This is a genomic window from Lysinibacillus sp. NPDC094403 (assembly GCF_050278745.1).
Classification (GTDB): domain Bacteria; phylum Bacillota; class Bacilli; order Bacillales_A; family Planococcaceae; genus Lysinibacillus.
The window spans coordinates 1-57,671 of the sequence record NZ_JBNNTL010000005.1 but is presented as its reverse complement, the minus strand read 5'-3'; the positions used below and the strand labels follow the sequence as shown (position 1 = coordinate 57,671).

The 57,671-nt window shown below is 37.9% G+C and carries 52 protein-coding genes, 1 other RNA gene, 1 riboswitch and 2 other annotated features (1 of these 56 running past the window's edge); of the genes, 46 read left to right on the top strand and 7 right to left on the bottom strand.

The features are described 5' to 3' along the window. From ACQKMV_RS10190 to ACQKMV_RS10145, 10 genes are all read left to right on the top strand, one after another. On the top strand, positions 1–96 hold the final stretch of the coding sequence (locus tag ACQKMV_RS10190; RefSeq protein WP_427503757.1) for a chorismate-binding protein. The gene continues 1,278 nt to the left of window position 1, outside the view; only the last 96 of its 1,374 coding nucleotides appear in the window; its start codon lies beyond the left edge, outside the window; its stop codon occupies positions 94–96. Then, positions 96–1,127, top strand: a complete 1,032-nt coding sequence (gene trpD, locus ACQKMV_RS10185) for an anthranilate phosphoribosyltransferase (protein WP_427503755.1) — start codon at positions 96–98, stop codon at positions 1,125–1,127. Before ACQKMV_RS10190 ends, trpD begins: the two co-directional genes overlap by 1 nt. Then, the gene (gene trpC, locus ACQKMV_RS10180) at positions 1,124–1,915 is read left to right on the top strand and encodes an indole-3-glycerol phosphate synthase TrpC (protein ID WP_427503754.1); all 792 of its coding nucleotides are present in this window, start codon (positions 1,124–1,126) and stop codon (positions 1,913–1,915) included. The genes trpD and trpC overlap by 4 nt, the downstream gene beginning before the upstream one ends. Beyond that, positions 1,912–2,526 (top strand): phosphoribosylanthranilate isomerase, encoded by a 615-nt coding sequence (locus tag ACQKMV_RS10175; RefSeq protein WP_427503753.1) that lies wholly within the window; start codon positions 1,912–1,914, stop codon positions 2,524–2,526. Before trpC ends, ACQKMV_RS10175 begins: the two co-directional genes overlap by 4 nt. Beyond that, a complete protein-coding gene (trpB, locus tag ACQKMV_RS10170; protein WP_427503752.1) occupies positions 2,526–3,734 on the top strand; it encodes a tryptophan synthase subunit beta in 1,209 nt (402 codons plus the stop codon). The genes ACQKMV_RS10175 and trpB overlap by 1 nt, the downstream gene beginning before the upstream one ends. Beyond that, positions 3,734–4,528, top strand: coding sequence for a tryptophan synthase subunit alpha (gene trpA / locus ACQKMV_RS10165; protein WP_427503750.1), 795 nt, complete (start codon positions 3,734–3,736; stop codon positions 4,526–4,528). The genes trpB and trpA overlap by 1 nt, the downstream gene beginning before the upstream one ends. Before the next feature lie 483 nt (positions 4,529–5,011). Then, positions 5,012–7,330 carry a single-stranded-DNA-specific exonuclease RecJ gene (gene recJ / locus ACQKMV_RS10160; protein WP_427503749.1) on the top strand — a complete coding sequence of 773 codons (2,319 nt, stop codon included), beginning with the start codon at positions 5,012–5,014 and terminating at the stop codon, positions 7,328–7,330. Between the two features lie 33 nt (positions 7,331–7,363). Next, the gene (locus tag ACQKMV_RS10155; RefSeq protein WP_100546089.1) at positions 7,364–7,876 is read left to right on the top strand and encodes an adenine phosphoribosyltransferase; all 513 of its coding nucleotides are present in this window, start codon (positions 7,364–7,366) and stop codon (positions 7,874–7,876) included. Between the two features lie 269 nt (positions 7,877–8,145). Then, a complete protein-coding gene (locus ACQKMV_RS10150; protein WP_427503748.1) occupies positions 8,146–9,003 on the top strand; it encodes a PhzF family phenazine biosynthesis protein in 858 nt (285 codons plus the stop codon). Between the two features lie 126 nt (positions 9,004–9,129). After that, entirely contained in the window at positions 9,130–9,396 is a 267-nt protein-coding gene (locus ACQKMV_RS10145; protein ID WP_427503747.1) for a hypothetical protein, read from the top strand. A gap of 149 nt (positions 9,397–9,545) precedes the next feature. Here the strand turns inward: ACQKMV_RS10145 and ACQKMV_RS10140 are convergent, their stop codons facing one another. Further along, positions 9,546–9,992, bottom strand: a complete 447-nt coding sequence (locus ACQKMV_RS10140; protein ID WP_427503745.1) for a MarR family winged helix-turn-helix transcriptional regulator — start codon at positions 9,990–9,992, stop codon at positions 9,546–9,548. Between the two features lie 206 nt (positions 9,993–10,198). On the opposite strand from ACQKMV_RS10140, the gene ACQKMV_RS10135 reads away from it, so the two are divergent. The 6 genes from ACQKMV_RS10135 to ACQKMV_RS10110 all read left to right on the top strand — a co-directional run bounded on the left by ACQKMV_RS10135 (position 10,199) and on the right by ACQKMV_RS10110 (position 17,350). Further along, positions 10,199–11,455, top strand: a complete 1,257-nt coding sequence (locus ACQKMV_RS10135) for an MFS transporter (protein WP_427503744.1) — start codon at positions 10,199–10,201, stop codon at positions 11,453–11,455. A gap of 653 nt (positions 11,456–12,108) precedes the next feature. Next, positions 12,109–13,200, top strand: coding sequence for a carbohydrate kinase (locus tag ACQKMV_RS10130; protein ID WP_427503742.1), 1,092 nt, complete (start codon positions 12,109–12,111; stop codon positions 13,198–13,200). Positions 13,201–13,204: 4 nt separating this feature from the next. After that, positions 13,205–14,113, top strand: coding sequence for a pseudouridine-5'-phosphate glycosidase (locus ACQKMV_RS10125; protein WP_387082190.1), 909 nt, complete (start codon positions 13,205–13,207; stop codon positions 14,111–14,113). Between the two features lie 215 nt (positions 14,114–14,328). Further along, entirely contained in the window at positions 14,329–16,524 is a 2,196-nt protein-coding gene (locus ACQKMV_RS10120; RefSeq protein ID WP_427503741.1) for a RelA/SpoT family protein, read from the top strand. A 96-nt stretch (positions 16,525–16,620) separates the two neighbouring features. Further along, a complete protein-coding gene (gene dtd / locus ACQKMV_RS10115) occupies positions 16,621–17,061 on the top strand; it encodes a D-aminoacyl-tRNA deacylase (protein WP_427423336.1) in 441 nt (146 codons plus the stop codon). A 73-nt stretch (positions 17,062–17,134) separates the two neighbouring features. Continuing rightward, entirely contained in the window at positions 17,135–17,350 is a 216-nt protein-coding gene (locus ACQKMV_RS10110) for a DUF2642 domain-containing protein (protein ID WP_427503740.1), read from the top strand. Between the two features lie 321 nt (positions 17,351–17,671). On the opposite strand, the gene ACQKMV_RS10105 is transcribed toward ACQKMV_RS10110, so the two are convergent. Next, positions 17,672–19,258 (bottom strand): N-acetylmuramoyl-L-alanine amidase, encoded by a 1,587-nt coding sequence (locus ACQKMV_RS10105; RefSeq protein WP_427503739.1) that lies wholly within the window; start codon positions 19,256–19,258, stop codon positions 17,672–17,674. A 162-nt stretch (positions 19,259–19,420) separates the two neighbouring features. Continuing rightward, positions 19,421–19,663 (top strand) — a binding site (T-box leader). A 95-nt stretch (positions 19,664–19,758) separates the two neighbouring features. On the opposite strand from ACQKMV_RS10105, the gene hisS reads away from it, so the two are divergent. From hisS to ACQKMV_RS10020, 17 genes are all read left to right on the top strand, one after another. After that, positions 19,759–21,024 (top strand): histidine--tRNA ligase, encoded by a 1,266-nt coding sequence (hisS, locus tag ACQKMV_RS10100; protein WP_427503738.1) that lies wholly within the window; start codon positions 19,759–19,761, stop codon positions 21,022–21,024. 264 nt (positions 21,025–21,288) lie between these two features. After that, positions 21,289–23,058 (top strand): aspartate--tRNA ligase, encoded by a 1,770-nt coding sequence (gene aspS, locus ACQKMV_RS10095; protein ID WP_427503736.1) that lies wholly within the window; start codon positions 21,289–21,291, stop codon positions 23,056–23,058. A 139-nt stretch (positions 23,059–23,197) separates the two neighbouring features. Continuing rightward, a non-coding RNA gene (ssrS, locus tag ACQKMV_RS10090) (6S RNA) lies at positions 23,198–23,397 on the top strand. A 330-nt stretch (positions 23,398–23,727) separates the two neighbouring features. Continuing rightward, the gene (nagA, locus tag ACQKMV_RS10085) at positions 23,728–24,885 is read left to right on the top strand and encodes an N-acetylglucosamine-6-phosphate deacetylase (protein ID WP_427503735.1); all 1,158 of its coding nucleotides are present in this window, start codon (positions 23,728–23,730) and stop codon (positions 24,883–24,885) included. A gap of 31 nt (positions 24,886–24,916) precedes the next feature. Beyond that, positions 24,917–25,639 carry a GntR family transcriptional regulator gene (locus ACQKMV_RS10080; RefSeq protein WP_427503965.1) on the top strand — a complete coding sequence of 241 codons (723 nt, stop codon included), beginning with the start codon at positions 24,917–24,919 and terminating at the stop codon, positions 25,637–25,639. A 4-nt stretch (positions 25,640–25,643) separates the two neighbouring features. Next, a complete protein-coding gene (locus ACQKMV_RS10075) occupies positions 25,644–26,363 on the top strand; it encodes a sugar isomerase domain-containing protein (RefSeq protein ID WP_427503734.1) in 720 nt (239 codons plus the stop codon). A 14-nt stretch (positions 26,364–26,377) separates the two neighbouring features. Beyond that, complete coding sequence (locus tag ACQKMV_RS10070; protein ID WP_427503732.1) at positions 26,378–26,647, top strand: HPr family phosphocarrier protein; 270 nt, start codon at positions 26,378–26,380, stop codon at positions 26,645–26,647. 111 nt (positions 26,648–26,758) lie between these two features. Beyond that, positions 26,759–27,934, top strand: a complete 1,176-nt coding sequence (locus ACQKMV_RS10065) for a GNAT family N-acetyltransferase (RefSeq protein WP_427503731.1) — start codon at positions 26,759–26,761, stop codon at positions 27,932–27,934. Between the two features lie 282 nt (positions 27,935–28,216). Further along, positions 28,217–28,528 (top strand): PTS sugar transporter subunit IIB, encoded by a 312-nt coding sequence (locus ACQKMV_RS10060; RefSeq protein WP_427503729.1) that lies wholly within the window; start codon positions 28,217–28,219, stop codon positions 28,526–28,528. 13 nt (positions 28,529–28,541) lie between these two features. Next, positions 28,542–28,862 carry a PTS lactose/cellobiose transporter subunit IIA gene (locus ACQKMV_RS10055; RefSeq protein WP_049667708.1) on the top strand — a complete coding sequence of 107 codons (321 nt, stop codon included), beginning with the start codon at positions 28,542–28,544 and terminating at the stop codon, positions 28,860–28,862. Between the two features lie 45 nt (positions 28,863–28,907). Further along, entirely contained in the window at positions 28,908–30,236 is a 1,329-nt protein-coding gene (locus ACQKMV_RS10050; RefSeq protein WP_427503727.1) for a PTS sugar transporter subunit IIC, read from the top strand. A 25-nt stretch (positions 30,237–30,261) separates the two neighbouring features. Next, positions 30,262–31,344 carry a DUF871 domain-containing protein gene (locus ACQKMV_RS10045; protein ID WP_427503726.1) on the top strand — a complete coding sequence of 361 codons (1,083 nt, stop codon included), beginning with the start codon at positions 30,262–30,264 and terminating at the stop codon, positions 31,342–31,344. Between the two features lie 554 nt (positions 31,345–31,898). After that, positions 31,899–32,897: an N-acetylglucosamine kinase gene (locus ACQKMV_RS10040; RefSeq protein WP_427503725.1), complete on the top strand. Its 999-nt coding sequence runs from the start codon at positions 31,899–31,901 to the stop codon at positions 32,895–32,897. 392 nt (positions 32,898–33,289) lie between these two features. Next, on the top strand, positions 33,290–34,051 hold the full coding sequence (locus ACQKMV_RS10035; RefSeq protein ID WP_427423322.1) for a tRNA threonylcarbamoyladenosine dehydratase: 762 nt from the start codon (positions 33,290–33,292) through the stop codon (positions 34,049–34,051). 345 nt (positions 34,052–34,396) lie between these two features. Next, complete coding sequence (locus ACQKMV_RS10030; protein WP_427503724.1) at positions 34,397–34,786, top strand: hypothetical protein; 390 nt, start codon at positions 34,397–34,399, stop codon at positions 34,784–34,786. 213 nt (positions 34,787–34,999) lie between these two features. Then, a complete protein-coding gene (locus tag ACQKMV_RS10025; protein WP_427503723.1) occupies positions 35,000–35,518 on the top strand; it encodes a hypothetical protein in 519 nt (172 codons plus the stop codon). Positions 35,519–35,927: 409 nt separating this feature from the next. After that, positions 35,928–36,635 carry a hypothetical protein gene (locus tag ACQKMV_RS10020; RefSeq protein ID WP_427503722.1) on the top strand — a complete coding sequence of 236 codons (708 nt, stop codon included), beginning with the start codon at positions 35,928–35,930 and terminating at the stop codon, positions 36,633–36,635. 190 nt (positions 36,636–36,825) lie between these two features. Here the strand turns inward: ACQKMV_RS10020 and ACQKMV_RS10015 are convergent, their stop codons facing one another. Next, positions 36,826–38,115: a replication-associated recombination protein A gene (locus ACQKMV_RS10015; protein WP_427503720.1), complete on the bottom strand. Its 1,290-nt coding sequence runs from the start codon at positions 38,113–38,115 to the stop codon at positions 36,826–36,828. A gap of 212 nt (positions 38,116–38,327) precedes the next feature. On the opposite strand from ACQKMV_RS10015, the gene cymR reads away from it, so the two are divergent. The 4 genes from cymR (at position 38,328) to ACQKMV_RS09995 (ending at position 42,122) form a co-directional block, all read left to right on the top strand. After that, the gene (cymR, locus tag ACQKMV_RS10010; RefSeq protein WP_427423317.1) at positions 38,328–38,747 is read left to right on the top strand and encodes a cysteine metabolism transcriptional regulator CymR; all 420 of its coding nucleotides are present in this window, start codon (positions 38,328–38,330) and stop codon (positions 38,745–38,747) included. A gap of 95 nt (positions 38,748–38,842) precedes the next feature. After that, positions 38,843–39,991: a cysteine desulfurase family protein gene (locus ACQKMV_RS10005; protein ID WP_427503719.1), complete on the top strand. Its 1,149-nt coding sequence runs from the start codon at positions 38,843–38,845 to the stop codon at positions 39,989–39,991. A 263-nt stretch (positions 39,992–40,254) separates the two neighbouring features. After that, positions 40,255–41,379, top strand: coding sequence for a tRNA 2-thiouridine(34) synthase MnmA (mnmA, locus tag ACQKMV_RS10000; RefSeq protein ID WP_427423315.1), 1,125 nt, complete (start codon positions 40,255–40,257; stop codon positions 41,377–41,379). An 83-nt stretch (positions 41,380–41,462) separates the two neighbouring features. Continuing rightward, entirely contained in the window at positions 41,463–42,122 is a 660-nt protein-coding gene (locus ACQKMV_RS09995) for a tetratricopeptide repeat protein (RefSeq protein WP_427423314.1), read from the top strand. A gap of 44 nt (positions 42,123–42,166) precedes the next feature. Here ACQKMV_RS09995 and ACQKMV_RS09990 read toward each other — a convergent pair whose 3' ends face one another. The 3 genes from ACQKMV_RS09990 to ACQKMV_RS09980 form a co-directional block, all read right to left on the bottom strand. Further along, positions 42,167–42,907 carry a GTP pyrophosphokinase gene (locus ACQKMV_RS09990; protein ID WP_427503718.1) on the bottom strand — a complete coding sequence of 247 codons (741 nt, stop codon included), beginning with the start codon at positions 42,905–42,907 and terminating at the stop codon, positions 42,167–42,169. Between the two features lie 442 nt (positions 42,908–43,349). Continuing rightward, positions 43,350–44,117: a phosphoribosylformimino-5-aminoimidazole carboxamide ribotide isomerase gene (gene hisA, locus ACQKMV_RS09985; RefSeq protein ID WP_427503716.1), complete on the bottom strand. Its 768-nt coding sequence runs from the start codon at positions 44,115–44,117 to the stop codon at positions 43,350–43,352. A 191-nt stretch (positions 44,118–44,308) separates the two neighbouring features. Beyond that, positions 44,309–44,473 (bottom strand): hypothetical protein, encoded by a 165-nt coding sequence (locus tag ACQKMV_RS09980; RefSeq protein ID WP_427503715.1) that lies wholly within the window; start codon positions 44,471–44,473, stop codon positions 44,309–44,311. A gap of 253 nt (positions 44,474–44,726) precedes the next feature. On the opposite strand from ACQKMV_RS09980, the gene recD2 reads away from it, so the two are divergent. Both recD2 and ACQKMV_RS09970 read left to right on the top strand, forming a co-directional pair. Then, positions 44,727–47,162 (top strand): SF1B family DNA helicase RecD2, encoded by a 2,436-nt coding sequence (gene recD2, locus ACQKMV_RS09975; protein WP_427503714.1) that lies wholly within the window; start codon positions 44,727–44,729, stop codon positions 47,160–47,162. A gap of 169 nt (positions 47,163–47,331) precedes the next feature. Beyond that, complete coding sequence (locus ACQKMV_RS09970) at positions 47,332–49,041, top strand: polysaccharide deacetylase family protein (RefSeq protein ID WP_427503964.1); 1,710 nt, start codon at positions 47,332–47,334, stop codon at positions 49,039–49,041. A gap of 227 nt (positions 49,042–49,268) precedes the next feature. On the opposite strand, the gene ACQKMV_RS09965 is transcribed toward ACQKMV_RS09970, so the two are convergent. After that, entirely contained in the window at positions 49,269–49,457 is a 189-nt protein-coding gene (locus ACQKMV_RS09965; protein ID WP_427503713.1) for a hypothetical protein, read from the bottom strand. A 344-nt stretch (positions 49,458–49,801) separates the two neighbouring features. Here ACQKMV_RS09965 and hpaB point away from each other — a divergent pair, with 344 nt between their 5' ends. The 7 genes from hpaB (at position 49,802) to ACQKMV_RS09930 (ending at position 57,540) form a co-directional block, all read left to right on the top strand. Beyond that, complete coding sequence (gene hpaB, locus ACQKMV_RS09960; protein ID WP_427503712.1) at positions 49,802–51,238, top strand: 4-hydroxyphenylacetate 3-monooxygenase, oxygenase component; 1,437 nt, start codon at positions 49,802–49,804, stop codon at positions 51,236–51,238. Between the two features lie 100 nt (positions 51,239–51,338). Then, a riboswitch (M-box (ykoK) riboswitch) is annotated at positions 51,339–51,504 on the top strand. 285 nt (positions 51,505–51,789) lie between these two features. Next, positions 51,790–52,755 carry a magnesium transporter CorA family protein gene (locus ACQKMV_RS09955; RefSeq protein WP_427503711.1) on the top strand — a complete coding sequence of 322 codons (966 nt, stop codon included), beginning with the start codon at positions 51,790–51,792 and terminating at the stop codon, positions 52,753–52,755. A 70-nt stretch (positions 52,756–52,825) separates the two neighbouring features. After that, positions 52,826–53,042 (top strand) — a binding site (T-box leader). A 111-nt stretch (positions 53,043–53,153) separates the two neighbouring features. Continuing rightward, the gene (gene alaS / locus ACQKMV_RS09950; RefSeq protein ID WP_427503710.1) at positions 53,154–55,814 is read left to right on the top strand and encodes an alanine--tRNA ligase; all 2,661 of its coding nucleotides are present in this window, start codon (positions 53,154–53,156) and stop codon (positions 55,812–55,814) included. Between the two features lie 266 nt (positions 55,815–56,080). Beyond that, the gene (locus ACQKMV_RS09945) at positions 56,081–56,347 is read left to right on the top strand and encodes an IreB family regulatory phosphoprotein (protein ID WP_004226839.1); all 267 of its coding nucleotides are present in this window, start codon (positions 56,081–56,083) and stop codon (positions 56,345–56,347) included. 2 nt (positions 56,348–56,349) lie between these two features. Then, positions 56,350–56,766, top strand: a complete 417-nt coding sequence (gene ruvX / locus ACQKMV_RS09940; RefSeq protein ID WP_197145001.1) for a Holliday junction resolvase RuvX — start codon at positions 56,350–56,352, stop codon at positions 56,764–56,766. An 18-nt stretch (positions 56,767–56,784) separates the two neighbouring features. Continuing rightward, on the top strand, positions 56,785–57,093 hold the full coding sequence (locus ACQKMV_RS09935; protein ID WP_427503708.1) for a DUF1292 domain-containing protein: 309 nt from the start codon (positions 56,785–56,787) through the stop codon (positions 57,091–57,093). Between the two features lie 192 nt (positions 57,094–57,285). Then, the gene (locus tag ACQKMV_RS09930) at positions 57,286–57,540 is read left to right on the top strand and encodes a DUF1292 domain-containing protein (RefSeq protein WP_427503707.1); all 255 of its coding nucleotides are present in this window, start codon (positions 57,286–57,288) and stop codon (positions 57,538–57,540) included. The last annotated feature ends 131 nt before the right edge of the window (positions 57,541–57,671 follow it).

Sequence of the window (57,671 nt, the reverse complement as noted above, 5' to 3'; positions counted from 1 at the left end):
ACTAAATATACAAATGTTAAAGAAGTTTTAAAACAAGTAGAAGAGGACGAACAGGGATTTTTACAGTTACTCGAAAAAGAAGGAGGTCAACACTAGTGGAAGATATTCGTCAAAAAGTACAACAACGAGAGCATTTAATGTATGAGGAAATGCTACAGGCAGCAAAATGGATGTTCCAAGATGATACACCGAAGGAAGAAATCGCAAGCTTTTTAACGGCATTATCTATCAAAGGTGAAACAGCTCACGAAGTAGCTGCATTAGCCACAATTATGCGTTCGTTTGCATTAGACGTACCAGCAAAAGAAGGGGTCTATATGGATAATTGCGGTACTGGTGGCGATGGCCTTAATACATTTAATATAAGTACAGCTTGCGCCTTTGTATTAGCAGGAGCAGGCGTCAAAATGGCGAAGCACGGCAATCGCAAAATTTCTTCGGCATCAGGAAGCTCAGATGTTTTGGAAGCACTCGGTATTCATACGAATATTTCCATTGCGCAAACTGTTGAGCTGTTAGAGAAAGAAGGAATAGCCTTTTTATATGCTCCAAATGTCCATCCGAAATTAAAGCGAATTGGCGAAGTACGTCGTGCACTTGGCAAGCCTACTATTTTTAATCTTGTCGGTCCACTTACAAATCCAGTTCCATTATCGATGCAATTTACAGGCATTAATCGTCCTAATTTTGTCATGGAGTATGCTTCCGTATTACAAATGCTCGGGCGTGAACGTGCAATGGTCGTTTCTGGGCCACTAGGCTTTGATGAGGCGTCATTAGCTGGTCAAAATACTTTTGTCTTAGTAGATAAAGGAGATTTGATCCCTTTTTCTTTAACTCCAGAGGATGCAGGTCTTAGCTATGCACCAATAGAGGCTATTCGTGGAGGTAATGCAGATGAAAACGCCGCTATTATGCGTAAATTATTAGCTGGTAAACAAAGTGCTTACTTTGACACAGTTTTATTGAATGCTGGTATTGGATTGTTCAGTTATGGAATTGCTGAAACCGTTAAAGAAGGTGTAGAAATTGCGAAGGATAGTATTTTTAGCGGGCGTGCCCTTCAAAAATTAGAGGCAGTCGTTGCTTATAGTGAGCATATTAAAGGAGTGGAGGTCCGACAATGAATATCTTAAACAAAATTCTCGAACAAAAAAAGATAGAAGTTAGTGCTTTACTTGAACAGCCTGACCCATTAGCTAATTTTACAGAAAAAACGCGTCCATCATTATTTGAGCAATTGCGTAAAGCTGAAACATTACAGGTTATCTCAGAAATGAAACGTGCATCCCCTTCAAAGGGGTTAATCGCAGAAGGTGCAGATCCAGTGGCACAAGCAATAACTTACGCAGAAGCAGGAGCAGCAGCCATTTCAGTTTTAACAGATAAAAAGTTTTTTAAAGGCTCCTTTGATGACTTAGCAGCAGTTGCAAATGCTGTTCAGACGCCACTTCTTTGTAAGGATTTTATGATTGATCGCGTACAAATTCGATTTGCAAAGGCATCGGGTGCATCAATTATTTTACTAATTGTGGCCGCATTAACAGATGAGGCATTGCGTGATCTGTTTAGTTATGCAACTGGCTTAAATCTAGAGGTATTAGTTGAGGTACATGATCTTGAGGAGCTTGAACGTGCTATTGCAGTTGGTGCCAAATTGATTGGCGTCAATAACCGCGATTTACGCACCTTTGAGGTGAGCTTAGAACGTACACGTGAAATTGCTGAAGCTTTTCCGTTCGAAGAAGAGAAAGTGTTAATAAGTGAAAGTGGAATTTGGACACAAGAACACGCTCAAGCGGTGGCGGCCATGGGAGCTAGTGCCGTTCTTGTTGGTGAGTCATTAATGCGCAGTGGTGATGCAGGTTCTGCTCTAAAAAGTTTACAGGTCAATAAGGTGGAGGCATCTGTATGACGAAGGTAAAAATTTGTGGACTGAAGGAACAACAGCATGTGCAGGCAGCGGTAGAGGCAGGAGCGGATGCAATTGGTTTTGTCTTTGCACCAAGTAAACGACGGGTGACGGTTGAACAGGCACAGCAATTAGCAAAACATGTTCCAGAGGGCGTTTTAAAAATCGGTGTTTTTGTAAATCCAAGCGCAGAGGAATTACGCACAGCGGTAGAAAGAGTACCATTAGATTATGTGCAATACCACGGGGAAGAATCTCCGGAGTTTATTCGTCAGCAAGGTTATCCTGTCATTAAAGCTTTGTCAGTAAGAGGTGTTGAAGATGTTCAAGCTGCTGCTAACTATGATGTAGACTACTACTTATTTGATGCACCAGGAACAGATTTTAAAGGAGGCAGTGGTCACACGTTTGATTGGACCCTCCTAGAAATGGTAGGGATTCCTAGAGAAAAGTTAATTTTAGCAGGTGGTTTGCAAGCTGAAAATATTGAAGAAGCAGTATTACTTGTGTCGCCACTTATGGTAGATGTATCGAGTGGTGTGGAGACGGACGGTGTAAAAGATATAGCAAAAATAAATGCATTTATACAGGCAGTGAAGAAGGGGAGAGCATAATGGCGAATTCAATTGCAAATAGTGTACCAACAAATGAAGGGCGTTACGGAAAATTTGGTGGACAATTTGTTCCGGAAACATTAATGACAGCTTTGTTGGAATTAGAGACGGCCTATGATGAGGCAATGAATGATCAAACATTTACTGAGGAGCTGGAATATTATTTACAACAATATGTAGGTCGCGAGACGCCATTATATTTCGCAGAAAATTTAACAAAAGAGCTAGGCGGCGCGAAGGTTTATTTAAAGCGTGAAGATTTAAATCATACTGGAGCCCATAAGATTAATAATGCGATTGGTCAAGCGCTTCTTGCAAAACGAATGGGTAAAAAGAAAGTAGTGGCAGAAACAGGTGCAGGGCAGCATGGAGTCGCAACGGCAACTGCATGCGCATTATTGAATCTTGAGTGTGTAGTATTTATGGGGGCAGAGGATATAAAACGCCAACAGTTGAATGTGTTTCGCATGGAGTTACTCGGTACAAAAGTGGAGTCTGTAGAAACTGGTTCAAAAACTTTGAAGGATGCTGTCAATGCAGCACTGCGCTACTGGGTGACAAACGTTGAAGATACTCATTATATTTTAGGTTCAGCTTTAGGCCCACATCCATTCCCAAAAATCGTAAGGGATTTCCAGCGTGTAATTGGTGTTGAAACTAGAAAGCAGATTTTAGACAAGGAAGGATGTTTACCGGATGCAGTCGTTGCTTGTATAGGTGGTGGTAGTAATGCAATCGGTATGTTCCATCCTTTTGTCGATGATGAAACTGTAGCGCTATACGGAGTAGAGGCGGCAGGCAGTGGCATTGAGACAGGAAAGCATGCAGCCGCAATTGCCGGTGGACAGCTAGGAGTTTTACACGGTGCATACATGTATTTATTACAAGATGAAAATGGCTTTGTACAAGAGGCGCATTCTATTTCAGCAGGTCTAGATTATCCAGGGAAGGGTCCTGAGCATTGTTATTTACATGATATTGGGCGTGTTAAATTTGATTCGATTACTGATAGTGAAGCACTTGAGGGCTTGCAGTTACTGTGTAGAACAGAAGGTATACTACCTGCACTAGAAAGCTCTCATGCCATTGCCTATACAGCAAAACTTGCGAAAACAATGTCTACAGATGACATCATTGTTGTATGCTTATCCGGCCGAGGAGATAAGGATGTCCATACTGTTCGTAAAGCATTAGGAGGAGACGTGTAATGACAACACTACAGCAGGCAATTGAAGAAACGAAAATCGCGGGTAAAAAAGCATTTATACCATATATAATGGCGGGCGATGGTGGTCTGGAAACTATGAAGCCAACGATTTTGAAGCTACAGCAAATGGGCGTAACGGCCATTGAAGTTGGTATACCATTCACGGACCCTGTAGCGGATGGGCCGACGATAGAGCAAGCAGGTGAACGGGCTTTAGCAGAAGGTGTGACATTACGAAAAGTGCTAGAAGCATTAGCTTCATTTAAAGAAGAAATCAGAGTTCCAATAGTTGTCATGACTTATTTTAATCCTGTATTAGCATTTGGGTTAGAAGCTTTTGCGAAGGCTTGTGTGACAGGGGGCGTTAAAGGGTTAATCGTTCCTGATGTACCACTTGAGGAAAGTGAAATCTTACGTGACACATTAAATCCTCATGGTATCGACATCGTCCAGCTAGTATCGTTAACAAGTCCTCCAGCGCGCATTGCACGTATCGCGGCTGCTAGTCAAGGCTTTGTCTATGCTGTAACAGTCAATGGAATCACAGGGGCTCGCGCAAGCTTTGCTAATGATTTAAATGATCATTTTGCTCGCTTACGCGAAGTAAGCAATATACCAGTACTGGCTGGCTTTGGAATTTCAACACCCGAGCAGGTGGTAAGCATGGGGGCACTTAGTGATGGTGTAATCGTTGGCAGTGCGATCGTGACAGCATTGCATGAAGGTAATCTGGATAAGATTGAGGCATTAGTGTCTGCTTCAACTTCTTTCGGCGGGTGTCCAAACATCCGCTGAAAGAAATTTAAGCCTCCGGCGGATGTCACGGAATCGGAATGGAGTTCACATAGGATGTTAGCCTAAAATCATCGCATCCATGCGAAAACGGCTAACTGACCTGCATCGGTAAAAGCGCCACGTCCTGTGGCATTACCGAAATGACCGACATCGTGTCGGCCCTCACGCAGGCCTAAGCACAAAGCCGATTCCGGACGTAATTATGCCGAGGCATAATTGATAAGGTGTGTTTCAGAAGTCTACTCTTTAATGGAGTAGGCTTTTTTCTTTTGAGACTGATAGCTTTGACGGTTCTATCCACGACTTCGGCTCCTCAATCCACGACTTTGAAGGTTCTATCCACGACTTTGACGCTTCTATCCGTCGCTCTGACTTTTATCCTTCAGGTAGTTTAGCAAAACCGACGGATTGAATTGACAATCTGATGGATAGTGCGGATAGGCTAGATTTTCGGTATAATAGCTTTCGTGAGGAAGTGAAAAGATGATTCTATCGAAAAAGAGATGGCAGGTAGAGCGCCCAGACGCTAAGCTTGTCCAAACATTACAAAATGACCTACAACTTTCTGCGATTGCAGCGAAAATTTTAGCAGCGCGAGGCTGCGAAACAACTGCTGACGCAGAGAGCTTATTAAATATGACAGAAGCAAGTATTCATGACCCGTTTTTAATGCATGGTATGGCAGAAGCTGTAGCACGTATTGAGCAAGCGCTTGAAAACGGAGAGAAAATACTAGTATATGGCGATTATGACGCGGATGGTGTCACTAGCACGACAGTAATGCTCAATGTGTTACTTGATCTCGGTGCCGATGTATCGTTTAAAATACCGAATCGTTTTATTCACGGCTATGGACCGAATGAAGAGCTATTTCGTGAAGCACATGAAGAGGGTGTTCAGCTAATTATTACAGTTGATAATGGTATTTCAGGCGTGGAACCGATTCGTGTCGCGAAGGAACTAGGTATGGATGTTATCGTTACAGATCACCATGAACCAGGCGATGAATTACCACCTGCAGATATTATTTTACATCCTCGTATACCAGAAGGACATTATCCATTTGGCGAGCTTGCAGGTGTGGGTGTAGCCTTTAAGTTAGCACATGCTCTATATGGAGAACTACCAACGCATTTAATTGAATATGTCGCTGTTGGAACAGTAGCGGATTTAGTACCTTTAGTTGATGAAAACCGCTACCTAGTAAAACGAGGAATAGAAGAAATGCGCCGTTCACTCAGCCCTTGGGTACAAGCGATGTGTGAAATAGCAAGTGCAGAGCAAACCAAAATCAGTGAAGAAACAATCGGTTTTTACTTTGGGCCGCGCTTAAATGCAGTTGGTCGTCTAGGAGAAGCGGCGCCAGGTGTAGAGCTATTAATGGCTGAAGATAATGCTAAGGCGATAGCATTAGCGAAACAGCTTAATAAGTGTAATAGCGAACGCAAAGATATTGTAAAAAGTATTACAGATGAGGCGATTGCTCTTATTGAATCAGATAAAAAGGTCGGGGAGTCACTCGTTTTAGTTATTGCTGGAGAAGGCTGGAATGCTGGAGTAGTAGGAATTGTCGCATCTCGTCTTGTAGAGCTTTATTATCGTCCAACAATTGTACTTTCATTAGACTATGAAAAAGGAACAGCTAAAGGCTCGGCTCGTAGTATTGAAGGCTTCCATTTGTATAATGAATTAGCGAAGAATCGAGATATATTACCCCATTTTGGTGGGCATCCTATGGCAGCGGGGATGACATTACCTATTGAGCATGTGGATGAATTAAGATCACGCTTAGATGCTCAAGCAAAAGCATGTTTATCAGAAGAGCAATTAACACCTGTACTCAATATTGATATACCATTAAGAATGGATGAAATTTCAGCAGAGGCCATTGAAGAAATTTCAACACTTGGTCCATATGGTACGGATTTTCCAAAGCCTGTTTATGTGCTTGAAGATGTAGAGATATCCTCTATGCGGAAAATTGGAGCAGCAGAAAATCATATAAAAATGGAATTGACGGATGGCTATGAAAAATTGGATAGTGTCGGTTTCAATAAAGGACATTTACACGACGAGCTAACATATGGGATAAAAGTATCATTTACAGGGGATTTACAAATTAACGAGTGGCAAGGCCGTAAAAAAGCACAATTTATGATAGAGGATGTCCAAACGACTGAATGGCAACTATTTGATATTCGTGGTATTCGCCAAACATCCCGCTGGTTAAATACGGTTCCGAAAGAGGAAGCAACCTTTTTAGCCTTCCGTTCAGAGACGATTACCTATTACCAGTCACTAATTGGTGTACCAATCCTAGCAGTGGATCCTACACTTTCAAATGTTGAACAAAGCAATTATATCGTGCTACTGGATTTGCCACAAAATGTTCAAATGTTAGAAAATGTCTTACGGAAAACAGCGCCATCCCGTATTTATGCACATTTTTATATGCCTGATTCTCAGTATTTCAATGGATTGCCTACACGTGAGCAATTCTCCTGGTATTATAAGTTTTTAAAAAATCGCCCTGCTTTCCCATTAAATATGCATCTGGCTGAATTAGCTAAGCATACAGGTTGGCCATTAGATGCATTAAAATTTATGACACAGGTGTTTTTTGAACTTGATTTTGTTAAAATGGAGAGTGGACTGACGACTGTCAACGTGAATGCACCAAAACAGGGACTTACAGAGGCACCGTCTTACAAACAACGTTCAGAACAGATTGAAATGGAGCAAAAGCTTGTATATGCCCCTTATATAGAATTAAAACAATGGTTTGATGAACGATTAAATTAATATACGAAAAAGTTTCGTAGGAGGAACAATAACATGGATTTAAAGCAATACGTAACGACGGTTGAAAACTGGCCGAAAGAGGGCATTAGCTTCAAAGATATTACAACAATTATGGATAACGGTCCTGCATACAAATATGCAACAGATCAAATTGTAAGTTACGCAAAAGAATTAGGTGCAGAAATTGTGGTAGGTCCTGAGGCTCGTGGCTTCATTATCGGATGTCCAGTTGCTTATGCACTTGAAATTGGTTTTGCGCCTGTTCGTAAACCAGGAAAATTACCACGTGAAGTGATAAGTGCTGACTACGGTCTTGAGTACGGTAAAGATACGCTAACAATGCACAAAGATGCGATTAAACCAGGTCAAAAAGTATTGATCTGTGATGATTTACTAGCGACAGGTGGTACAGTTGAAGCGACTGTACGTTTAATTGAAGAATTAGGTGGTCAAGTTGTTGGCTGTGCATTCCTTATCGAGTTAACAGAGCTAAACGGACGTGCAAAACTTGGCGACATTAACATAAAAACACTTATTGAATATTAATAACTATTGGATACTTGCTAAACGAATTAGTTGATTGTTGTGGAGATTGAACACCTCTCAGGAAAGTGCTCAGATGGAACAGAAATCTACCCTTCGTTTTCAGGAGAGCTATAATTTATTTAATCTGGCACCTTAAAGTCATCGGCATAAAGTACTTCAATAATATGAAAGCGTCACATTTTTGTGGCGTTTTTTTATTTATATAGAGATTAATCGATATAGTAAGGTAGTAGTAACAATTTAAATTCTAAAGTAGGGGAGAGTTAGCTTTGTCATATTATGTAATTGATGCTTTTACAGAAACAAAATTTGGTGGTAATCCAGCAGGTGTAGTGATCCATGAAAATTTAGACGAAGAATTTATGCAGAAATTTGCTGCAGAAGTTCGTTTTTCAGAAACAGCATTTATTAAAAAAATAGACAATGAAAATTTTGACATAAAGTTTTTTACACCTACTGCACAGGTTGAACTTTGCGGACATGCTACTATTGCATCCTTCAAGGCATTATTAGACAGTTGTGCTATTGAAGATAATAATACATATTTTATGAAAACACTCGCCGGCACACTTGCTGTTGAAGTGAACCAATCATTTATAATAATGGAGCAAGCTGAACCTCAGTTAGGAAAAATATTCGATGATTATGATATTTTGTCTGACCTTTTCAAAATTGGTAAAAGTCAAATAGGAGATATAAATTTCAATTTAGTGCCCCAAGCTGCAAGTACTGGTCTTTGGGATATAATGCTTCCAATAAAAACAAAGGATGATTTATATGCCTTAAATCCTGATTTTAAAGCACTTGCTGAATATACAAAAATCAATAAAGTGGGGGGCGTTCATGCATTTACACTCGACACAAAAGCAGGGATAGCAGAGAGTAGAAACTTTTGCCCACTCTACGGTATTGATGAGGAAGCCGCAACAGGTACTTCAAATGGGGCGTTAACCTATTATCTTTTTCATAACCACATACTAAATGAATTTAATAAAGAGTTCTTATTTCTACAAGGGTATAGTATGGGGAGACCTTCTAACATCATGACAAAATTAATAAATAAAAATAATCCGAGAGTTATGGTAGGCGGGAAAGCAATTATCTTGTCAAAAGGGGAACTATGCTAGGGTGACTTCTCACCATATAACCAAACAGAATGGATTTATAACAGCAACGCGATTATATATTTGCACATGTTAACACTATGTTTTTACATTATAAATTAGAGAGACGTGCCAGAAGATGCACGCTATGTGAATGGGTTGATTGAAGCGGCTCATCGGACGCCCCCAGGAAGCTTTGCTCTGTGCGAAAGCGAAGCGACAGCAACAAAATGTTTTATCGGTGCGAAAGCGAAGCGACAGCAACAAATGTTTTATCTGTGCGAAAGCGAAGCGACAGCAACAAATGTTTTATCTGTGCGAAAGCGAAGCGACAGCAACAAAATGTTTTATCTGTGCGAAAGCGAAGCGACAGCAACAAAATGTTTTATCTGTGCGAAAGCGAAGCGGCAGCGATAAAAGCGCTCAGTCGGAACGGAAATCAACACTCGTTTTCCCGAAGAGCCATACTTACTTAATTTCATTGGCATATTAGTTCTACAACAACTTTAAGAATCCATTTTGATCAATTTTTTTCAAAATGGATTCTTTTGTTTAGGTTCGTTTATTTATTCTTCATCATAAGATTGAATTATTTTTTGAATAGTTTTCAATGTTTCATAAAAATCCTCGTATTTCTCTAAGCCTATATCATTAATAATTCTTTCTTGGATATCTTCCCAAATTGGAGCAGCCTCGGTTAATTTTTCGATCCCTTTATCAGTTAGTGTAATGACCTTTGTTCGAGCATCTTGCGGATTTTTTGTTAAATCTACATAGCCATTTTGCTTTAACACATTGATATTGCGTGTAATGGTTGTTTGATCAAGTAGCAAAATTTCACCTAGTCGACTTATAGAGACAGATTGTTGATGTGCAATATTTGCTAGCATTGAATATTGTGTAACTTTTAAGCCAGTGGGCTGAAGTAATTTATCGTACAATTGTGTCACGACTCTAGTTTTTTTTCGAAGGTTTGCACATACACATATTTGTGTGTAATCTATATTCTTCATTTCTCCGTACTCCTTTTCGATTTATTTTATTAAGCTGGAAAATGTTTCTTGACAGTGATAAAAGCGATTACTAATATTATATATGTATATACATATATTTTAAAAGGTATTTACTCTATTAATATATGCATATACATGTATATTGTTCTGTAATCTTTCTCATTAAAGAGTTCTTAAAAAATTTTCCGAGAAATGAAGGTGTTACGATGAAGCGTATTCATTACAGTTGGTTTATTTTAGTCATAACATTTTTTTCAATTATTGTTGCAGGTATTACAATGTCGTCATCAGGCGTTTTTATAGGTTCCTTTGAAAAAGAATTTAATTGGGATCGATCTTTAATTGCTTTAGCTTTTGCAGTTAGTCTATTTTTATATGGGTTTTCAGGTCCATTTATGGCGGCATTACTAGAAATAGCCGGTTTAAAGAAAATGATGCTAGGTGCGATGGCTACATTATTCATTGGCATGACGCTAACGCTTTTCATGACTCAAGCATGGCATTTAATCATTATATGGGGAGGCATTATTGGCTTAGGAGCGAGTCTCTTTTTAACTGTGTTAAGTCCTTATGTCGCTAATCATTGGTTTGTGAAAAGCAGAGGATTGGCCGTAGGGATTTTAACGGCGAGTACAGCAACAGGGCAGTTAATTCTCCTACCATTATTGGCCATTATTATTGAGCATTATTCTTGGAGATGGGCGATAGGGTTGATTCTCATCTTAAGTGTTATTATGTTCATCGCTATTTTTATGTTTATCAAAAATAAGCCACAGGATATTGGGTTGCTTCCTTATGGAATGGAAGAAAATCTGGAAATACATCAAGAGAAATATAAGAAAAATCCGATTAGTATTGCCTTTAACGGCTTATTTGAAGCTATAAAGGTGAAAGAGTTTTGGTTATTAGCGGGAAGTTTTTTTATTTGTGGACTTTCAACTAGTGGGTTAGTTGGTACTCATTTTGTTTCTTACTGTATTAGCTTTGGCGTTCCTTTAGTAACCGCTGCATCCTTCCTTTCATTTATGGGAGTATTTAATCTCCTTGGTACGACTTTGTCAGGATGGTTGTCTGATCGTTTTGATAATCGATGGTTATTGTTTTGGTATTATCTTTTAAGAGGTACGTCACTACTTATACTCCCATATGCATTAATGCAAGGCTCGCTCTCTCTACTGACAATCTTTACAATATTTTATGGATTAGATTGGATTGCAACGGTGCCTCCAACGATTAGTATTTCTAGACAAATTTTTGGTACAAATAAAAGTAGTATTATTTATGGGTGGATTTTCGCATCTCATCAGGCAGGAGCTGCAGTTGCTGCTTATGGTGGTGGCCTCATCTATCAGTTTTTCAATTCATATACTTGGGCTTTTTTCCTTGCAGGGATTTTTTGTGCGTTGGCAAGTTTATTTGTCATCATCGTGAAAAAACAAACTCCTCATTATGCCAATACTTGATAATAGGCTATTCGATTTTCCTTTGGGCGCAATTCTAGCTTTCGTCGGTTCTCGAAATTTTATAAGCGATCGGTATTTAGCAGCATCGAGCCGACGTTCCTCCGATTTGTTTCCGTTGTCGTTTCGCTTTCGACAAAAAACATTTGTTGCTGGCGTTTCATTTTATCAAGATAAATTAGAGTGACATGCCAGAAAATGCATACTAAGTGAAATGGTTGATTGGAGTGGAGGCTGGGCGACTCCTTGGGGATTAGTGAATAGAGGAACGAAGGCTAAAATCATCACGTCCTGTGATAACGCCTTCGTGACCAACATCGTGTTGGCCCGAGACCCTGCAGCGAAGCGAAGCGGCTCATCGGACGCCCAAAGGAAGCTTTGCTCTGTGCGAAAGCGAAGCGACAGCAACAAATGTTTTATCTGCTCGAAAGCGAAGCGTCAGAGACAAAGCGCCCAGCCGGAACGGAAATCAACCCCACGTTATGCTGAAAAGCCATACTTTATTTAGTAAAGCATCAAATTTCATTGAATCAATAGTTATAACAACATGTAGTTGAAGCCAATATTATATCGGCTTCAACTTTTTCTTTAAAAACTTTTTGACTTATTTCAAACAAAAGTTTATAATGTAAACAAATATAACAAAAGGTGATGCTATGAACGAAAGAGAACAGGCGGTCCTTGCATTAATTCGCCAGAATCCGTTTATGTCTCAGCAAGAGATGGCGGATAAGATGAATTTGTCTCGACCAGTCCTTGCTAATTTAGTGTCGAGCTTAACGAAGCAGGGGAAAATTGTCGGTCGTGCTTATATTTTGCCCGAGGAAAATGAAATCATTTGTATCGGTGGAGCAAATCTTGATCGAAAATTTCATGTAAAAGGGAATGTACAGTTTGGTACATCCAATCCTGCTAGCTCTTCATTTAGTGTAGGTGGTGTTGGCCGAAACATTGCTGAAAACTTAGGCAGATTAAATCATCAGGTTACATTACTGACTACTGCCGGTAAAGATGCTGATTGGCAAGTGATCCAAGAAGCTTCAGAGCCATTTATGAATTTACGTTATGTGGAGCAGCTACCTGACACTTCGACTGGTTCCTATACTGCAATTATGGATGAGCAGGGTGAGCTAGCACTAGCAGTAGCAAATATGGAAGTATATGATCTTTTATTGCCAAGTTTGCTAAAAAAACATGAGGCAATGCTGATGAATGCAGGATGCTTTATTATGGACTTAAACTGTCCAAAGGAAACTGTTGCTTACATACAGCAGGTTGCAATTGCCCGTGACATTCCATTTGTCATCGTACCGGTATCTTCGCCAAAAATGAATCGATTACCGGATACGTTACAAGGTGTAACATGGTTTATTTGTAACACAGATGAAGCTGAGACGATTGTAGGTCATAAAATAGAAAACTCAGCACACTACGAAAAGGCTTTACAGGAAATTCTTAAATTAGGTGCTGAACATGTAATTATTACAGCGGGTAGCAAGGGTGTGTATGCAGCTTCCACTACAACGAAGCCAAGTCATTTCGCAGCAAAAGCTATTGAAAAAATTGAAGATGTGACAGGTGCAGGAGACGCCTTTGTCAGTGCTGTAATTCATAGCTGGCTAACTGGGCAATCCTTTGCAACATGTATTGATGCAGGCTTAACGAATGCCAAAAATACGCTTGCATCCCCATATACAGTAAGACCTGAGCTATCAGTTGAATTGTTAAAAAGTGAAATGGAGGAATAACAACATGAAAGAATTCATCGTATTATCAGAAGAAGTAAAAGCAGGACAAGCAAAAGGTTTACCAATCGTAGCATTAGAATCAACAATCATTTCTCACGGAATGCCATATCCACAAAATGTACAAACAGCACGTGAAGTAGAACAAATTGTTCGTGATAATGGTGGAGTACCAGCGACAATTGCATTAATCGACGGTAAAATTAAAATTGGTTTATCAGATGAAGAACTTGAAATGTTCGGTAATGCACAAGGTGTAGCAAAAGCATCTCGTCGCGACTTAGGTTATCTTTTAGCATCAAAAAAATTAGGAGCTACAACTGTAGCTGCAACAATGATTTGTGCGGAGCTAGCTGGTATTGAAATTTTTGTAACTGGCGGTATCGGCGGGGTACACCGTGGTGCTGAAACAACAATGGATATTTCAGCAGATTTAGAAGAATTAGCACAAACAAATGTTGCCGTAATTTGTGCGGGTGCTAAGTCTATTTTAGATATTGGTTTAACTTTAGAATATCTTGAAACAAAAGGTGTACCAGTCGTTGGATATGGTACAGATGAGCTACCAGCATTCTATACACGTCAAAGTGGTTTTGATGTAAACTTCAAGATTGATACACCAGAGGAAGTGGCAGAAATGCTACGTGCAAAATGGCAATTAGGCTTAAAAGGCGGAGCTGTCATTGCTAACCCAATTCCAGAGTCTGACGCGCTTGAGCATTCATTCATTACGGGAATCATTGAAAAAGCTCTAGTAGAAGCAGAAGAAAACGGTATTCAAGGTAAAAACGTGACACCGTTCTTACTTGGAAAAGTTAAAGAATTAACAGAAGGTAAAAGCCTTGAAGCCAATATTGCATTAGTAAAAAATAATGCAGTAGTTGGTACAAAAATTGCTGTAGCATATAATAAATAAGCTAACAACTATGATACGAGAAGAGAGACCCTATGCCAATATTGCATCCGCATAGGGTCTTTTTGTTCATTTCTGAGAATATTTTTCCCTTTTTTCACATTGTTCACGAGAATAACTAAACAAAATGACACAGTTACTTTACAATAGCCCACAATATTTTATACAATTAAGTTTATATCTAATCTGAAAAATTTGACGAGCAAGGTGGACATGTTATGGCGAAAGAGCAAATTTTGACTCCCGAGGACGTTTTTGAGTTAGTCAAATCCTACATGAATGATGAAAATGTCGCATTCGTGAAAAAAGCATATGAATTAGCAAGGGATGCCCATATTGAGCAATTCCGAAGCTCAGGTGAACCGTATATTATTCACCCGGTACAAGTAGCTGGTATTTTAGCTGAATTACAAATGGATCCTGAAACAGTTGCGGCAGGTTTTTTACATGATGTTGTCGAGGATACGGATTTTACGCGCGACGATTTAGTTCGTGAGTTCGGCGAAGAGGTCGCAATGCTTGTAGACGGTGTAACAAAGCTTGGGAAAATTAAATATTTATCTAAAGAAGCGCAACAAGCAGAAAATCATCGAAAAATGTTTGTAGCCATGGCGCAGGATATACGTGTCATTTTGATTAAACTGGCAGACCGTCTACATAATATGCGCACGTTAAAGCATTTACCAGCAGAAAAACAACGCCGTATTTCTAAAGAAACGCTTGAAATTTTTGCACCGCTTGCGCATCGTCTAGGGATTTCGACTGTTAAATGGGAGCTTGAGGATACAGCACTTCGTTATTTAAATCCACAGCAATATTATCGCATTGTCAGTCTTATGAAGAAAAAACGTGATGAGCGTGAAGCATATTTAGACAATGTAATGGCTGAGATGAAGTCACAGCTTACAGAAGTTGAAATTGAAGCGGATGTTTATGGTCGCCCAAAACATATTTACAGTATTTATCGTAAGATGGTGTTACAAAAGAAACAATTCAACGAGATTTATGATTTATTAGCCATTCGTGTACTTGTCGATAGTATTAAAGATTGCTATGCCGTACTTGGGATTGTGCATACATTATGGAAGCCGATGCCTGGACGTTTTAAAGACTATATTGCGATGCCAAAACAAAACCTATATCAATCACTGCATACAACAGTAATAGGTCCTTATGGTGACCCATTAGAAGTACAAATTCGTACGAAGGAAATGCATAAAATTGCCGAGTACGGGATTGCAGCGCATTGGGCGTATAAGGAAGGTAAAAAAGTTGATAATGAAAAACAAAATGTCGACCAAAAATTAACGTGGTTCCGAGAAATTTTAGAATTCCAAAACGAATCTTCGAATGCTGAAGAATTTATGGAATCTTTAAAATTTGATTTATTCTCTGATATGGTCTATGTATTCACGCCAGAAGGAGATGTCATTGAATTACCAGCAGGCTCTGTACCTATCGACTTCGCATACCGTGTGCATTCAGAAGTTGGAAATCGTACAATTGGCGCGAAAATCAATGGTAAAATGGTACCCCTTGATACACCGTTAAAAACGGGAGATATTATTGAAATTTTAACTTCTAAGCAATCATTCGGTCCGAGCCGTGATTGGCTAAAAATAGCCCAATCCTCACAGGCGAAAAATAAAATAAAGCAGTTTTTCAAACGTCATCTTCGTGAGGAAAATATCATCAAAGGTAAAGAGATGATAGAAAAAGAAATCCGTGCACAAGATTTTGACGTAAAAGAAACAATGTCAGCGGAAAATTTGAAGCGTGTGTGCGAAAAATTTAACTATACAAATGAAGAAGATATATATGCTGCTGTTGGTGTGAATGGAATTACAGCTCAGCAAGTTGTTAATCGTCTAGCGGAAAAACGTCGCAAAGAGCGTGAACAGGAAGAAGCGCTTGAGAAAATTGAACAAAAAATGAAAAACCCTATTCCACAAAAACGTACGGAATCGGGTGTTATCGTAAAAGATATCGACAATATGCTTATTCGACTTTCGCGTTGCTGTACGCCAGTTCCTGGAGATGAAATTGTAGGCTTCATTACGAAAGGTAGAGGTGTTTCAGTGCACCGTGCAGACTGTCCAAATATTCAAATTGATGATGAGCAGGAGCGCTTAATAGAAGTTGAATGGGAACACGGACTTACTCCAGAGAAAAAAGAATACCCTGTCGATATTGAAGTTTCAGCCTTCGACAGACCTGGAATTTTAAATGAAATCATGCAAATTGTTAGCGAAACGAAAACGAATATTTTAGCAGTGAGTGGTCGTGCAGACCGCGATAAAATGGCAACGATTCATTTAACGATTTCGATTTCAAATATTTCGCATTTGCATAAAGTAGTGGAACGTATTAAGCAAACGCCTGATATATATTCAGTACAACGTGTTATTAACTAATTGTCTACTTTACTAAAAATGGTTGGACAATAGCAACTTTATTATGTACAGAGAAATCTTCTGGTGCATTCAACGAAAGAATTGAGGTTTTAAAGAATGAAAGTTGTTTTACAACGCAGTAAAGCAGCCTCTGTTACGGTTGACGGAAAAGTAACGGGAGCCATTGATAGCGGTTATGTTCTTCTAGTTGGCATTACACATGAGGACACGCAAGAGGATGTTGAATATTTAGCAAAAAAAGTAGCTAATCTCCGCCTTTGGGAAGATGCTGATGGAAAAATGAATCATTCCATTTTAGAGCATGGAGGGGCTATTCTATCCGTCTCACAATTTACTTTGTATGGAGATGCAAAAAAGGGAAATCGTCCAAGTTTTACAAGTGCAGCAAGACCAGAAGTTGCGGAACCGTTATGGGAGGCTTTCAATAATGCCTTACGAGCACATGGTTTACATGTGGAGACGGGGATATTTGGTGCAATGATGGATGTTGCACTTATAAATGATGGCCCGATTACAATACTTCTTGAGTCTAAATAAATGGTACATTTCCTTTAATTCCTTCATACATTAAATAGTATGGTTAGTTTTGTAGGAAGGAAGTGTCTCGCAGATGACGCAACTAGGAAGCATATCAAATCCATATTTATACGAAACTCTTAACATGATGATTGATCAGCCTATTGTAGTACAAACTGAGAAAATTATCCAGCAAGGGAAGTTGATCTCTGTATTACCTGAGGATATCGTAGTAGAAGTTAGCCGTAGCCCGTTCTTCATTCGTATGGAGGAAATTGTATGGGTTACATTGGCAACGAGAAAAAAATAAGTGTGCATAAGGACTTCTAAACTCATTTAATGTGAGTTGGGGGGTCTTTTTCTTTTGCGTGTGTAAAATATTTGATGGTGAGCACTGTAAATAAGAAATGCAACTAGGGGGCGGCCAGCCTCCACGAATCAACTTACATACATTTCTCAATCTCATAGTTGACTGATAATAATAAATAAGCTGCAAGGGAAGTACAATTCTACTTTCCTTCGCAGCTTATTTTAGTGAAAATTTACCTAGCATTAACCGTCCGTATTAGCCCGATTGGAGAAAACTAAGAATCCGTGGGGTGAAGAAAACCCCACGGATTCAAGTTTCACTTTATTGATTTTCGTTAAAGTAATTTAAGATGCCTTGATAGATGCCGAGAGTAGCTTGTTCTCGGAATTTAGCGGTTGTAATAACACGTTCCTCACTACCATTACTTAAGTAGCCTAGCTCAATGAGGACAGCTTTTTGACGATTTTCTCGTAGAACCAAATAATTTCCTTGTTGAGTACCACGATTCTTTAAATCTATTTTATTTGTGAGTCCCTGATTTATTGCCTCTGCAAGACCCTGTTGATTACTATTCATATAATATGAGGTAAAGCCATTTATGGAGCTATCGTCTGTTGCATCATAATGAATGCTGATAAAAGCGTCTGCCTCGTACTGGTGCGCAATTGATACGCGTTTACGGAGTGCAACATATTCATCTGATTCTCTTGTCATAACAACATTTGCTCCAGCTGCACTCAACTTTGAAGCAAGAAGAGATGCCGTTTTCAAGGTGATTTCCTTCTCATCTGTTCCACGTTGTCCTGTAGTGCCGTGATCATTTCCACCATGTCCAGCATCTACAACAATAGTTAACCCATTTAAAGTGCCTTTCTTGCGTGGTTCGGATTGTTCCTTTTTTATAGTAGTAGTAGCTTTACTCGATGAAGTAGTAGTAACGACCCAGTTCGCCACAAATGCAGTTTTGTCATCTACTTGTATTTCATAAAAATTATCTTTAGCGCCTACAATAGGGTATGTTTCACCAGCATCTACACGTTTGACAACATCAGCAGCTGTTGTTGCATCTGTCCGTAGGTTTGTCCCGTTATAAATGATTGTGACAGATTCAAGCTCTGAGGCAGAAGAAGAAGATTTTGATGTCGATTTTTCTATATTTGAAAAAGTACCATAAAAGCTATAAATCCAGCCTGCTTTTTTATCGTTATATTGAATTTGTACCCAGTTATGCTCTTGAGCCAGCACTTTAAAGGCTTGTCCTTTTGAAACAGTTCCTATTTTTTTAGCATTTAAGTCTGATTTTTGGCGAACATTAAGTCCATCCACTAAAACTGTAAACGTTGTATCTTTGTTGATTTGTTTGGTAGATACTTCTACTTTAGGTTCATCAGCCTCAGCCTTAACCTTTTTTTCAGGTAGGTCATTGATTGTAACATAGTCAGTAGATACCCAACCTACTAGTCCATTCCAATCTATTTTCGCCCATTCGCCATTTTTTTCAATAAGTTTTGCTTGGTTGCCTATTGATAATTGTCCAAGAACTGCTGAAGATACGTCAGGCTCAGTACGGATATTTAGACGATCGACTTGTGAAATCAACGTTTTATCAATCGTTTGTGTATCGTTTATTGAAGCTGTTAGCCAAGATGCTACCCAACCTTCGTAATCGCCTGCTTTTACTTGAATCCAATCGCCCTCACGACTAATAGAAGTTAGCTGATCACCCTCATCTAATATCGTAATGATTGGATAAGACAGTCCAGGTCCCTCACGTAAATGAAGAATCGTTCCAGTTACTTTTAAATCACTGGTGTCGGCTAGTGCTCTTTGAATATTATTCATATTTGGAATCGCAATCATTAGCACTAGTACTAAGATGATTATAATATTTAAAAGTTTTGTCCTCATCAGATTCCTCCTATCTTGTGCTATTTTACCATGCTTTTGTAATAAAATTCGTGGGAAAAAGGTAATGGAATTTGTTATTATAACGAATGTATTGTAAAAAAAACAAAAATAGTTGACATTGCCTTTTGTTGTGACTAACATAAAGGGTAATCAAAAAATGATTAATCGCTTATGACCAAGCAAGTAGCGTATACCTCTATTGGAGAAGAGAGGGAGAGACCTAGGCTGAAATCTTTCCTACAAAAATGTATTTCGTGAACAACACTTGAGAGGCTTTTTTCTGAAAAGTAATGCTTAGTAGGAAAAAACGGAATCGGCCGTTATCCGATCAGGAGGAGGACGCATGTACTTGATGCGTCAACTAGGGTGGAACCGCGGAAGCTTTGTATAGCTCTCGTCCCTTGCATTATGCAGGGGATGAGGGCTTTTTTTATGGACAAAAGAATGAGAGAAGTCCAGAAGAAGCTTGCTCATAAGCAATTTATAAAGGAGGTATTTATATGAGTTTTAAAGTGCCACGAGGGACACAAGATATTTTGCCGGGTCAATCAGAAAAATGGCAAAAGATAGAAGCGATTATCCGTGATATCTGTCGTGTCTATCGCTACAATGAAATTCGCACACCAATTTTTGAGCAAACAGATTTATTTGCACGTGGTGTCGGTGAGACAACAGATGTTGTTCAAAAGGAAATGTATACATTTGAAGATCGCGGTGGCCGTTCGTTAACATTACGTCCGGAGAATACAGCTGGAGTAGTTCGTGCTTATGTTGAGCATAAAATGTTTGGTGCACCTGATCAACCGGTAAAGCTTTCATATATAGGACCAATGTTCCGTTATGAACGTCAACAAGCAGGGCGCTACCGTCAATTTGTTCAATTTGGAGTAGAAGCAATTGGCTCAGCTGATCCAGCTATTGATGCGGAAGTTATTGCACTAGCAATGGATGTCTATGAATCAGCAGGTTTAAAGGATTTAAAATTAGTCATTAATTCACTTGGCGACAAAGAAACACGTGATACACACCGTACAGCATTGCTACAACACTTCGAACCACATATTCATGAGTTTTGTTCGGATTGCCAAAATCGTTTGCAAAAAAACCCGCTGCGCATTTTGGACTGTAAAGTAGATCGTGAGCACCCATTAATGGAATCTGCACCTGCATTAACTGATTTCCTAACAGAGGAGTCGGCAACATATTTCGCTCAAGTTAAAACGTATTTAGATACACTTGGAATTTCGTATGAGGTCGATCCAAATCTTGTAAGGGGTCTTGATTATTACAATCATACGACATTTGAAATTATGTCAACGGCTTCTGGCTTTGGAGCAATTACTACACTTTGTGGTGGGGGTCGCTATAATGGCCTTGTGCAAGAAATAGGTGGACCGGAAGTACCAGGTATCGGTTTCGCATTGAGTATTGAGCGTTTATTGCTTGCGCTTGAAGCTGAGGGTGTTGAATTGGACACAGCATCAGGACTTGATGTCTATATGATTGCTATGGGCGAAGAAGCGAAGCTAAAAACGGTTGAATTAACAAGTACCTTCCGTGCAAAGGGCATATCTACGGAGATGGATTATTTAGATCGCAAAATGAAAGCTCAAATGAAATCCGCAGACCGTTTAGGTGCAAAATATACGATTGTTTTAGGTGAAACAGAACTTGAAGAACAAGTAGCTACTGTTAAGCATATGGAATCAGGTGAACAACAAAAAGTAGCGTTCTCAGAATTAGTGAACTACCTATTAAAACAATAAACCCTTTATATTCATAAAGGATTATCTGTCCATATGATCAAATATCTACATCATTTTGGACAGATAATTATCTTAACATTGAACTAATATCTAATTTTCCTTGGCATCAATTCGCTACTTAGTAGGAACTGTATGCTACATAAGTAAAATAAACGGTTCATCACTGAAAGATGGAGATGACATTTTGTGAAAACATATGTCATGAGGATAAATCAATCTAAAGTTATGGTGATGAGCTAAATAAATTTTGGAGGAATAAAATATATGGCAACAAGAACACATGCTAGTAACGAGCTTTCAGAAGCATTACAAGGCGAAAAAGTCGTATTAAAAGGTTGGGTACAACGTCGTCGCGACCTAGGTGGTTTAATTTTCATTGATTTACGTGACCGCACTGGAATCACACAAGTAGTGTTTAGCCCTGATGTAGCAGAGGCACATGCTTTAGCCGATAAAGTGCGTAGTGAGTACGTAATTGAAGTGGAAGGGACAGTTATTCTTCGTGCAGAAGATCAAATCAACCCAAATGTTCCAAACGGCAAAATTGAGGTAGAAGCAACAAAATTAATCGTTATTAATACAGCTAAAACAACACCATTCCAAATCGAAGATCGCACGGACGTATCCGAAGATTTGCGTTTAAAATATCGTTATCTTGACCTGCGTCGTCCTGCTATGTTTGACACATTCAAAATGCGTTCAGATGTTACTCGTACAATTCGCAACTTCTTACAAAACGAAGGCTTTTTAGAAGTAGAGACGCCAATTTTAACAAAATCAACTCCAGAAGGTGCTCGTGATTATTTAGTACCATCACGTGTTCATGAAGGTGAATTTTATGCATTACCACAATCACCTCAGCTATTTAAACAATTATTAATGGTGGCTGGTTTCGAGAAGTACTTCCAAATCGCACGTTGTTTCCGTGATGAAGACTTACGAGCTGACCGTCAGCCAGAGTTTACACAAGTTGATATTGAAACAAGCTTCTTAACTCAAGAAGAAGTTTTAGAAATGAATGAACGCTTAATCCAGGCTGTTATGAAAGAAGTAAAAGGTATTGATATTCCTGCTCCATTCCAACGAATGAAATATCAAGAAGCTATGGATCGTTACGGTTCAGATAAACCAGACGTACGTTTCGGTTTAGAGCTAGTTGCATTAAACGATATTTTTGACGGCTGTGATTTCAAAGTATTTGCTGATACAGTAGCACAAGGTAAGCAAGTAAAGAGTATCAACATTAAAGGTGCAGCAGATAAATACTCTCGTAAAGACATGGATGAACTAACAAAATTTGTTGGTATTTATGGAGCAAAAGGTCTTGCTTGGTTAAAAGTTACTGAAGAAGGCTTGAACGGACCAATTGCAAAATTCTTTGACGACGCATTAGCTGCGGCATTAATCGAACGTATGAAAGCTGAAGTGGGCGATATTTTAGTATTCGTAGCTGATAAAGCGCCTGTTGTAGCTGCATCTCTAGGTGCACTTCGTACGAAATTAGGTCAAGATTTAGGCTTAATCGATGAATCACAATTTGCATTCTTATGGATTACGGATTGGCCATTATTTGAGTACTCTGAGGAAGATGGCCGTTACTATGCAGCGCATCACCCATTCACACGTCCTTTTGATGAAGATATTCAGTTAATGGACACTGATCCTGCAGCAGTCCGTGCACAAGCTTACGATATCGTATTAAACGGCTATGAGCTTGGTGGAGGTTCATTACGTATTTATGAGCGCGATTTACAAGAAAAAATGTTTAAATTACTTGGTTTCTCAGAAGAAGAAGCTAAAGAACAATTTGGTTTCTTATTAGAAGCATTTGAATATGGTGTACCACCACATGGAGGTCTTGCATTTGGTCTTGACCGCTTCGTAATGCTACTTGCTGGTCGCACTAACTTACGTGACACAATTGCCTTTCCAAAAACAGCTAGTGCTAGCTGCTTAATGACAGAGGCACCGAGCGGAGTATCTCCTGATCAATTGAGTGAGTTAAGCCTAGCAATCAAACCATTCAGAAAATAATTAGTATTTCTAAATACCTGGATTCTCTAGCAAAAACTGTTGGGAATCTAGGTATTTTTTGCGTTTTCGCAAGAATTTGGATTTTTTAAAAGAAAAGAGTTTGAATTATCAGAAAAATAGTGTTATTATAACTGTAATACGAATCCTGATGTGTTTGTCTAATTGCCAGCTCTACTTAACAGTTTTGACCGAACATTTTAGAATCGGGAGCCTTCATTTTGTAGTCGCAAACAAGCCCCATGCGGAGCGGGACGTTTAAAGCTGCAAAGCGGGCACCCCCCTGCAAATTGCGGGTTCAAAACGAATGTTTCTTGGCATAACGGCACAACCGGGATTCGTCATACATAATTAATAAGCACAAAAGGAGCATTGAAGTAGCTCCTTTTTTTAGTGCAAGTAATTGGTTTATTCAAAAAGACAACTTTTGAAGAGGATTTAACCTAATCCAATAAGGTGTTCTTAGGAATCTTCCATTTCTAAGAGACGCGAAGTTAGAATAGTTTAATAGTTTGTAAATCAAGTGTTGTAGAAAGAATTTAGAAAATACTAAAAAATCGCTTTTTATTTTCGGGAAAGTATCATATAATTGGTATAGACAACTATACCGAATTTAAAGGTTGCTTATTAGCTTCAGTCAAGCTCCTCAAAAAACGCTTAGGGGGTGATCTATTGAAAAATACGCTTTTAATTTCCAATGTTACGATAGTCAATCATGATGAAGTACCATTTAAGGGTGACATATTCATTGATAATGGAAGGATTATTAAAAAAAATCATAACTTATCTGATGAGGCTGAGCATTATATAGATGGCAAAGATAAAAGTTGGTTATTGCTACCTGGCTATATTGATATGCACATACATGGCTCTGCAGGGCATGATGTGATGGATGCTACGCAATTTGCATTACATCAAATGGCACGCTCTTTAGTACAGGAAGGCGTTACAGGCTTCCTTGCTACTACAATGACGCAATCTATAGAAGCAATTGAAAGCGCTTTAGCTAATGTTGCTCAATTTGAAAATAATGATGATGAGGCAAGCTTATTAGGTATACACATAGAGGGGCCATACGTATCGAAAAAACGGGCAGGCGCACAGCCAATAGAGCACATTATTTTACCGTCTATTGAGCAATTTGCATTCTGGCAAAAAATAAGTAAGCAACGCATTAAACAAGTCACAATTGCACCTGAGGTAGATGGAGGCTTTACATTTATTGAATCGTTAAAGGATTTACATGTTATTGCTTCCATTGGACATTCTGACGCATCATTTGAAGAGGTGGGTAAGGCTGTTGAATTGGGAGTAAGGCAGGCTACACATTTATATAACCAAATGAGCCCTTTTCATCATCGCAATCCAGGTGTCGTTGGTGCAGTACTTTTAGAGAATCAAGTGAAAGCTGAAATTATCGCAGATTTTGTGCATAGTCATCCTCAAGCTGTAAAACTAGCGTATCGTTTTAAAGGGGCAGAGGGTATTATCTTAATTACCGATGCGATGCGGGCAAAAGGCTTGCATTACGGTGATTATGATTTAGCTGGTCAAACCGTTCATGTTTCTAAGGATGGAGCTCATTTATCTAATGGCGCTTTAGCTGGTAGTGTATTAACGATGGAGCAGGCAGTAAAAAATATGAAAGCAATCACCAATTGCTCATTGCAGGAAGTTGTCGCAATGTCCTCTACAAATGCTGCTAAGCAATTACATCTTGCAACTAAAGGTCGTATTGCAGAAGGCTATGATGCAGATTTTGTTTTACTGGATGAAAATTTAGATGTACAAAAAACTATTTGTCGAGGTAAAGTTGTATTTGAGAAATGAAAGTAAAGAGGAGATAAGGATGGTGCAAGACTTGTTAGATAAAAATTCTCATATACCTATCTATATACAAATAGAAGAGATAATAAAACAACGTATTTATTTAGAAGAATACAAAATCGGTGAAAATATACCTTCTGAGCGAGAGCTTTCTACGCAGTTTGTTGTTAGTAGAATGACTGTTCGTCAATCAATCACAAATTTAGTCAATAGTGGATTGTTGTATCGTGAAAAAGGCAGAGGTACATATGTCGCTAATCCAAAATTAGAACAACCACTAAAAGGATTAACAAGTTTCACAGAGGATATGCGGGCTAGGGGGATGGAACCAAGCAGTAAAGTTTTACGCTTTGAGAAAATCGTGCCACCAGTCGATGTTGCTGGAGATTTAATGTTAGAGCAGGAAGAAGAGGTATTCTATGTTGTACGAATTCGTAGTGCAGATTCCAAGCCAATGGCAATCGAAAGAACGTATATTCCAGTAAAAGTATACCCAGAATTAGATGAAAAGAAAATAATGGGGTCATTATATGCGTTAATTGAAGCCAAATTTCATCAAAAAATTGGAAATGCTGTTCAGCAAATGGAGGCAGCTATTGTTTCAAAAGAAGATGGTAAATTCCTACAAATTAATCATACTGCACCTGTGCTAATTATTAAACGTACAAGTTATTTATCTGATGGAGTTCCATTTGAGCTTGTGAGAAGTACTTATCGAGCTGATCGATACAAATTCATTAGTGAAATTAAAAGGTGATCCTATGGATGCATATTTTCTAGAAATACAAAAGCTGATGCAGGTTGTAAAGGAACAAGAATATGCCCAAATAAAAGAAGCCGCACAAATAATTGTGCAAAGGCTTCAACGGGGAGGAATTGTCCAATTATTTGGTTGTGGCCATTCTCACCTTTTAGCACAGGACGCATTTTATCGTGCGGGAGGACTTGTACCTGTACGTCCTATAATTATTGAACCTTTAACATTACATGCAGGAGCAATGACATCATCAAATAACGAGAAGGACCCGACTATAATTGACAAGTATAAAGATCATTTTGATTTTCATGAAAATGATGTTTGCATTGTCATTTCAACATCTGGGAGAAATCAAGCACCTATAGATGTAGCACTTTTAGCGAAAGAAACAGGGGTTCTTGTTATGTCTCTGCAATCTCTTGCTTATTGTGAACAGACGTCACGTCATCAAAGTGGACAGCGCTTAGAGGATGTAGTAGATATAGTTATCGATACGCATACACCAATAGGAGATGGTTTGCTGCATCTCAATGAAATGCAGTATGCACCAGCCTCTACAGTTGTTGGTTCAATTATTTTAAATGTATTATTCAGTGAAGTCATTGAGATCATGGCCATATCTGAAGAAGTATTACCAGTTTTTAAAAGTAATAATGTTGACTCGGATTCGTCTCATAATGATGCTATTATTGCCTATTATCAACATCGAATTAACTTTAAATAACGGGGGGGATATCTATGAAGAAAATATATAAAATAACAGCGCAGGAGGGACTACATGCTAGACCCGCAGCTTTACTTGTAACTGCAGTCACACCATTTGAGTGTGACGTTCAGTTAACCTATAAAGAGAAATCGGTCAATTTAAAATCAATTATGGGTGTTATGGCACAAGGAGTAGCACCCGGAAGCATTGTAGAAATTTCAGCAGATGGGCCAGATGCTGAAAAGCTTTTTCAAACAGTAACAGAAGTAATTGTTTCTAAAGGAATTGGAGAGGAATGCTAGAAATAAAAGGCATTGTTGTATCTCAGGGGAGAACTATAAAGATTCAAGGTAGTTATTAAGTTTATTTTAAGATGTCGGAATCTTCAGTTTTAAAAGGAGGTGATTTTGCATATGGAAATAAAAATAATTCCACCAGAAGATTATAAGCAGGTACATCAATTAAGAGATTATTGTTTCCCTAATAAGTATACTGGTGCACGCCGCGATGATTTTCACTATTGGGTTGAACATAGCACAACATTAGGTGCTTACGATGAACATAAAGTAGTCGGTCAGTTATTAATATTGCCACTTAATATGACAATTCATGGAGAAAATTATGAAATGGGTGGAATTGGCTTTGTTGCAACCTATCCTGAGTATCGGCAGCAAGGGATTATCAAAAAGCTGATGACAGAGGCACTTAAGAAAATGCGAGAAAATGGGCAAAGCATTTCTGTGTTAGCACCATTTTCTGTATCCTTTTATCGTTACTTTGGCTGGGAATTATTTTTTGAGAAGCTATATTACACCATTCCACAATTGATGTTTCCTTTTTTCGGAAAGCAGCTAGACGTAGTAAAACGTATGAGCTTTGAATGGCCAGAACGTGATCTTTTTCAGACGATTAAGGATTTCTATAATGCACAGGCACTCTTCAATAATGGAAGTATGCTACGAGATGATGCTTGGTGGAAAAGAATAGAGAGAAGGATGCCTGATAGTCATTTTGCGGCATATTTTAAGTCTGATAAAATTGCAGGCTATATTCGTTATACCATTCAGGATCAGACGTTTGAGATTCATGATTTTATAGCTGAGGATTTACTTGCAGAACAAGCAATTTGGCGTTTTATAACGTCGCATGCGGCGAGTGTAAGTAGCATTAAGGGAGTTACTTCTAACGATCATAAATTTGGCTTCTATTTTAAAGAACCACAGTTTAAAAAGGAAGTCATTCAGGATGTGATGGTAAGAATAGTAGACGTTTTGAGGTTTATGCAACATTATCCTTGGGGCCATATTCAGGAACCGTTATATATTCAAATTGAAGATGCATTTAGTAGTTGGAATGAGCACATATATAAAATAAATAAAAGTGGAGATGTCTCAATAATTGAGACAAATTCTATCTCAGAAGTGCATATGTTAACATTACCAATTAATCTTTTTTCAGCGATGTTGGTTGGCTATCTTTCAGTAAAGGACGCGGTCTTGTATGCAAATAAACAAGTGGCTGAAGAGATAATTAATCGATGGCAGTTAGCGGTACCCTCTAATAAACCAACATTCTATGAATACTTTTAAGTATCGGAGTGTCATTTGTTGAAAAGTAGATATGAATGTAGAAATTTTTTTGATCTTTTTTCTGGACTATACCAGTTAGGTGAATCCATTCAGCAGTCTATAACAGAGTTATAGCCCAATTTTTAAAGTCTTTTTGCAAGGTAAGAAATGGTGTAAAAAGTATATTGTGGTATATACCAATTAATGCTATTCTCATCATAAGAAAGCGGTTTCATAGTTAAAAAATCATAAAAATAAAAGATAGTTAGAAAGACGAACTTAATCATGAAAAGGAGTGTTTTGATGAAAAACATTATGCTAGTGTGCGTGGCTGGAATGAGTACTAGTTTGCTAGTGTCAAAGATGCAAAAAGCTGCACAAGAACAAAACATTGAGGCAGATATTTATGCGATCGCTGAAAGTGAGGTTGACAAAATACTAGCTACTAAAATGGCAGATGTGCTGCTACTGGGTCCACAAGTCCGCTACTTAAAAGGGACATTTGAAAAAAAATACAAGGACATGGGATTTCCTATTGATGTTATTAACATGATGGATTATGGCATGATGAATGGCGAAAATGTTTTAAAGCAGGCGTTAACGTTGATAGGTTAAGGGGGATACGGCAATGGAAGAAACAGTTTTGATGGAATCCATTATGGGATTGATTGTGCATAGTGGTAATACGAGAAGTGAGTGTATGGAGGCTATCCAGCTAGCAAAAAATGGACAGATTCAGGAAGCGAAGGAAAAAATACAGTTAGCTAATGATGCATTGATTGAAGCGCATCATTCGCAGACAGCTCTACTGTCACAAGAGGCAAGGGGAGAAAAAGTAGAAGTGTCAATGCTGTTAATTCACGCGCAGGATCATTTAATGAATGCTATTACGTTTCGTGATTTAGCGACTGAAATGATTGAGTTGTATGAACGAATCAAAGGGGAGTAGCATCAAGTTTTGATGTCACATTAAAAAGCAAAGGGAGTGTGCGAAATGTTCCGTTTTTTAGAAGAAAAATTTGTGCCGGTTGCTGCTAAAGTAGGGAATCAGCGTCATTTAGTTGCCATTCGAGATGGTTTTATTACGATTATGCCATTAACAATTGTTGGATCTCTTGCGATTCTTGTAAATAATTTACCTATCAAATTCTATCAAAATGCACTCGATGCCATCTGGAAACATGAAACTTGGACACAGTGGGGCGGCAATGTTTGGGGAGCAACATTTGGAATCATCTCTCTGTTATTAGCCTTTTCCGTAGCCTATCATTTGACAAAAAGCTATGACAAGGATGCGTTATCTGGTGGTGTAATAGGTCTTGCGAGTTATATGACATTCGGCACGTTTGGAGAAGGTGGTTTAACAGGATTAACAACGGGTACTGGAGGAATATTTGTTGCGCTCATTGCAGCTTTGATTTCTGCCGAAATATTCTCACATTTATCTGGGAATCCTAAGCTTTTAATTAAAATGCCAGCAGGTGTGCCGGCTGCAGTTTCAAAGTCATTTGCTGCATTATTACCAGCTATTATTACGATTGGCTTACTAGCATTAGTACGTACAATCATTTCTGCCGGATTTAATATTCCAGATATTATTGGAACGTTTTATTTATCAATTCAAGAGCCGTTTATGGGATTAACAAATACATGGGTAGCAGGCCTTATTTTAGCGTTTATTCCAACATTCTTATGGTCTTTCGGTATTCATGGGGCAAATATTATTGAGCCATTTATGCAATCTATTAACTTACAAGCAATAGATGCTAACGTTGCAGCTATTTCAGCTGGAAAAACTGCGCCTTATATCATTAATAAACCATTCTTTGATGCATTTATCAATATGGGTGGTTCAGGTACAACAATTGCCTTAATTATTGCTATATTCATCATTGCAAGAAAGAATAAACAGTATAATACAGTCGGTAAACTATCAGCAGCGCCAGGATTGTTTAATATTAATGAACCGTTGCTATTCGGTTTACCAATTGTCCTTAATCCGATTTTATTTATGCCATTTATCTTAACACCAATGGTGAATGTCACAATCGCCTTTTTTGCAACAAAATGGGGATTAGTACCTGCAGCAACGATTGCAGTTCCATGGACTATGCCGCCAATTCTTAATGGATTCTTAGTAACACAATCATGGCGAGGTGCTGTTCTCAGTATCGTCTTAATTTTAGTTGCGATATGTATTTACCTACCATTCTTATCAATGGCAAACCGTATGGCAAAGCAGAATGAACAGCGAGCTATTGAAGCAGAGTCTCAAAACGAACAGCATGTTACAGAATTAGAAAATCAAAAAGTAGAAGTGTAATTGTGAACTAACGGAGGTATTTGAATTGAGAAGATTAGGGATTTCACTTTATCCTCAGCATAGTACACTAGAAGATATGAAGCGGTATGTTCAGCTCGCTCATGACAATGGTTTTGATCGAATATTTACATGTCTTATGTCATTGAATAACGATCAAGAACGACAAAAATTACAGCAAATAAACAAATTTGCGCAGCAGCTTGGCTTTGAAATTTCAGCTGATATTGCACCAGCTGTTTTTGAAGATTTAGGCTTAACGTTTAAAGATATTGCTTACTTTAAGGAACATTATCATTTAGCGGCATTGCGCTTAGATATGGGCTTTTCAGGCCAAGAAGAAGCGTTTATGTCCCTCGATGCTAGTAATCTAAAAATAGAGTTGAATATTAGTAACGGTACTAAATATGTAGAAAACATATTATCCTACCAACCGAATAAAGATAATATTATTGGCTGTCATAATTTTTATCCGAGACGATTCACAGGTCTATCACGTCAACATTTTTTACAGGCATCTCAACAATTTAAAGCTAATCATATTCGAACAGCAGCAATGATTTCATCACAGCATGCGATGTTTGGACCTTGGGAAGAAACCGAGCATGGCTTGCCAACATTAGAAGAGCATCGTCATCTGCCAATTACTGTGCAAGCGAAGGATTTATGGCACACTGGTTTAATCGATGATTGTATAATCGGTAATATGTATGCTTCTGAGGAAGAAATACGTGCATTAGGCCAATTAAATCGACATAAGCTAGAGCTGAAAGTTGAGCAGTCTGTTGAAACGTCTATTTTAGAAGAAGCCATCCTTTTTAAGGAGCCACATTTTAATCGTGGAGATGTTTCAGATTATGTGATCCGTAGTACGCAATCTCGTGTTAAATATAAAAATGGTGACTTCCCTGCACACGATAGCCATCCGTTAAAATTGGGAGATGTGACAATCGATAATAATTTAGATGTGCGTTATAAGGGTGAGCTCCAAATTGTTTTAAAGGAAATGCCGAATGCCGGATCAACCAATGTTGTTGCAAGAGTTGTAGAAGAAGAGCAATTCTTATTAGCGCATATTCGGCCATGGGCATCATTTGGCTTTACGAAATGATTACAGAAGAAGGGATTAAGCCATTAGTTGAAAGTGCTTAATCCCTTGTTTTATGGTTCATCACAAAACGTGTGGTTGATTTCCGTTCCGACTGGGCGCTTTTATCGCTGCCGCTTCGCTTTCGCGCAGAAAACATTTGTTGCTGTCGCTTCGCTTTCGCACAGATAAAACATTTGCCGCTGCCGCTTCGCTTTCGCGCAGAGCAGAGCTTCCTGGGGGCGTCCGATGAGCCGCTTCGTTGTTGCTGTCGCTTCGCTTTCGCACAGATAAAACATTTGCTGTCGCTACGTTAGCACTACGCTTTCGCACAGAAAACATCCGCTTCGCTGCAGGGTCTCGGGCCAACACGATGTTGGTCACGAAGGCGTTATCACAGGACGTGATGATTTTAGCCTTCGTTCCTCTATTCGCTGATCCCCAAGGAGTCGCCCAGCCTCCACTCCAATCAACTTATTTGCATAGTAGACGTTTTAACAAAAGTCATACAGAACTTTTGATGATGAAAACCAATATTTTCTGTAGTAACAACTACAAATAAGACAGGGTGAAATGGATTGAAAAGAAAGGAGCAAAGAGATATGTATGTATTAGCGATTGATGGTGGTGGAACGAAAACGTCAGCAGTGATTTGTGATGAACTTGGCAATGTTTATGCTAAAGTAGTAACGACTCGGAGTAACCCAACAGCTATGGGTATTCAATATTTTAAGTCAACAATTCATGATATATTACTAAATTTGCAACATCAAAATCCGCAAGTATTTGCAGCCCTAGATAGTTGTTTTGCTGGCATGGCTGGAGTTAAGGAGCTACAGGCAGAAGAAGTTGTAGAATCGATAGTACGTCAATACGTTCCTAAAACAGCACATGTGATTGTTGATAATGATGCTCTAATTGCACTTTATGCAGGCACACTTGGGCAGGCAGGTATTGTGCAAATTGCAGGGACAGGCGCTATTACAATGGGTTACGATCGTGAGCAACATTTTCATAGAGTAGGGGGCTGGGGTTATCTTTTTGATGATGAGGGCAGTGGCTATGATTTAGGAGTTCAAGTGCTGAAGGCTATTTTTCAAAGTTATGATGGGAGAGGCAACTCAACAGCTTTGACAGATGTTGTATTGCGTTATTTCTCTGTGGAAAATGTACCACAATTAATAGAGTTTATATATGGAGAGGAGCATCCTCGGACAGTGATTGCACCGTTAAGTAAACATGTATTTGATGTTGCTGAAAAAGGAGATGACGTTGCCAGTCGAATCATTGAAGATGCTTGTGAAAAATATTATGTGGCAATTAAAGCATGCTACTCTCATATGAAGTGGGAACAAGCGGATGTACCTGTCGTGTTAGCAGGCGGCGTCTTTACAAACGAAGCCTATTTTATGGCGAAATTACAGCAATTTGCACAAGCTGACGAGATACCATTGCAATTTATGGCACCAGTCTTACAACCGATTGGCGGGGCAGTAATTGCAGCCTTCAAGCAAAAAAACGTCCAGCTCGGTCCAAATTTTGCGGAATGTTTCTCCAAAAATTATGAACAGGAATGAAAGTGATAAGACTATAGGCAATTGGATTACGCTTTATTCAATTGCCTAAACAAACATATAGATTTTTATGGGCTCAATTCAAACTTTACATACTAAAAAAGTATTTGATTAGGAATACTTATTTTTTTTAGTTATAATTTTTACTTGATGAATATCGTGATAAAATGTAAGATAGGTTTGATTTTATCTTAGTATTTAACTAGGTTTACTAATAAAGTAATCAGTGGGAGGCTTTATCCACCGCTGATCACCAATCGGGCTTTTACAGGCAGTTTATCTCCTACCTAACTTCTTTTGAGGTGGGAGTCTTGTACCTGACGTATCGCTTTCGGTATAGATAAATTACTGCCCGTTAAAGCGTGATAAAAATTCAATAGATGGAGAGTGTAAGGATGTTACATCAATTTTCACGTAACGAGCTCGCAATAGGAACAGAGGGACTCGAAAAATTAAAAAATACAACGGTAGCGATTCTTGGTGTAGGTGGTGTAGGTTCATTTGCTGCTGAGGCATGTGCACGAAGTGGTATTGGCCGCATTATTTTGGTAGATAAGGATAATGTAGATATTACAAATGTGAATCGTCAATTAGTTGCTTATATTTCAACAGTCGGTAAATCTAAGTCGGGTGTCATGAAAGAGCGTATTGCTGATATTAATCCAGAATGTGAAGTAATTGATATGCATATGTTTTACACGGAGGAAACATATGAGGAATTTTTCGCACAAGGCATAGATTATGTCATTGATGCAAGTGACACAGTGATGTATAAAATTCATATTATGAAGGAATGTCTAAAGCGCAATATACCAATTATATCTAGTATGGGTGCAGCCAACAAAATGGATCCAACTCGTTTCAAAATTGCGGATATTTCTAAAACGCATACGGACCCATTGGCTAAAATAATTCGTACGAAATTACGCAAGGATGGTATTCATAAAGGAGTAACGGTTGTGTTCTCAGATGAGAGTCCTATTGTAGTTCGTCCAGATGTCGTGGAGCATGTCGGAAAACCAGATGCAGCTATCCGTAAGGCAAAAATGCCTCCATCTTCCAACGCCTTTGTTCCTTCAGTGGCAGGTTTAATTGCTGCAAGCTGGGTAGTGAATACCATCTTAAAAGATATAAAAATTACACGTGTACAAGGCTAAACAACTGTTAAAATCTGTTATGTCGATAAATTTAAAAAGTTGAGAGATAACTTTAAAATTTTCATCGATAAACTCAAATAATTTATCGATAAAAATAAAAAGTGCCCAAACGGCACGAAAATCACCCTCAGTTATGGTGATGAGCTATATTATGGAAGTGGCTGTCTCAATTTAAGACAGCTGCTTTTTCTATGTTACAATAGGAGAGTTGTAAAAAGGGGTCTACGATTTTTGTTAGGGTATCTATACAATTTAAGATGGAGAGATAGTCGCCTGAGTGTTTGGGCAGCTTCACATTATGGCTCCTTCAACATTTGCTGTAGAACCTATTAAAGGAGACGTTTAATGATGGAGCACATCTACCAAATGGAATATAGGGGCTTAAATCTATTCGATGAAATTAGCACTGTAGAATTAGCTATAGATGAAGAAGGACAAACAATACACATCTTTGATGTTGGACAGGTTGTTAGTCCTATTTTTAATTTTGATGTTTCGGCTTACGAGCTATCAGATGGTTTTTATAGAATGGCGGATATACTTCGGCATAAATGTATTTTGACAAATCAACAGCCAGGTAGTGAACTAACGCTTAGTGAGTGGTTAATTACAAACACTGCCTATTTTTATATACCACAAAAAAGAATAAAAAAATATGCACAAGGAAGTATTATAGAAATTGTTGATCGAACGAAAGAGCAATCTTTATTTGATTATTATGTACAAAGAATATAATTTTACCAAAATTGTTCTTCTTACGTGCTCAAAATGCTAATAATTCACGAAATTGTCTTATTTTTTTCATGTGACCACTTCTTTATTTGGTTTATTGCTATAATTTGAATAATTCCAATAGATAATAAATCAGTTTGTTTGGAATGTACAGGACTGCTTTAGGGAGTAGAAATGACGTTTAGAAAACAAATGACAACATGGGAGAGTGGTAAAATGGAAATTCAAGTAATTCGTGATCATTTAGATATTGTAAAACTTCAAGAGAAAATGAATGATATTGTATTTGACTATTTGGATACATCTAATAATTATCCAAAAGCTATGAGAGAGCTAAAGCCTTTATATATACAAGTTACAACCTTCTATAAAGAGTATATTGACAATAGGGCGGGTGAATTACCAAGTGCCAATACATATTGGCATTTGTTTATAGATTGTTGTGCAAAGCTTTGCTATTTTTTAGCGGCATCAACTTATTATTCAACTAATGAGTTACAAAAAACACCTGAAAAAGTTGAACAATTACTAACGATTTCTGCTTATTCTTTACCTAGCATTGACCAGGAAGAGAATGAACAATTATTATCGGCAATTTTTGCACTTTATAGTGAAATCGTAAAGGATGAAGAGAAAACAGCATCACTACGAAATGCAGTACTTGAACAAAAAGGTGCAGTCAAACAATGCTTGCAACAATTTAAAGTATTTGTTGAAAATGAAATTACTCGATAATTTCTAGTAGTGATTTATTATCACTTTCATATAATAGAATAAAATAACAATCTAGAATCTGCTACTTTTTGCGGTTGATCCACCAATCCTTACAACACTCTGTTTTGTGAGGGGGGTCAGTTCTTAAAGTTTTGCAGATTTTTTTAATGTTAGTAGATTATTGAGAGTAGACTATTGTAGTAGTATTAAAATTTTGTTGTAAGGAAATAAAAAAAGGACTTTTTTCTTTAAAGGTATTTATAAATTTTTGTCGAAATATAGTTAAAAAATTGAAAATATATGTGAGATTTATTAAAACGATGTATAAATGTTGATTGGGGTGCCAATCACAACTTAATTCAACCCTACCTTACTGTGATGATCAAGGTTTATTTCATGCTGTAAGAATTTATTGGAAGGGGGCTAGGCAATGTTAATAAACGGTATCGAAATCGATTTGACGAAATTAGAAAAACCACTCCTATTAGTAAGTGAGGATGAGGAACTATTATTTCTGCAGCTTTTACAACCAATACTTGAACATGAGCATATCCAATGTCAATTAGCTCTCTCGACAAGAAAATCTATCTCATTAGTTAGGGATTTTTGGTTGGCTATGTATAAAGATCGAGAAAAATTATATATCAACAGTGGACATGCTCTCCTGTATCCAATTCGTTTAATCATATTCGAAGTGGTGACACAAGCGGAATACTTTAAACGTTTATCGAAAAAATCTTTTGGAGATGAATGTCTGTCACTTATTTATGCCATTGTCCTATTACAATTTGTCTTGCGGTGGATAAAGGAACGGTTTAGTGATAACGAGGAAGTTTATGAGGGATTAAAATTATTATATAGAACTACAGATGATAGTGTAGATGATCAATCCTCCCCGTCAAGGGAGCAATCGATTGGTCAAGCAATTGCTGTAAAAGCAATTCGTTTTGAAGTAAGGGAGAACTCACAGGAATTTGCTAGTCTACTCTATCAAACCTATAATTTTCTTCATGATATAGAAAATGGGGAAGAAGAAAAAGAAACGACTAGATTACCATCAATGAGAAATGTGGGAGATACATTGAACCTATTTTACGATAAGTGCTATACAACAAATGAGGTAACCGTTACAGGCTGATTGCTTAGCAGTTTGCCTGTTTTTTTATAGGATATTAAATCAATGAAATAAAAAGGCTAATAATTCATCATTGAACATTAAGAAAAAATAAAAGTAAAAAAATAAGGCGCTTCTTGTTAAAATTGAAGTGCCCTATTTTCATGAAAAGTCATTTTAAAATGTTTTTCAGTAACTTAGTCAAATAAAGATATTACTTTTCATTCTTATGAAATGATTTTAGCCTTTCGTAGATTCCGGCCATTCTTTTTTCTTCACCAGCAATGACAGGCTTGTAAAATTCAGTTCCCACAAGCTCATCGGGTAAATATTGCTGGTCGACCCATCCACCAAATGTTCCTACAGGACTGTTGTGGGGATATTGATAGCCTACATGACCTAAATCTTTAGCCCCTTCATAATGAGCATCGCGTAGATGATGTGGTATATCGCCTGTTTTCCCTTCATGGATGCTAGCAATTGCTGCATCAATGGCTACAATTGCAGAATTGGATTTGGATGCTAGACACATTTCAATAACAACACTTGCAAGCGGAATACGCGCCTCTGGTAACCCTAAACGCTCTGCCGCTTGTACAGCCGCAAGCATATGCGGTCCTACATCAGGATTGGCAAGGCCTATATCCTCATAAGCCATAACAAGTAAGCGTCGACTAACAGCTACCAAATCACCTGTTTCCAATAAATGAGCTAAATAATACAATGCTGCATTCGTATCACTTCCACGAACAGATTTTTGCAACGCAGATAGTAAATTATAAAAATTGGATCCTTTTTTATCACCATAAACGCCAATTCTACCGATAAGATGTTCAATGATATGATCAGCAGCAATTGTTTGACCGTCCACTTCATCACTTGCATAATAAATCGATTCAAGCAAAGTCAATGCCTTCCGTGCGTCTCCATTAGCTGCTCCAGCAATTTGCTCTATTTGATTATCTGTTAATGCAAAATGATATTTACCAAGCCCGCGTTTTTCATTAGAAAGTGCTTTTTTTATAAGCTCGTTTATATTTTCTCTCGTTAAACGTTTTAGTTGATATATTTCCCCGCAACGTGAACGGATAGCGGGATTTACATCATGGTACGGATTTTCCGTCGTAGCTCCAATTAACACGATTGAGCCGTTTTCAACATGTGGCAACAAAGCATCCTGCTGTAATTTATTAAAACGATGAATTTCATCCAAAAAAAGAAGAACTTTCCCTGAGATTCTAGCTTCCTGTACAATATCCTCGACGTCCTTTTTACCAGCACGAGTAGCATTGAGCGCGAAAAAGGGGAGCTTTGTACTTCCTGCTATGGCATTCGCTATTGACGTTTTGCCGATTCCTGGCTCACCATACAGCAACATGGATGGAATATGTTCATTTTGAATCATTTTATAAAGAGCTGTATTAGGACCGATAAAATCTTGGTGCCCTACAATCTCATCAAGGGTTAAAGGACGCATACGATAAGCAAGTGGTTCATTATGCATTAAAAATTTCCCCTTTCAACAGTTTTCAAAGATTTTTGATTTCTAAATGTTTTTTGTGTTTATAATGAAGCGTTATTTGTATTTTGCCTAACTATACTAAGGCATAATTAATAGTATATCATAACCTCCCGAGAGTATTTCCGAGTTCTTCGAGAGGAGATTATGATATACTGTTGGTAGTATTTTTGACTAGACTATTTGAGGGTGATAAAATGAAAATTTCTACAAAGGGCCGTTATGGGCTAACGATTATGATTGAATTAGCAAAGCATTATGGAGAAGGACCTATTCCGCTACGCAAAATTGCTGCTGAAAAGGAGCTTTCTGAGGCATACTTAGAGCAGTTGGTTTCACCATTACGTAATTCAGGCTTAGTGAAAAGTGTGCGCGGTGCATATGGTGGGTATATGCTAGCAAATCCACCAAGTGAAATTTCAGCGGCTAATGTTATCAGTGTATTAGAGGGTCCAATACAGCCAGTAGAAGGTATTGAAAATGAAGAGGCGCCTCAGCGAGAGTTATGGCTTCGTATTCGTGATGCTGTGAAAAATGTATTAGATACTACGACAATTGAGGATTTAGCACAGTATACTGAGGAAAATGTAGCGGACGGCTATATGTTCTACATTTAAAATGTTTAGGCTAAAGCATCGCTCCCTAAGTCGACGTAATGTCATGTGATAGGGAGACGGACCTTTAGCGCTTTTCGAATAAAGGAGTTTTCAACATGAATTCATATATTTATCTCGATCATGCAGCGTCTTCACCAATGAATGACAAAGTAATAGACGCTATGACTACAGCAATGAAACAGGTTTATGGAAATGCATCAAGTATTCATGGAATAGGTAGAGAGGCGCGCAAATATTTAGATGATGCACGTGAAATACTAGCCCAATCAATTGGTGCTCAACCTGGGGAAATTATTATAACAAGTGGCGGAACAGAGGCGGATAATACGGCTATTTTTGGCACAGTTTATGCACGCGCTGCTGAAGGGAAGCACATTATTACCACACAAATTGAACATCACGCTGTGTTACATACTTGTGAAAAGCTTGAGCGAGATGGCTTTGAAGTAACATATTTACCGGTCGATGAAAAAGGACGCGTCTCGGTAGAAGACGTGCGAAATGCATTACGTGAGGATACAATTTTAGTAACGATTATGTATGGTAATAATGAAATTGGTACGATTCAACCGATTGCTGAAATTGGTAACTTGTTACGTGAACATAAGGCTATTTTCCATACAGATGCTGTTCAGGCGTACGGTTTAGAGTCAATTAATGTTGTTGATTTACATGTTGATTTACTAAGTGTTTCCGCACATAAAATTAATGGTCCTAAGGGTATTGGTTTCCTTTATCAAAAAGCAGGAACACCATTTGCTAGTTATGCATTAGGGGGAGCACACGAGAAAAAACGTCGTGCAGGAACTGAAAATGTGCCCGCAGCGATCGGCTTTGCGACAGCAGTGGAAATTGCAAATGAGTTGCGGGAAGAGAAGCGCGCGCTATACAATCGCTTTAAGCAAATAGTGTTGGATGTTTTCACGAAAGAAAATCTAGCATTTCATGTGAATGGAGATTTAGAAAATACGCTCCCACACGTTTTAAATGTAAGTTTTTCTGGTATGGAAGTAGAGTCATTCCTAGTAAATCTTGATATGGCAGGTATTTGCGTATCGAGTGGTTCTGCGTGCACTGCTGGTTCCATCGATCCATCACACGTTTTAGTTGCGATGTTTGGACAAGGGGCAGAAGAATTACGTAACTCGATTCGTTTTAGCTTCGGTCAGGGTTTAACAGAAGCTGACATACAACTTGTGGCTGAAAAAACTGCTGCCATTGTGAAAAGACTAGCGAAAAAATAGTTTGGTAAAAATTTAGGCGTGTTGATTAGGGGAAAATAGGTTTATTATTGAGAGATAAAAGGATTTTTTGTTGTTATCTCGCTAATATATTTACATTTTAACTGATTGTAGCTACAGGCTGCTCGACTCCCGCAAGAAAGCGAGTAGCCTGTAGCGCAAATCAGCCTATTCGAATTAGTTTGAATGTATAAAAAGGGTTAATCAACACACCTGTTAAAAATTGTACATTTAATGGAATTTATATAAAAGAAAAGGTGACCATAATGAAAGAAACACGTGACCCCTCACAAATTCGTGTTGTTGTCGGCATGTCGGGTGGGGTAGATTCTTCGGTTGCTGCATATTTACTAAAACAACAAGGATATGAAGTAATCGGGATATTTATGAAAAACTGGGATGATACAGACGAAAATGGCGTTTGTACAGCTACAGAAGACTATGATGATGTAATTAAAGTATGTAATCAAATCGGGATTCCTTACTATGCAGTGAATTTTGAAAAGCAATATTGGGATAAGGTTTTCACATACTTTTTAGAAGAATATAAAGCAGGGCGCACACCAAATCCTGATGTTATGTGTAATAAGGAAATTAAATTTAAAGCGTTTTTAGAGCATGCGATGGATCTTGGAGCCGATTATTTAGCGACAGGTCACTATGCTCGTGTTGATCGTAGTGGTGATGGCGAAGTTAAAATGCTTCGTGGCATAGACGATAATAAAGATCAAACGTATTTCTTAAACCAATTATCGCAGGAACAATTGTCGCATGTAATGTTCCCAATTGGAGATATTGAGAAAAAAGAAGTCCGTAAAATTGCGGAGGAAGCTGGGTTAGCTACAGCTAAGAAAAAGGATTCAACAGGAATTTGCTTTATTGGAGAGCGTAATTTCAAAGAATTTTTAGGCCAATATTTACCGGCGCAACCTGGTAAGATGGAAACGATGGAAGGTGTCGTAATGGGCCAACATGACGGATTAATGTATTATACACTTGGTCAACGTCATGGTCTTGGAATTGGTGGTGACGGTGAGCCTTGGTTCGTGTTAGGGAAAGATTTGGAGCGCAATGTGTTACTAGTTGGGCAAGGTTTCCATAATGATTCACTTTATTCTACTTCACTGACTGCTGTGAAAATGAACTATACTTCGACAAAAAAATTGCCCGGGAAATTTTCATGCACAGCAAAATTCCGCTATCGTCAAACGGATACACCAGTGGAAGTAGAAATATTAGAAGATGGACGTACACATATTACGTTTGCTGAACCAGTACGTGCAATCACACCTGGACAAGCTGTTGTATTATATGATGGTGAAGAATGTTTAGGTGGCGGTACGATCGACGAAGTTTTTAAAAATAATGAAAAACTAACATATGTAGGTTAATTTGCGAAAAGACTGCTTATACTACTTTCCCTGAAAGTGTATGGAGTTAGGCGGTCTTTCGCTACATAGAGGTGAACAAAACAATGAATTTTAACGAGCAAGGCATTCAAGCATTTCAAGAAAAGCGCTACGAGGATGCGGCACAACTTTTTACACAAGCAATTGAAGCAGAGCCTGAAAATCCAATTGGATATGTGAATTTCGGAAATCTCTTAGCGGTCTTAGAGGATACTGAACGAGCAGAGCGTTTTTTTCAAAAAGCAATCACTGTGGATGAAACGGCAGCAACTGCCTACTATGGTTTAGCAAATTTATATTATAATGCGGAGCGTTATGCGGAAGCAGTAAAGCTTTATGAGCAAGCACTAAAACATAATATTGAAGGCGCAGATGTGTATTATATGATGGGTAAATGCTTTGAGCGAATGGAAAATCCGAAGCTTGCACTGCCATATTTACAACGAGCTTCAGAGCTTGCACCAGAAGATACGCAAATTCGTCTGGCATATGCAATTGTGCTCTGTGCACTAGAAATGTTTGACGAGGGTAAAAAGGAGTTAGACTATTTAATCGAACAGGATTGGAATAACGCAGATGCACATTATAATTTAGGTGTACTATATGCGGTATCTACTGAGCAAACAGAAGATGCCATGTACCACCTAAAACAAGCCTTTACATTACAGCCTGATTACGACCAAGCACGATATATTTATGATATGATTGCACAGCGATTTAACTAAAAGAGGATGCCGGAATTACTTCGGCATCCTTTTATATCGTGAGTTTAGTCTTGATCATCCTCAGAAGAATAATCAAGTGGTAGTTGAGTTAGATATTGTGCTAAATAAGCAATAGGCATTGCATCTAATGACGTCTCTTCTTCATCCGCTTTTAAAATATTTATTTCTTCATTAAGTCGTTCCATTTTTCGATCCAGTTCAGCTGCTTGAATGGCAGCTTCCTTCAATTCCAAACGTATATGTTCAGGTACTTCCTTGTTGTATTTGTAATAGATTTTATGTTCAAGGCTAGCCCAGAAGTCCATTGCAATTGTACGAATTTGAATTTCTGTATAAACACTTTCCACACGATCGGACATAAAAATTGGGATTTTTATAATAAGATGCAAGCTTTGATAGCCATTCTCCTTTGGGGATTTAATATAATCTTTTACATCCACAACTTCAATATCATTTTGCGACTGTAGCATGGCACTTACTTTATAAATATCCTCTACAAAGGAGCATGTAATTCGCACACCCGCAATATCACGAATGTTTTCACGAATCACTTCGACAGATGTCTCAAGGTTCTTTTTCTTGATCTTTGACAATATACTTTTTGGTGATTTTACTCGAGTTGATATATGCTCAATCGGGTTATATTCGTGAATTAATTTAAACTCTTCTTGTAAAATGTTAATTTTCGTTTCAATTTCTTGCAAGGCAAATCTATAGGCTAAAAAGAAACGTGTTATTTCTGATTGTAGGTTTTTTAAAGTGATTGCTTCGAGTTCATTTTTCATTCTTCATAAAATCCTTTCTTTTAGCAAATAACATTAATGAAATTTTTTTTTATGGATCTCCTTAAATAATAGCTTAACAAAAATAGCTACTAAACAGAAATATGTGCTCTAAATTATGTAGTATTCTTGTTTCAATTAAAAAAGGGGATGTTTAGTCCCCTTAGTCATCAAACGATAATTTTAGCATTTAAGTTGCATCGTTTATTAAATTCATCAACGAATATTTGTAAATCGATATACGTACCAATATAAGGTTCTGTTTCTTGATCATGTAGGATGCCACATGTTGCCTTTAAAGATTTTGAAAACTCAAGTAGCAGTTGTTATCGACTAGCTGTATATGCAACGAAAGTGAATTATCTTTTGTATTGCATTTGAAATATTTACCATATATAATGAGTTTGAAATTTGTTTCCTCAAAAGGAAAAACATAATCCTAACTTCATAATACTTCACTCTTTTTGCAAAAATTCACCGCGTCTGAATAAGGTAAATCTCCACCAAATATTGAAAGAGCGCTACCAATTGTAACATGAAGTCTACCATTTGCGATATTTTTAAATTTCTTTAAGTCGTCTAAAGAACGAATTCCTCCAGCATACGTTGTTGGGATGGTTGTCCAAGTGGCTAAATCATGCACTAAGCTTTCCTGCATACCGCCTTTTTTTCCTTCTACATCAACAGCGTGAATAAGTAGTTCATCACAGAAATTTTCGATATACGCAATAGACTCAGCATTTACTTCAAAATCACTAAACTTTGTCCATTTATCAGTCACAACAAACCATTTTCCATCGCGCATACGACAGCTTAAATCGATGACAAGATGCTGTTTACCGATAATCTGTACTAATTGCTTTAGTCGATCTAAATTAAGCTTACCATCATAGAAAATAAATGATGTGACAATAACATGGGAAGCACCCGCATCAATATACTTTTTTGCATTTTCAGTAGTAATGCCCCCACCAACCTGCAAACCTTGAGGGTAAGCTGCTAGTGCTGCAAATGCAGCTTCTTCGTTTCCATCACCTAGCATAATGACGTGACCACCTGTTAAATGATCCTTGGCAAACATTTTTGCATAATAACTAGAGTCATGATTTGAAATAAAGTTTTCGATGACTTCTTGATCTGTATGACCAAGTGTACTGCCAACAATTTGTTTTACTTTGCCATCGTGTAAATCGATACAAGGTCTAAATTCCAATAGCTTCACAATCCTTCCGTGCAACAAGTTCATCTATATCATAGCATGGAAAGGTTGTTAATAGCGGTGAAATGTCAATTGTCAAAATAATGTTAACTGCATTTAGTGAATATTCTGATAGCTAATGCGAAATGTCAGCTAACAGAATTCTGCCGCCTTTTCATCGGATAACTAAACATTTGTACCTGTCGCTACGCTTTCGTACAAAAGAAATCTGTACCTGTCGCTATGCTTTCGGTACAAAAGACATTTGCTGAAATAGAGGCACTCAGGCTAAAAACTTCACATCCTGTGAAAACGCCTGAGTGACCAACATCGTGTTGTTGCTGTCGCTTCGTTGCACTACGCTTTCGCACAGAATGAACCCCTGTTGCTGTCGCTTCGTTGCACTACGCTTTCGCACAGAACGAACCCCTTTTGCTGACGCTACGTTAGCACTGCGCTTTCGCACAAAAAACATCTGTTGGCCTAAAGCCTCTGGCAGATGTCACGGAATTATGCCGGGGCATAATTGATTAAAATATAGTGAATTGTCTTTTTAAACGATTTTTCCTGATATGCTGTGGTAAAATATAATGATTGAAAAGAACACGAAAGGACGAACCGAAAATGGCAGAGAATCCTGATTTATTTGAATTAAATAAATTTTTCATACTCGGACGTCCGATTGTCTCTATCTTCCACAATGCTCAAAACATGTATTCGATAGTTCGTGTGAAAATTCAAGAGACCAACTTACAGTATGAGGATAAGGAAATAATAGTTGTTGGATATTTTCCGCCGTTACAAATGGATGAACAATATCGTTTTACAGGTATAATGAAGCAACATCCAAAATATGGTGTGCAATTTCAAATTGAGACGTTTACAAAAGAAGTGCCGGCAACAGAGCAAGGGATTATTCATTACTTATCGAGTGATCTGTTTGTTGGAATCGGAAGAAAAACTGCTGAAACAATCGTAGAAAAGCTCGGGGCGAATGCGTTACGTCTTATTTTAGAGGATCCAAATGCGCTTGATGCTGTACCTCGACTATCTGCTGAAAAAAAAGAGGTTATCCATCGTACGATTGAACAAAATCTAGGCTTAGAACGAGTGATGATTCAACTTAATGAATGGGGTTTCGGACCACAGCTCGGCATGAAAATTTACCAAACATATCGAACAGAGGCAGTTGAATTATTAACTGAAAATCCATACCGCCTTATTGAAGATGTAGAGGGTGTGGGTTTCTTTCGTGCCGACGAGCTAGGTGCAAAATTAGGGATTACTGGCAATCATCCAGACCGTATTAAGGCGGCGATTTTACATACTCTAAATACAGCAGCTTTATCGGATGGGCATGTGTATTTAGATGCAGAACATGTTTTACCGCTAGTAAAAGATATGCTTGAGCAAAGCCAACGAGAAGATATTCCTTTTGAGACCATTTCTAAAGCTTGTATCGAATTGCGTGAGGAAAGTAAAATTTGCGGGGAAGAAACGAGATTATATTTACCATCTCTATATTTCTCAGAAGTCGGAATTGCATCAAAAATATTAGCTTTAATCGAACGTAACAATAAGGCTGAACATTTTAGCAAGGACGAAATACGCAAAGCGATTGGTGAAACAGAAGAGATGCTCAATGTCGCATATGCTGAAACACAAGCGAATGCTATTGAGCAAGCTTTAAACTCAGCTGTTATGATTTTAACTGGTGGCCCTGGTACTGGTAAAACAACTGTTGTTCGGGGTGTAGTAGAAGTGTATGCAAAGTTACATGGACTATCATTAAACCCGAAAGAATACGCACAAAAAGAAGAACCATTTCCGATTATTTTATGTGCTCCAACAGGACGTGCAGCCAAGCGTTTATCGGAATCAACAGAACTTCCAGCAATGACAATTCATCGACTGCTAGGCTTTACTGGTCAGGAGAAAGAGGAAGAAACTGAACGTGAAGTTACAGGGAAACTCATTATTGTAGATGAAATGTCGATGGTCGATACTTGGCTCGCGCATCAATTATTAAAATCCTTGCATGAGGATGTTCAAGTTGTATTTGTTGGCGATCAAGATCAGCTTCCACCAGTAGGACCAGGACAGGTGTTAAAGGATTTGTTGGCTTCTGGGCAAATACCAACTGTTGAATTAACAGATGTATATCGACAAGCAGAGGGCTCAACGATTATTGAACTTGCTCATCAAATTAAACGTGGTAATATCACAAATGACCTAACGTTAAAAACGTCTGACCGTTCATTTATTAAAGCCTCCTCAGATCAGGTAGCAAACGTTGTCACACAAGTGGTGAAAAGTGCGGTTGCCAAAGGTCAAGAAATTCGTAATATCCAAGTGTTAGCACCAATGTACAAAGGTCCCGCAGGAATAGACAATTTAAATAAAATGATTCAGAATCTTATTAATCCTAACGACACTGGTACTAGAAAAGAGCTCGTCTTTGGTGATGTCACATATCGCATAAAGGATAAGGTCTTACAGCTTGTTAATCAACCAGAGAGCAATGTTTTTAATGGTGATATGGGTGAGGTAATCAGTATTATTAAGGCAAAGGAAACAATTGAGAAACAAGATTTGCTTGTTGTGTCATTCGACGGTATTGAAGTAACTTATCAACGTAGTGACCTCAATCAATTGACACTGGCCTACTGTTGTTCAATTCATAAATCGCAAGGCTCTGAGTTCCAAACAGTTATAATGCCGGTTGTCCGAGGATATTCTAAAATGCTGCGACGTAATTTGTTATATACGGGTATAACGCGTGCAAAAAATTTCTTGATTTTATGCGGTGAGCCTGATGTGCTAGCAGATGGCTTACAGCGTACGGATGATTTACAGCGCTTTACGTCTCTACGTGCAAGACTCAATCCAATGAATATAGCAGAGGAAGTTGCGGAAGCTGAAACGATTCCTTTGAAAGACGATTTACAGAAAGAAAAACCATCTATTGATAGTAAACTAACGGTCGAAACGGAACCATATATCCATCCTTTGATTGGAATGGATGGTATCTCACCGTATGATTATTTAGATATTTCATAAATAGTATCAAGGGTTCTGAAACAATAAAAACGGGCACCTCCCAAATAAGCTCTTGGAAAATATGATTTATGAAATTAATTCAACCAATAAACTTTTATTGGTTGGAAAATCGTCTAATGATTGAAGTAAAAGATAATAAAAATTTTATGAGGTGAATATTGTGAAACGCATGCTAGTATTGCTTCTGTTCATTATGGTATTACCTTTTGCAGAAAAAGCATTTGCAACTAATACCGTCATCCAAGTGAATGAAGAAGCAACTGTCTTTGATAATCGTTCAGGCTCACTAGTTCAGGTAGGAACATTATCAGCAGGGCAAACTTTTGAAGTAACAAAAGATTATGGAGCCAATTGGTGGCAAATTCGTTGGGGTGGTTATTATGGTTATGTTGAAAAACGTTATACAACGGTTGTTTCAGCAAAAAACTATAAAAATACAGTCCCTGCTGTTGCTAAAATAAAGGACTATATTGTCCCAACAAGCGTTGCACCGATTTACGATAATACTGGCAATAAACTGGTTCAATTTGCCACATTGTCGGAGGGAGTTCGCTTCCCTATATATAACAGAATGGGTAATTGGTATGGAATTGCAGTGAACGGACGCTTAGGATATGTTCATAGTAATTTTGTTGTAGAAGAAAAAGGTCAGGATACAACAAATACTAATACTAATACTAATACTAATACCACAAAGCCGCCTGTTGAAAAACCAACTACAACTCCTCATCCTCCAAGTAAACAAAATGGCTATATAGAGGCGGTTGAAAACGTAATTCTTTATGATTTCCGTCGTGAAAAAGCAATGGCTATTGCTACATTAATGAAAGGGCAACAGTTGGAGATTGTAGATTCGATGGATCCAACATATGTTCAAGTTCGGTGGGGGAAATCATATATTTATGCAGAAAAATCAAAGGTGAAAATTATAAATACTCCTTCATATAAAAATGTTGGTAAGGACAATGCCATGAAAAATGAGTATTTCATACCTATTTCTGCAAACAGTGAGATTTATGACAAAGCAACAAAAGCGTTACAGCCATTTGCCAAACTAGATACAAATCGCCGTTATCCGATATTGCGAAAAGAAGGGGATTGGTACGTAACAGTACTTGGTGGACGTGAAGGATATATCCATCGCTCTAAAATAGCTATAGATCGTGGCGTCCCTGTTATGATGTATCATCATCTTCTAAAAGAGCATGAGCTTGGACGTTTCAAAAATGTAAGTACTACGATGACAGATGTTCAATTTGCAAAAGAAATGACGTATTTAAAAAGTAAGAACTACGAAACCATTAGTGCAGACGAATTATTGCGTTTCATGCGCAATGAAATTACATTACCTGCTTATTCAATTGCTTTGACTTTTGATGATGGCCTATTGTCGACACGTGAATATGCATATCCAGTGCTTAAAAATAATGGCTTTAAAGCTACACAATTTTTAATTACGTACCGTAATGAAAATTCAAATGATGGACAGATTTTTAATTATAATGATCTACAGGCACTTTCACGTCAGGATATGACAAATATGCAAGATGTTTTTACCTACGGATCACACACATACAATTTACATGACTTGGTAGGGAACAAAGGCAAAATGCTGCTAATCCCATACCATGAGGTTGTTCAGGATTTACAGCGTAGTATAGCAATTATTCCAAAGGCTAAGGCTTTTGCTTATCCGTTTGGGCAATATAATGCAAACATCATTAATGCGGTAAAGGAAGTGGGATTCACAATGGCATTTACAACGAAAGTTGGCTATAACAATCCGTACGATGATGTATATCAAATTAAACGCTTGTCCAGTAATCAACAAACAACATTCGAGCAATTCCAAAAAATGGTGCTACCATATGCACACTAAAAAAAATCCCGATCAATTTGAATTGATCGGGGTTTTTTTATGTGTTTAATGACATTTGGTAAAACGTATGCCATGTATATATGCTTCGCTTTTGCGCATAAAACACTTGTTGCCCAAGCGGCTCATCTGACGTCCCAAGGAAAGCTCCTAGTCGGAACGGAAATGATGAGCCATAAAAAAAGCCACATCTGTAGATGCGACTTTTTTACAATTATCAATATTTGAATTTAGTGGATACCAACTATGTGATGTTTAACTACTTCATATGCTTGGCAAACATTTTTAAATTGATCTTTTTCTTTGGCAATCATATCTGAAGCAATAGAAAATAAAAGATTTTCCTCATTATGATCCTCCATTTTATTCATTAAAGTAGCTTCCATTTTCGCTACGTACGAGATGATTTGTTTATTCATATATATATTCTCCTTTAATAAAAAGATGTATTTGTTTTGGTTACGAAGCTATCGTACACCTACATAAATAAAAAATCTAGCAATTCTGTACTAGTCGAAGTGGACTTTTTGTTGAATGTGTCGCAAATTTGAACTCGGTAAAAAAGTGCTGATTGAAACCGTTTTTATCTAAAATAACTGAAAAATCGTGCAATAAAGGGAGGTTTTTACTGTATTTATAAAGTAGTACAGTTTGTGAAATTTAAGGTTTTGCTATAGTACAGTTGGATGGGGTGGAACCTAATATTAGGAAATTTCATATACTGAATAAGTATAAAACATTTGTAACGTTTAGGGGTGACTGCATGCCAGTAATTACAGGACAGCAATATATTGACCGTATTGACGCTTTACAAACATATATTTCGATTGACGGGGAAGTTGTCACAGGGAAAGTGTCGGAGCATCCAGCATTTAAGGGAGTAATGCAGAGTCAGGCAAGGCTTTTTGATTTACAAAATGAAAAGGCATTGCTTGAGAAGATGACCTATGTTTCACCAACGAGTAATAACCGTGTAGGCATGTCTTTCCTTCAAGCAGTGACAGTCGAAGATCTCGTGAAAAGACGTAATGCAATACGAGAGTGGGCATTATCAACTCATGGCCTTATGGGGAGAAGTCCGGATTACATGAATACAACATTAATGGCTCTAGCATCGGTAGCAGAGTATTTGAAAGATAAACCGAATTGTTTCCCACAGCATTTGTTAAAATTTTATGAGCATGCTCGTGAGAATGATTTGACTATGACACATACATTTATCGAGCCACAAGTAAACCGTCAAAAATTTTATTTTGAAGATGAAGATGTTACAATTGCTGCTAAAATTGTAGATAAAACGAGCGAAGGGTTAGTAATTAAAGGTGCAAGATTACTAGCGACACAGGGAGGAATTACAGATGAACTCCTTGTTATATCAACAAATGGTTATGATGAAGGAAAAGGCTTTGCTTTCTCAATACCAAGTAATACAAAAGGTTTAAAGTTTTTATGTAGACAATCATTTGTCGGAGGCGAATCGGATTTTGATTATCCGTTAAGTAGTCGTTACGAGGAAATGGATGCAATCGTTGTATTTGATAATGTTGTAGTACCGTGGGAACGCGTCTTTTATTATGAGAATATGGAAGTTGCCAATAACTTTTTGAACGTAAGTGGTTTTCAAACATATGGTTTACATCAAGTTCTTACACGTCAAATTGCTAAAACAGAATTTGTCTTAGGTGTTGTACAGTCAATTGTAAATACGATAAATATCGGCGAATATCAACATGTGCAGCAAAAGGTTGTTGATATCATTGTTGCATTAGAAACGATGAAGGGCTTACTGGTAAAGTCTGAAATCGAAGCAAAGAGAGATGATTTTGGTTTTATAAGACCTGACCTTCCAACAGTACAAGTAGCGATTCAGATTTTCCCTAAAGTATATCCAACCTTTACAGAAATTATCCAATTACTTGGCGCAAGCGGATTAATGTCCATTCCAAGTGAAAAAGCATTTACTGCGGATAATGGCGACCTTGAGCATTTTTTACAGTCTTTTCAGGATGGTGGAAAGGACCGTGTCAAAAAATTCCGCTTAGCTTGGGATTTAACGATGAGCAGCTTTGGTACAAGACAAACACTATATGAGCGCTTTTTCTTTGGGGACTCAGTCCGTTTAGCCAGCGCACTTTATAATTCTTATAATAGGGAAGAATTAGTTAATCGGGTAGAAAACTTTTTGAAAAATAACAATTAATTTCTTAGAGAATATCTAATTTTCTATATTTTTAATTTTTGTTTGACAGTTATTTTACTTTACATTATGATTTACAGGAACAATGAAATTAACAAAATAACAATCCCTTCGTTAGGTGAGGCTCCTATGCTGGAGATACGCTACTGCCCAAAAATGTCGAGAGACGCCAATGGGTCAACAGAAATCATCGAAATAAGGTGTTTTTTAACGTAGCTGGTATAAATCCTATGCCGTATAGTGCTAAAACTCAACGTTTGAAGGAAGAAAGCAGAGTAGTGTTTGAAACTATGCTTTTCTTTGATATGTGTATTCAACACGCCTTCATTCGTCGGAGGCGTGTTTTTGTTATTTAAGGAAGGTGATAAGAAATGGATAGTAGCCCTGAACCGAATACGAAAATATTAAGTAGTAGTGAAAAATTAAGGATTGTCGATTTCTTATCGTCAAAACAAATGGGTATTGATGAGAAATGCTTCTAAAACAAGCTAAATTACAATCAATAACGTCACCTATTTGTTTTCCTTAAATAATAAAACATGAGGTGAGGAATAATGATTAAAATCCATTATTTTAAAAAAGGAAATAGCGCAGTACAACATGATTTCGATATTAAAAAATTTAATCATGACCTTCATAATGAGGATTTGTTATGGGTTGATTTATATGCTTACAACTACAATGAATTGAATGATATAGCTGAAATATTTGGTTTCCATCCATTAGCAGTTGAGGATTGTCTTCATGAAGGCTCACGTCCTAAAATGGATAATTACGGCGAGTACAAATTTTTCGTTTTCCATGCACCAATATATAACGAAAAAAGTAGCAATGAAATAACAACTGTAGAATTAAACATTTTTATGGGTCCTAACTATGTTGTAACGGTTCATAAACAAAAACTTAAATGGCTAGGTCACATCGAGAAGGTTTGCTTAAACAGTACAAAGTATTTAGATAAGGGTACTGATTTTCTATTGCATACTATTATCGATGGAATTACGGATGATTACTTCCCGGTTTTAGAGCGAATTAGAGCACGAATTGATGAGCTTGAAGAAGAAATATATGATTATGCACCAAAAGAAGTTACGGAAGAATTCCTTGCACTAAAACGAACTATTATTTTGATTCGACAAACAATTATGCCGCAAAAAAGAATTTTTTCAAATAGTAATGGTCAGTGGAAATTTGAAATTCGTGAGGAAAATATACCTTTCTATAAAGATTTAAATGATCATTTAGAACGGATTGTAGAATCTACAGAAACTTATAGAGATTTAGTAAACAGTACCTTAGATACGTATTTTTCTATTATAAGTGGTAAATCGATAGAAAAGCTCAATTTATTAACAGTCATTTCAACTATTATGTTACCTTTATCAGTAATTACAAGTTTTTTCGGTATGAATGTCCCGTTGCCATATCAAGATTCTCCAATAGCGACAATAATAATTAGTGTTTTCCTAGTTGTTTTTACTTGGGGAATGTGGGCATATTTTAAAAAAATGATTGCTTAGCTATGATTAGCAATTATAGTGCCAATTGACAGAAGAAAATATTTTTTTTATAATTCTCCTTAGAAAATTGTAAAAAACGATGATGGAAAAAGTACGTATTTGTGCGTGTAAAAGAAAGGGATTTCTTGGCTGAAAAAATCCTCACAATAGCAAATACCGAAAGCTACTCCAGAGTGCAGTTAATCTCTGCCGTTCACTTACGTTACAAGTGCTAAAGAGAGGTAAGTATATTTTTACTTACAACTAGGGTGGTACCGCGAGACAAATCACAAGTCCTCGTCCCTTTTTGGGGATGAGGGCTTTTTTATGTTTATCTGCGTGAAAGCTTACGCCAAGGCAAAATTGATTTGCGGATTCATTTCGTGATTTTACAAAACATATAGGGAGGAACTTTTCAAATGAAAGCAGTAGAAATTCGCCGCATGTATTTAGAATTCTTTAAAGAAAAAGGACATCATCATGAACCATCAGCACCACTTGTGCCAATCAATGACCCATCATTACTTTGGATTAACTCAGGTGTTGCAACACTTAAACCATATTTCGATGGTCGTATCATTCCTGAAAATCCACGTATAACAAATGCTCAAAAATCAATTCGTACAAATGATATTGAAAACGTAGGTAAAACGGCTCGACACCACACGTTTTTTGAAATGTTAGGTAACTTCTCAATTGGGGATTATTTTAAAAAAGAAGCTATTCATTTTGCTTGGGAATTCTTAACGGATAAAAAATGGATGGGCTTTAATCCAGAGCTTTTATCTATTACTATTCATCCTGAAGATCAAGAAGCGTATGACGTTTGGCATAACGAAATTGGTATTCCTGAAGAGCGTTTAATCCGACTAGAGGGGAACTTCTGGGATATTGGTGAAGGTCCATCTGGTCCTAACTCAGAAATTTTTTATGACCGTGGGGAAGAATATGGTTCAGATGAAAATGATCCAGAAATGTATCCTGGTGGTGAAAATGAACGCTATCTTGAAATTTGGAATTTAGTGTTCTCTCAATTCAACCATAATCCTGATGGCACATACACACCACTTCCGAAACAAAATATTGATACTGGTATGGGTCTAGAGCGTATCGTATCAGTTGTTCAAAATGTTCCAACGAACTTTGATACTGATTTATTCATGCCTATTATTGAAAAAATCGAGCAATTAGCAAATCGCAACTACAAACGTCCAAGTGAAGTAGCGCTAAGTGAAATCTTCGGTTCAGAAGAAGATATCAATACTCCATTTAAAGTTATCGCGGACCATATTCGTACAGTGGCGTTTGCTATTGGTGATGGTGCTCTTCCTTCAAATGAAGGTCGTGGTTATGTATTACGTCGTTTACTACGTCGTGCTGTGCGCTATGCAAAACAAATTGGCATTGAAAAGCCATTTATGTTTGAATTAGTACCAACTGTTGGTGAAATAATGAATGATTTCTACCCAGAGGTAACGGAAAAATGCGAGTTTATCCAACGTGTTATTAAAAATGAAGAAATTCGCTTCCATGAAACATTAGACGGTGGTCTTGCTATCTTTAACGAAGTAGTAGAAGCTCAAAAAGTAGCTGGCCATGACTATATCCCAGGTGCAGATGCATTCCGTTTATATGATACTTACGGTTTCCCAATCGAATTAACAGAAGAGTATGCGGAAGAAGTAGGCATGAAAGTAGATCATGAAGGTTTTGAAGTAGCAATGGAAGAACAACGTGAACGCGCACGTGCAGCTCGTCAAGATGTGGATTCTATGCAAGTTCAAAACGAAGTGCTAGCAAACTTGACGGTTGCAAGTGAATTTGTAGGCTATGATACATTAACGACAGACTCAGAAATTGCAGCGATAATTGTCAATGGCCAAGTATCAAAGGTAGCATCTGAAGGGCAAGAAGCACTAGTTATTTTAGCTAAAACACCTTTCTATGCTGAAATGGGTGGTCAAATTGCGGATAGCGGTGTTATTTCTAATGATAGCTTTACTGCCATTGTAAAAGATGTACAAAAGGCTCCAAATGGACAGCCGCTTCATACTGTAATTGTAGAATCTGGCGAAATGCATGTTGAAGATGCTGTGAAAGCAGTAGTTAACCGTGAAGAACGTAATTTAATTATTAAAAACCATACAGCAACACATATTATGCAACGTGCATTAAAAGATGTACTAGGCGACCATGTTAGCCAAGCTGGATCATATGTAGGACCTGATCGTTTACGTTTTGACTTCTCTCACTTCGGACAAGTGACAAAAGAGGAATTACAACAAATTGAACGTATTGTAAATGAAAAAGTGTGGGATGATATAGAGGTCGTTATTGAAGAAAAAGGCATCGATGAAGCGAAAGCTATGGGAGCAATGGCGCTATTCGGTGAGAAATATGGCGATATCGTTCGCGTTGTTTCAATTGGTGACTACTCTATTGAGTTATGCGGTGGTATTCACGTAAAACGTTCCTCTGAAATTGGCTTCTTCAAAATTGTTTCTGAAGGTGGTATCGGTGCAGGCACACGTCGTATCGAGGCTGTGACAGGTAAAGTTGCTTATGAAGCAGTAAAAGAGGAAGAAGCTTTATTAAACGAAGCAGCAGCATTGTTAAAAGCAAATCCAAAAGATATTGTGACAAAAGTACACACATTACAAGCTGACTACAAAGATTTACAACGCGAAAATGAGTCATTATCACAAAAAATCGCGAATGCACAAGCGGGCGCTATTGTGGACGCAGCGCAAACTTTTGGTGATATAACTGTTCTTTCTACTAAAGTTGAAGCGAAGGATAATAATCAACTGCGTCAAATGATGGATGACTTGAAAGCTAAAATGCCTAAAGCCGTTATCGTTCTTGGTGCTGGTGATGGCGAAAAGGTAATGCTATGTGCTGGCGTAACAAAAGATTTAGTTGGTGGCAATTACCATGCCGGAAATATCGTTAAAATGGTTGCAGAAGCATGTGGTGGTAAAGGTGGCGGTCGTCCAGATATGGCGATGGCAGGTGCAAAAGATGCATCAAAACTTGATGAAGCACTACTTTCTGTGTATGATTATGTTAAATCCATTTAACTTCTTTCAGCGAAAAGAAGTTAAAGCCTCCGGCGGATGTCACGGAATCGGAAAAGGAGTTCTTAGGGGATGTTAGCCTAAGATCAACGCATCCATGCGATAACGGCTAACAGACCTGCATCTTGCAGGCCTAAACACAAAGCCGATTCCGGACGCAATTATGCCGAGGCATAATTGATAATACGCCAAAACATGTTATAATAAAGAGAAATTGGAGATGAGCTTTTTTTGCACATCTCCTTATTTCTGAAAGCGAGGTGCTGGTCATGAGTTCATTTGATCAAACGATGAAATTTAATTTTCCAGAAGAATCAATGGAACAGGAAGTCAAGCAGGTAATGTTGAAAGTACATTCTTCACTAGAGGAAAAGGGATATAATCCTATCAATCAGATTGTCGGTTATTTACTTTCTGGTGATCCGGCGTATATTCCTCGCCATCAGGATGCTCGTAATTTAATCCGCAAGCTTGAGCGTGATGAAATTCTAGAAGAGCTTGTTAAATTTTATATTAAAAAGAATAACGAGGACTAGAAATGAGAATTATGGGATTAGACGTTGGGTCAAAAACCGTTGGCGTTGCTGTTAGTGATGCTTTAGGGTGGACGGCTCAAGGTATTGAAACCGTAAAAATTGATGAAGCTAACGGCGAGTTCGGCATTGAACGTATAGCCGAACTAGTGAAGGAGTATGCCATAACAGAATTTGTTGTAGGATACCCGAAAAACATGAATAATACGGTAGGACCGCGTGGGGAGGCTTCTGAAAACTATAAAAAGCTTTTAGAAGAAACTTTTTCTCTACCGGTCAAGCTTTGGGATGAGCGTTTAACAACGATGGCTGCTGAGCGTATGCTAATCGAAGCAGACGTGAGTCGCAAAAAGCGTAAGCAAGTCATTGATAAAATGGCTGCTGTGATGATTTTACAAGGCTACTTGGATAGCAAAAATTAATTGATGAGGTGACACCACATGGCACAAGAGCATAACCATGAAGAAGAATTACATGTACAACACATTACAGTGATTGACGAGAACGGAAATGAACAGCTTTGTGAAGTAATTCACGTACATGAATCAGCTGAATTTGGCAAATCATACGTATTTTACTCTATGGTAGGCGCAGAAGAAGATGAGGATGGATCTGTAGAAATCTTCGTATCTTCATTTGTACCATCTGAAAATGGTGAAGATGGTGAATTAACACCAATCGAAACTGAAGCAGAGTGGGATATGGTAGAAGACGTATTAAACGCTTTAGAGGATGAAGACGAAGACTAATTCGTAATCTTTAAAAGTGTGGAACAAGGATGGCAACAAGCACTCCTTGTTCCTTTTTTACTTTAGGAAGAATGAAGTAGCTATGAAGTTATAATGCGAGTCTATAGCGAAATGATTTTATATCACTCAATGATGCTGAATATTTAAGGACTCGTTTCAAAATTTGAACCATAGTTAAAAGGAGGAGATTAAATGAACGAGGAAACGCAAGAATTTCTTCTAGTTGGAGAGGATGGCAAGGAACAAAAGTGTCGTGTTGTCTTTACCTTCGATGCAGAGGAAAAATCGTATGTATTGTTTTCGTTAATTGACGAAGATGGTAATGAAATCCCAGGTGACATTTCTGCTATGACATTTGATTATGATGATAACAATGGAGAAATGACAAATCTACAGCCTGTTGAAACAGAGGCTGAATGGGTAACTAAACTGTTAACGAAAATTTAGACATAACTATACAAACGTGTGTAGAAGCATAGATTGATAACAGAATACCCTTCGTATCAAGCGATTGGTGCGAACTCCACGTTAATTGCTTTTAACTCCTAAAGCCTTGTGACCAAAGCGGAGCTGGAAAC

Bases quoted from the DNA above. Each gene is read 5' to 3' on its own strand.
- trpC (WP_427503754.1), top strand. From the start codon at position 1,124: ATGAATATCTTAAACAAAATTCTCGAACAAAAAAAGATAGAAGTTAGT.
- ACQKMV_RS10175 (WP_427503753.1), top strand. From the start codon at position 1,912: ATGACGAAGGTAAAAATTTGTGGACTGAAGGAACAACAGCATGTGCAG.
- trpB (WP_427503752.1), top strand. From the start codon at position 2,526: ATGGCGAATTCAATTGCAAATAGTGTACCAACAAATGAAGGGCGTTAC.
- trpA (WP_427503750.1), top strand. From the start codon at position 3,734: ATGACAACACTACAGCAGGCAATTGAAGAAACGAAAATCGCGGGTAAA.
- recJ (WP_427503749.1), top strand. From the start codon at position 5,012: ATGATTCTATCGAAAAAGAGATGGCAGGTAGAGCGCCCAGACGCTAAG.
- ACQKMV_RS10155 (WP_100546089.1), top strand. From the start codon at position 7,364: ATGGATTTAAAGCAATACGTAACGACGGTTGAAAACTGGCCGAAAGAG.
- ACQKMV_RS10140 (WP_427503745.1), bottom strand. From the start codon at position 9,992: ATGAAGAATATAGATTACACACAAATATGTGTATGTGCAAACCTTCGA.
- ACQKMV_RS10135 (WP_427503744.1), top strand. From the start codon at position 10,199: ATGAAGCGTATTCATTACAGTTGGTTTATTTTAGTCATAACATTTTTT.
- ACQKMV_RS10130 (WP_427503742.1), top strand. From the start codon at position 12,109: ATGAACGAAAGAGAACAGGCGGTCCTTGCATTAATTCGCCAGAATCCG.
- ACQKMV_RS10125 (WP_387082190.1), top strand. From the start codon at position 13,205: ATGAAAGAATTCATCGTATTATCAGAAGAAGTAAAAGCAGGACAAGCA.
- ACQKMV_RS10120 (WP_427503741.1), top strand. From the start codon at position 14,329: ATGGCGAAAGAGCAAATTTTGACTCCCGAGGACGTTTTTGAGTTAGTC.
- dtd (WP_427423336.1), top strand. From the start codon at position 16,621: ATGAAAGTTGTTTTACAACGCAGTAAAGCAGCCTCTGTTACGGTTGAC.
- ACQKMV_RS10110 (WP_427503740.1), top strand. From the start codon at position 17,135: ATGACGCAACTAGGAAGCATATCAAATCCATATTTATACGAAACTCTT.
- ACQKMV_RS10105 (WP_427503739.1), bottom strand. From the start codon at position 19,258: ATGAGGACAAAACTTTTAAATATTATAATCATCTTAGTACTAGTGCTA.
- hisS (WP_427503738.1), top strand. From the start codon at position 19,759: ATGAGTTTTAAAGTGCCACGAGGGACACAAGATATTTTGCCGGGTCAA.
- aspS (WP_427503736.1), top strand. From the start codon at position 21,289: ATGGCAACAAGAACACATGCTAGTAACGAGCTTTCAGAAGCATTACAA.
- ACQKMV_RS10075 (WP_427503734.1), top strand. From the start codon at position 25,644: ATGGATGCATATTTTCTAGAAATACAAAAGCTGATGCAGGTTGTAAAG.
- ACQKMV_RS10070 (WP_427503732.1), top strand. From the start codon at position 26,378: ATGAAGAAAATATATAAAATAACAGCGCAGGAGGGACTACATGCTAGA.
- ACQKMV_RS10065 (WP_427503731.1), top strand. From the start codon at position 26,759: ATGGAAATAAAAATAATTCCACCAGAAGATTATAAGCAGGTACATCAA.
- ACQKMV_RS10060 (WP_427503729.1), top strand. From the start codon at position 28,217: ATGAAAAACATTATGCTAGTGTGCGTGGCTGGAATGAGTACTAGTTTG.
- ACQKMV_RS10055 (WP_049667708.1), top strand. From the start codon at position 28,542: ATGGAAGAAACAGTTTTGATGGAATCCATTATGGGATTGATTGTGCAT.
- ACQKMV_RS10050 (WP_427503727.1), top strand. From the start codon at position 28,908: ATGTTCCGTTTTTTAGAAGAAAAATTTGTGCCGGTTGCTGCTAAAGTA.
- ACQKMV_RS10035 (WP_427423322.1), top strand. From the start codon at position 33,290: ATGTTACATCAATTTTCACGTAACGAGCTCGCAATAGGAACAGAGGGA.
- ACQKMV_RS10030 (WP_427503724.1), top strand. From the start codon at position 34,397: ATGATGGAGCACATCTACCAAATGGAATATAGGGGCTTAAATCTATTC.
- ACQKMV_RS10025 (WP_427503723.1), top strand. From the start codon at position 35,000: ATGGAAATTCAAGTAATTCGTGATCATTTAGATATTGTAAAACTTCAA.
- ACQKMV_RS10020 (WP_427503722.1), top strand. From the start codon at position 35,928: ATGTTAATAAACGGTATCGAAATCGATTTGACGAAATTAGAAAAACCA.
- ACQKMV_RS10015 (WP_427503720.1), bottom strand. From the start codon at position 38,115: ATGCATAATGAACCACTTGCTTATCGTATGCGTCCTTTAACCCTTGAT.
- cymR (WP_427423317.1), top strand. From the start codon at position 38,328: ATGAAAATTTCTACAAAGGGCCGTTATGGGCTAACGATTATGATTGAA.
- ACQKMV_RS10005 (WP_427503719.1), top strand. From the start codon at position 38,843: ATGAATTCATATATTTATCTCGATCATGCAGCGTCTTCACCAATGAAT.
- mnmA (WP_427423315.1), top strand. From the start codon at position 40,255: ATGAAAGAAACACGTGACCCCTCACAAATTCGTGTTGTTGTCGGCATG.
- ACQKMV_RS09995 (WP_427423314.1), top strand. From the start codon at position 41,463: ATGAATTTTAACGAGCAAGGCATTCAAGCATTTCAAGAAAAGCGCTAC.
- ACQKMV_RS09990 (WP_427503718.1), bottom strand. From the start codon at position 42,907: ATGAAAAATGAACTCGAAGCAATCACTTTAAAAAACCTACAATCAGAA.
- recD2 (WP_427503714.1), top strand. From the start codon at position 44,727: ATGGCAGAGAATCCTGATTTATTTGAATTAAATAAATTTTTCATACTC.
- ACQKMV_RS09970 (WP_427503964.1), top strand. From the start codon at position 47,332: ATGCTAGTATTGCTTCTGTTCATTATGGTATTACCTTTTGCAGAAAAA.
- ACQKMV_RS09965 (WP_427503713.1), bottom strand. From the start codon at position 49,457: ATGAATAAACAAATCATCTCGTACGTAGCGAAAATGGAAGCTACTTTA.
- hpaB (WP_427503712.1), top strand. From the start codon at position 49,802: ATGCCAGTAATTACAGGACAGCAATATATTGACCGTATTGACGCTTTA.
- ACQKMV_RS09955 (WP_427503711.1), top strand. From the start codon at position 51,790: ATGATTAAAATCCATTATTTTAAAAAAGGAAATAGCGCAGTACAACAT.
- alaS (WP_427503710.1), top strand. From the start codon at position 53,154: ATGAAAGCAGTAGAAATTCGCCGCATGTATTTAGAATTCTTTAAAGAA.
- ACQKMV_RS09945 (WP_004226839.1), top strand. From the start codon at position 56,081: ATGAGTTCATTTGATCAAACGATGAAATTTAATTTTCCAGAAGAATCA.
- ruvX (WP_197145001.1), top strand. From the start codon at position 56,350: ATGAGAATTATGGGATTAGACGTTGGGTCAAAAACCGTTGGCGTTGCT.
- ACQKMV_RS09935 (WP_427503708.1), top strand. From the start codon at position 56,785: ATGGCACAAGAGCATAACCATGAAGAAGAATTACATGTACAACACATT.
- ACQKMV_RS09930 (WP_427503707.1), top strand. From the start codon at position 57,286: ATGAACGAGGAAACGCAAGAATTTCTTCTAGTTGGAGAGGATGGCAAG.